At 44.5% G+C, this 57,671-nt stretch carries 51 protein-coding genes; 15 read left to right on the forward strand and 36 right to left on the reverse strand.

Annotated elements, in window-relative coordinates; translation table 11 throughout:
- Positions 1-227: 227 nt before the first annotated feature.
- The 3 genes from I8U27_RS07460 to I8U27_RS07470 all read right to left on the reverse strand — a co-directional run bounded on the left by I8U27_RS07460 (position 228) and on the right by I8U27_RS07470 (position 3,886).
- Complete coding sequence (locus I8U27_RS07460; protein ID WP_181751042.1) at positions 228-1,454, reverse strand: MDR family MFS transporter; 1,227 nt, start codon at positions 1,452-1,454, stop codon at positions 228-230.
- The gene (locus tag I8U27_RS07465) at positions 1,451-2,365 is read right to left on the reverse strand and encodes an ArsR/SmtB family transcription factor (RefSeq protein WP_181751043.1); all 915 of its coding nucleotides are present in this window, start codon (positions 2,363-2,365) and stop codon (positions 1,451-1,453) included. The genes I8U27_RS07460 and I8U27_RS07465 overlap by 4 nt, the downstream gene beginning before the upstream one ends.
- A gap of 282 nt (positions 2,366-2,647) precedes the next feature.
- Positions 2,648-3,886: an MFS transporter gene (locus tag I8U27_RS07470; protein WP_181751044.1), complete on the reverse strand. Its 1,239-nt coding sequence runs from the start codon at positions 3,884-3,886 to the stop codon at positions 2,648-2,650.
- A gap of 102 nt (positions 3,887-3,988) precedes the next feature.
- Between I8U27_RS07470 and I8U27_RS07475 the strand changes: the two genes are divergently transcribed.
- Complete coding sequence (locus tag I8U27_RS07475) at positions 3,989-4,873, forward strand: LysR family transcriptional regulator (protein WP_181751045.1); 885 nt, start codon at positions 3,989-3,991, stop codon at positions 4,871-4,873.
- A 155-nt stretch (positions 4,874-5,028) separates the two neighbouring features.
- On the opposite strand, the gene I8U27_RS07480 is transcribed toward I8U27_RS07475, so the two are convergent.
- Positions 5,029-7,380, reverse strand: coding sequence for an FdhF/YdeP family oxidoreductase (locus I8U27_RS07480; RefSeq protein ID WP_181751046.1), 2,352 nt, complete (start codon positions 7,378-7,380; stop codon positions 5,029-5,031).
- Between the two features lie 466 nt (positions 7,381-7,846).
- Between I8U27_RS07480 and fdhD the strand changes: the two genes are divergently transcribed.
- Complete coding sequence (fdhD, locus tag I8U27_RS07485; protein WP_181751047.1) at positions 7,847-8,641, forward strand: formate dehydrogenase accessory sulfurtransferase FdhD; 795 nt, start codon at positions 7,847-7,849, stop codon at positions 8,639-8,641.
- Positions 8,642-8,659: 18 nt separating this feature from the next.
- Here fdhD and I8U27_RS07490 read toward each other — a convergent pair whose 3' ends face one another.
- The 3 genes from I8U27_RS07490 to mobA form a co-directional block, all read right to left on the reverse strand.
- Complete coding sequence (locus I8U27_RS07490) at positions 8,660-9,940, reverse strand: L-lactate MFS transporter (RefSeq protein WP_181751048.1); 1,281 nt, start codon at positions 9,938-9,940, stop codon at positions 8,660-8,662.
- Positions 9,941-10,227: 287 nt separating this feature from the next.
- Complete coding sequence (locus tag I8U27_RS07495; RefSeq protein WP_181751049.1) at positions 10,228-10,578, reverse strand: DUF2294 domain-containing protein; 351 nt, start codon at positions 10,576-10,578, stop codon at positions 10,228-10,230.
- Between the two features lie 27 nt (positions 10,579-10,605).
- Positions 10,606-11,259, reverse strand: coding sequence for a molybdenum cofactor guanylyltransferase (gene mobA, locus I8U27_RS07500; RefSeq protein ID WP_181751050.1), 654 nt, complete (start codon positions 11,257-11,259; stop codon positions 10,606-10,608).
- Between the two features lie 220 nt (positions 11,260-11,479).
- On the opposite strand from mobA, the gene moaC reads away from it, so the two are divergent.
- Genes moaC through moaA form a run of 7 tightly spaced genes read left to right on the forward strand, consistent with a single transcriptional unit; the run spans position 11,480 to position 15,955 of the window.
- On the forward strand, positions 11,480-11,959 hold the full coding sequence (gene moaC, locus I8U27_RS07505) for a cyclic pyranopterin monophosphate synthase MoaC (protein ID WP_181751051.1): 480 nt from the start codon (positions 11,480-11,482) through the stop codon (positions 11,957-11,959).
- 9 nt (positions 11,960-11,968) lie between these two features.
- Positions 11,969-12,448, forward strand: coding sequence for a molybdopterin adenylyltransferase (mog, locus tag I8U27_RS07510; protein ID WP_181751052.1), 480 nt, complete (start codon positions 11,969-11,971; stop codon positions 12,446-12,448).
- Between the two features lie 25 nt (positions 12,449-12,473).
- Positions 12,474-13,721, forward strand: a complete 1,248-nt coding sequence (locus tag I8U27_RS07515) for a molybdopterin molybdotransferase MoeA (RefSeq protein WP_181751053.1) — start codon at positions 12,474-12,476, stop codon at positions 13,719-13,721.
- Positions 13,722-13,726: 5 nt separating this feature from the next.
- Positions 13,727-14,209 (forward strand): molybdopterin-guanine dinucleotide biosynthesis protein B, encoded by a 483-nt coding sequence (gene mobB / locus I8U27_RS07520; protein ID WP_232345306.1) that lies wholly within the window; start codon positions 13,727-13,729, stop codon positions 14,207-14,209.
- A 6-nt stretch (positions 14,210-14,215) separates the two neighbouring features.
- The gene (locus I8U27_RS07525; protein WP_181751055.1) at positions 14,216-14,632 is read left to right on the forward strand and encodes a molybdenum cofactor biosynthesis protein MoaE; all 417 of its coding nucleotides are present in this window, start codon (positions 14,216-14,218) and stop codon (positions 14,630-14,632) included.
- A 15-nt stretch (positions 14,633-14,647) separates the two neighbouring features.
- On the forward strand, positions 14,648-14,896 hold the full coding sequence (moaD, locus tag I8U27_RS07530; RefSeq protein ID WP_181751056.1) for a molybdopterin converting factor subunit 1: 249 nt from the start codon (positions 14,648-14,650) through the stop codon (positions 14,894-14,896).
- Positions 14,897-14,938: 42 nt separating this feature from the next.
- Positions 14,939-15,955, forward strand: coding sequence for a GTP 3',8-cyclase MoaA (moaA, locus tag I8U27_RS07535; RefSeq protein ID WP_181751057.1), 1,017 nt, complete (start codon positions 14,939-14,941; stop codon positions 15,953-15,955).
- Positions 15,956-16,089: 134 nt separating this feature from the next.
- Here the strand turns inward: moaA and I8U27_RS07540 are convergent, their stop codons facing one another.
- The 5 genes from I8U27_RS07540 to I8U27_RS07560 all read right to left on the reverse strand — a co-directional run bounded on the left by I8U27_RS07540 (position 16,090) and on the right by I8U27_RS07560 (position 18,132).
- Entirely contained in the window at positions 16,090-16,494 is a 405-nt protein-coding gene (locus tag I8U27_RS07540; protein WP_181751058.1) for a hypothetical protein, read from the reverse strand.
- Positions 16,495-16,759: 265 nt separating this feature from the next.
- Positions 16,760-16,891 (reverse strand): NUDIX domain-containing protein, encoded by a 132-nt coding sequence (locus I8U27_RS21310; RefSeq protein ID WP_181751059.1) that lies wholly within the window; start codon positions 16,889-16,891, stop codon positions 16,760-16,762.
- Positions 16,892-17,050: 159 nt separating this feature from the next.
- Positions 17,051-17,518, reverse strand: coding sequence for an NUDIX domain-containing protein (locus I8U27_RS07550; protein WP_181751060.1), 468 nt, complete (start codon positions 17,516-17,518; stop codon positions 17,051-17,053).
- Between the two features lie 55 nt (positions 17,519-17,573).
- A complete protein-coding gene (locus I8U27_RS07555; protein ID WP_181751061.1) occupies positions 17,574-17,816 on the reverse strand; it encodes a hypothetical protein in 243 nt (80 codons plus the stop codon).
- Positions 17,785-18,132 carry a hypothetical protein gene (locus I8U27_RS07560; RefSeq protein WP_181751062.1) on the reverse strand — a complete coding sequence of 116 codons (348 nt, stop codon included), beginning with the start codon at positions 18,130-18,132 and terminating at the stop codon, positions 17,785-17,787. Before I8U27_RS07560 ends, I8U27_RS07555 begins: the two co-directional genes overlap by 32 nt.
- Positions 18,133-18,449: 317 nt before the next feature.
- Here I8U27_RS07560 and I8U27_RS07565 point away from each other — a divergent pair, with 317 nt between their 5' ends.
- A complete protein-coding gene (locus tag I8U27_RS07565; protein WP_181751063.1) occupies positions 18,450-19,796 on the forward strand; it encodes a tetratricopeptide repeat protein in 1,347 nt (448 codons plus the stop codon).
- Between the two features lie 484 nt (positions 19,797-20,280).
- Here I8U27_RS07565 and I8U27_RS07570 read toward each other — a convergent pair whose 3' ends face one another.
- From I8U27_RS07570 to I8U27_RS07610, 10 genes are all read right to left on the reverse strand, one after another.
- Complete coding sequence (locus tag I8U27_RS07570) at positions 20,281-22,086, reverse strand: peptidase domain-containing ABC transporter (RefSeq protein ID WP_181751064.1); 1,806 nt, start codon at positions 22,084-22,086, stop codon at positions 20,281-20,283.
- Positions 22,087-22,157: 71 nt separating this feature from the next.
- On the reverse strand, positions 22,158-22,580 hold the full coding sequence (locus tag I8U27_RS07575) for a lasso peptide biosynthesis B2 protein (protein ID WP_181751065.1): 423 nt from the start codon (positions 22,578-22,580) through the stop codon (positions 22,158-22,160).
- Positions 22,581-22,597: 17 nt separating this feature from the next.
- Positions 22,598-22,798 carry a PqqD family protein gene (locus I8U27_RS07580; RefSeq protein WP_181751066.1) on the reverse strand — a complete coding sequence of 67 codons (201 nt, stop codon included), beginning with the start codon at positions 22,796-22,798 and terminating at the stop codon, positions 22,598-22,600.
- A 78-nt stretch (positions 22,799-22,876) separates the two neighbouring features.
- Positions 22,877-24,712: an albusnodin/ikarugamycin family macrolactam cyclase gene (locus tag I8U27_RS07585; protein WP_181751067.1), complete on the reverse strand. Its 1,836-nt coding sequence runs from the start codon at positions 24,710-24,712 to the stop codon at positions 22,877-22,879.
- Positions 24,713-24,819: 107 nt separating this feature from the next.
- Positions 24,820-24,954 (reverse strand): hypothetical protein, encoded by a 135-nt coding sequence (locus I8U27_RS20950; RefSeq protein ID WP_258567742.1) that lies wholly within the window; start codon positions 24,952-24,954, stop codon positions 24,820-24,822.
- A gap of 485 nt (positions 24,955-25,439) precedes the next feature.
- Positions 25,440-25,955, reverse strand: a complete 516-nt coding sequence (locus I8U27_RS07590) for a DUF84 family protein (RefSeq protein WP_181751068.1) — start codon at positions 25,953-25,955, stop codon at positions 25,440-25,442.
- 264 nt (positions 25,956-26,219) lie between these two features.
- Positions 26,220-29,240 (reverse strand): glycoside hydrolase family 3 protein, encoded by a 3,021-nt coding sequence (locus tag I8U27_RS07595; RefSeq protein WP_181751069.1) that lies wholly within the window; start codon positions 29,238-29,240, stop codon positions 26,220-26,222.
- 189 nt (positions 29,241-29,429) lie between these two features.
- Positions 29,430-30,254: a carbohydrate ABC transporter permease gene (locus I8U27_RS07600; protein WP_181751070.1), complete on the reverse strand. Its 825-nt coding sequence runs from the start codon at positions 30,252-30,254 to the stop codon at positions 29,430-29,432.
- The gene (locus I8U27_RS07605; RefSeq protein ID WP_181751071.1) at positions 30,254-31,126 is read right to left on the reverse strand and encodes a carbohydrate ABC transporter permease; all 873 of its coding nucleotides are present in this window, start codon (positions 31,124-31,126) and stop codon (positions 30,254-30,256) included. Before I8U27_RS07605 ends, I8U27_RS07600 begins: the two co-directional genes overlap by 1 nt.
- A gap of 130 nt (positions 31,127-31,256) precedes the next feature.
- Positions 31,257-32,552 (reverse strand): ABC transporter substrate-binding protein, encoded by a 1,296-nt coding sequence (locus I8U27_RS07610; protein WP_232345307.1) that lies wholly within the window; start codon positions 32,550-32,552, stop codon positions 31,257-31,259.
- A 153-nt stretch (positions 32,553-32,705) separates the two neighbouring features.
- On the opposite strand from I8U27_RS07610, the gene I8U27_RS07615 reads away from it, so the two are divergent.
- Entirely contained in the window at positions 32,706-34,598 is a 1,893-nt protein-coding gene (locus I8U27_RS07615; protein ID WP_181751072.1) for a sensor histidine kinase, read from the forward strand.
- On the forward strand, positions 34,576-35,349 hold the full coding sequence (locus I8U27_RS07620) for a response regulator transcription factor (RefSeq protein ID WP_181751073.1): 774 nt from the start codon (positions 34,576-34,578) through the stop codon (positions 35,347-35,349). Before I8U27_RS07615 ends, I8U27_RS07620 begins: the two co-directional genes overlap by 23 nt.
- 316 nt (positions 35,350-35,665) lie before the next feature.
- Here I8U27_RS07620 and I8U27_RS07625 read toward each other — a convergent pair whose 3' ends face one another.
- From I8U27_RS07625 to yicI, 3 genes are all read right to left on the reverse strand, one after another.
- Entirely contained in the window at positions 35,666-37,246 is a 1,581-nt protein-coding gene (locus tag I8U27_RS07625; RefSeq protein ID WP_181751074.1) for a glycine betaine ABC transporter substrate-binding protein, read from the reverse strand.
- 19 nt (positions 37,247-37,265) lie between these two features.
- Positions 37,266-38,381, reverse strand: a complete 1,116-nt coding sequence (locus I8U27_RS07630; RefSeq protein WP_181751075.1) for an ABC transporter ATP-binding protein — start codon at positions 38,379-38,381, stop codon at positions 37,266-37,268.
- A gap of 338 nt (positions 38,382-38,719) precedes the next feature.
- Positions 38,720-41,041 (reverse strand): alpha-xylosidase, encoded by a 2,322-nt coding sequence (gene yicI / locus I8U27_RS07635; protein WP_181751076.1) that lies wholly within the window; start codon positions 41,039-41,041, stop codon positions 38,720-38,722.
- Positions 41,042-41,178: 137 nt separating this feature from the next.
- Between yicI and I8U27_RS07640 the strand changes: the two genes are divergently transcribed.
- The gene (locus tag I8U27_RS07640; RefSeq protein ID WP_181751077.1) at positions 41,179-42,051 is read left to right on the forward strand and encodes an AraC family transcriptional regulator; all 873 of its coding nucleotides are present in this window, start codon (positions 41,179-41,181) and stop codon (positions 42,049-42,051) included.
- Between the two features lie 159 nt (positions 42,052-42,210).
- Here I8U27_RS07640 and I8U27_RS07645 read toward each other — a convergent pair whose 3' ends face one another.
- Positions 42,211-43,317 (reverse strand): hypothetical protein, encoded by a 1,107-nt coding sequence (locus I8U27_RS07645; RefSeq protein ID WP_181751078.1) that lies wholly within the window; start codon positions 43,315-43,317, stop codon positions 42,211-42,213.
- Positions 43,318-43,662: 345 nt separating this feature from the next.
- Between I8U27_RS07645 and I8U27_RS07650 the strand changes: the two genes are divergently transcribed.
- Together I8U27_RS07650 and I8U27_RS07655 are read left to right on the forward strand one after the other, a co-directional pair.
- Entirely contained in the window at positions 43,663-44,070 is a 408-nt protein-coding gene (locus tag I8U27_RS07650) for a GNAT family acetyltransferase (RefSeq protein WP_181751079.1), read from the forward strand.
- 122 nt (positions 44,071-44,192) lie between these two features.
- Positions 44,193-44,678: a GNAT family N-acetyltransferase gene (locus I8U27_RS07655; RefSeq protein WP_220185888.1), complete on the forward strand. Its 486-nt coding sequence runs from the start codon at positions 44,193-44,195 to the stop codon at positions 44,676-44,678.
- Between the two features lie 33 nt (positions 44,679-44,711).
- Here I8U27_RS07655 and I8U27_RS07660 read toward each other — a convergent pair whose 3' ends face one another.
- From I8U27_RS07660 to I8U27_RS07705, 10 genes are all read right to left on the reverse strand, one after another.
- Positions 44,712-46,001: an ABC transporter substrate-binding protein gene (locus tag I8U27_RS07660; protein ID WP_181751080.1), complete on the reverse strand. Its 1,290-nt coding sequence runs from the start codon at positions 45,999-46,001 to the stop codon at positions 44,712-44,714.
- A 19-nt stretch (positions 46,002-46,020) separates the two neighbouring features.
- Positions 46,021-46,839, reverse strand: coding sequence for a carbohydrate ABC transporter permease (locus tag I8U27_RS07665; RefSeq protein WP_309506104.1), 819 nt, complete (start codon positions 46,837-46,839; stop codon positions 46,021-46,023).
- 20 nt (positions 46,840-46,859) lie between these two features.
- Positions 46,860-47,789, reverse strand: a complete 930-nt coding sequence (locus tag I8U27_RS07670) for a carbohydrate ABC transporter permease (protein ID WP_181751081.1) — start codon at positions 47,787-47,789, stop codon at positions 46,860-46,862.
- Positions 47,789-48,919, reverse strand: a complete 1,131-nt coding sequence (locus I8U27_RS07675; RefSeq protein ID WP_181751082.1) for an ABC transporter ATP-binding protein — start codon at positions 48,917-48,919, stop codon at positions 47,789-47,791. The genes I8U27_RS07670 and I8U27_RS07675 overlap by 1 nt, the downstream gene beginning before the upstream one ends.
- 285 nt (positions 48,920-49,204) lie before the next feature.
- Positions 49,205-50,983, reverse strand: a complete 1,779-nt coding sequence (locus tag I8U27_RS07680; RefSeq protein WP_374057909.1) for an acyl-CoA dehydrogenase family protein — start codon at positions 50,981-50,983, stop codon at positions 49,205-49,207.
- A 69-nt stretch (positions 50,984-51,052) separates the two neighbouring features.
- On the reverse strand, positions 51,053-52,234 hold the full coding sequence (locus tag I8U27_RS07685; RefSeq protein WP_181751084.1) for an acetyl-CoA C-acetyltransferase: 1,182 nt from the start codon (positions 52,232-52,234) through the stop codon (positions 51,053-51,055).
- A gap of 21 nt (positions 52,235-52,255) precedes the next feature.
- Positions 52,256-54,655, reverse strand: a complete 2,400-nt coding sequence (locus tag I8U27_RS07690; RefSeq protein WP_258567743.1) for a 3-hydroxyacyl-CoA dehydrogenase/enoyl-CoA hydratase family protein — start codon at positions 54,653-54,655, stop codon at positions 52,256-52,258.
- A gap of 296 nt (positions 54,656-54,951) precedes the next feature.
- Positions 54,952-55,785 carry an SPL family radical SAM protein gene (locus I8U27_RS07695; RefSeq protein WP_232345308.1) on the reverse strand — a complete coding sequence of 278 codons (834 nt, stop codon included), beginning with the start codon at positions 55,783-55,785 and terminating at the stop codon, positions 54,952-54,954.
- A gap of 448 nt (positions 55,786-56,233) precedes the next feature.
- Entirely contained in the window at positions 56,234-57,121 is an 888-nt protein-coding gene (locus I8U27_RS07700) for a methyltransferase domain-containing protein (protein ID WP_181751085.1), read from the reverse strand.
- Positions 57,118-57,468, reverse strand: a complete 351-nt coding sequence (locus I8U27_RS07705) for an rRNA adenine N-6-methyltransferase family protein (RefSeq protein ID WP_181751086.1) — start codon at positions 57,466-57,468, stop codon at positions 57,118-57,120. Before I8U27_RS07705 ends, I8U27_RS07700 begins: the two co-directional genes overlap by 4 nt.
- Positions 57,469-57,671: the final 203 nt, after the last annotated feature.

The following is a 57,671-nucleotide window of genomic DNA, read 5'->3' on the forward strand; positions in this document are numbered from 1 at the left end:
CCTGTGACGTGACCCTTTTTTGGACATAAAAATCCCCCCTATGAAGACAAGTTCTTTAAAGGCTTTAATTTACCTGTCTACATAGAGGGTATCAGTTCACACTACACCGGCTTTTCTTTTTCCATTCACAGAAAACCTCATGACTTGGCGGTACCACCTGAGATGAAAGTGATCTGGCTGGCACCACTCCGAAATCATAGACGGGAATCATAGGTAACATCCATTTGCTATCGGGTCGCTTTCGCTTTTTGCAACGGATGATTCCTTAAGTTCATTTTAGAATGGTGCATTCCCCGCCAATAAAACAGAATACTGCTAATGGCAATGAAGGCCATAATCAAAAACATGGTTTTTGCACCAAACAGGTCAAGAATCAGGTTGCTTAACCAGGGTCCGATGACCAGCCCCAACCCAATAAAACTCTGCGCCCCGTAGTATGATCCGCGCATTCCGTTGGGGGTAATTTGATCAATCAGCATATATTCAGACGGAATCACCAGAATTTCCCCGATTGAAAATATGAGCATTGAAAAGATAAACACCCACCACATCGCAGTCATGCCAAAGCCAATCTCACCCAAAGCAAACAAAGCACTCCCGGCCATGATCAGGAGAAAGGGAGAGATTTTCTCCATTTTTCTGGCTAAAAGAGGTTGCAGAAAGATAACAGTCGCCGCGTTTACACTAAGCAGAATCGAAAACAGCTTTTCGCCTTGTTCCACTTGATTTGTTAAATAAATAGACAGGGGAACAGACCAGAGTCCGTACACAATGGTGCTTAAAATCCCCCCGGCTATAAAATACTGTAAGGCGAAATCCGACCGAATCGCTTTCCAGACTTGCTTTAAATGAATCTGTTCTATTGACTCTTCTTCGATCTTTTGTATGCCAAAGATTTTGAGTAAAACCTGGAGGATCAGCAAATAAATGAAATAAGCAATAGCCATCAGGAGAAAGGGCATGGCGTTTCCGGTAATACCCATGAACGAGCCTAAAAGCGGGCCCACTGCATAACCGATATTGGTTCCGGTATAACGGTAGGAAAAAGCGCGCAAGCGTTTATCCGGCGGAGTCATATCGCTGATGAGAGCTTTTGAAACCGGTTCAAACAGAGAGATAAAAAAACCGCCTATGATAATGAAAATAACAATCAGATATTCAGATTTGATCCAGGTATACCCCATATAGACAACCCCGGAAATCAACAGCGACAGAAGCATCATCTTCCTGCGTCCGATGACATCAGATACATATCCGCCCCAAAAGCTACCTATGATTCCTGTAAACGCTCCAATTCCGATCACAAGGCCAATCACTTTAATGTCCAGCTCTGTTCGCCCTGCCAGATAAATGGCGAAATACGGATATGACATGGATTTAAATAAGTTTATAAAAACATTGCCAAACAATAAGACAGATACAATAGGGTGAAATTCCCGCAAAAAACCCTTCATTTTGTTTCCCCTCTGATGTATGAGTGCAACTCTTTTTGTAAGGAATGCAATGCCTGTTCTCTCAAGCTGTACCGGTCATACTTTCCTCCCGCATAATGCGTACGGATCAGCCCCGCATAACGCAATGTTCGCAAGTGATAGTGAACATTGCTTTTCGCTAAACCGGTATGGGTGGCTATTTCCGTAAAGCTTCTCGGTCTCTGTGCAATAAAGCGGAGCATGTTCAGCCGATTCTTATCGGCATAACCCGTGATCATGCGCATCAGGGAAAGGGGAGGCTCATCCTGAGTATTTGTGTCCCGCTGCAGGGGGTACTGACAGGTAATCAGCCCGTTAAAAGTGTCAGTGATCGTCATCGGGGCACAGTGGTATTGCGGAACAAATAAAATCTTTTTGATATCACGGGAAGGCTCAATCACTACACCATGGGTCACCTGTTCCGAGAAATCAGGCATGTTCATCCCCTTTAACAACAAGCGCTTTTCCTGGGCATCTCTTTTTAGTTCAACCAGAAGAGAAGAGGGAAAATGCTGAAAGTACTGTTGATTCCACTGGTCTAAAATGTAAACCATCCGGTCGCGGATCACCCCCAACTCTTCGTTAAACGTGTTGACCCAGGGAACCATCCGTTCGTAGATTTCACTGACGGGCAATTGGTCCAGCCACTGCAGCAACTCTTCAGGGGTGCGTTTGCCCGGACATTGCCAGATTAAAAGATTAAGCCGGTGCAATACTTCAAAGCGTTCATCTTCCAACTCCGCCACCAGTTTAGGGGTGAGCCGCTTGGCCGTTTCTTTGATCCATGAAGAGCCCAGGTCCAGGTAGCGATGGGTTTTTTTATGAATATAAGCGTATAAGCTGACCACCAATTCATATGCTGGGGCATCATCTATTTCCGTTTCATAGCACAAATATGTTCAACTCCTGTATAACTAATATTTAATTATATTGTAGTATAACGAATCCGATAGCGCAAATAGTAGAAATAGTCACTGGATCTTATTCTGCTGCTCATAGATTGTCCGGACTTTGTTTCCACACAAAAAAAGGAGGAATCTCTTGATCTCCTGTTTGATTTCGTGTATTCGGAAATATACGGCTCCACGGAATGATTTTACGAATATTTTTCCGATAACATTGTTTCACACTTAATATATCCGCCGAAAATCCCTCCTAATAGAGGGTTAAAACTTTCAACTTGTAACGGATCGATTGTCTTTCGCTTCTTTTTTGGAGTAAGCACTCCAAAGCCAAATGCCACTAACCGATAAAAGTACGGCTAATAACATCCATGAAATAAAATAAGAGTTTAGCCAGTCTACGAGCAACCCAAATAAAATTGGAGAGGTAATAATCGCTGCCTGATTCATTGTTAATGCATAGCTTACTGTCAGCCCAATCGTGTGTTGGCTGGATTTTTCTGCAACTTCCACAATGAATAAACTGTACCAACCGATCCCAAAGAAGCCCATCCAGGCACAAAGGATAAACGATGACCAGATCGGTGTTTCCCGGGGTAAAACTGACAAAACCATCAATCCGATCCCTGATGCTGAAATAGAGAGCACAAGCGGTCTAATCCGATCCCCTTTCCAAACCTTGTCACTGAGCCAGGCTAAAATAATGCGACCGAGCATTCCAAACAATAAGCAAACAGACAACATTTGCCCCGCTAAAACCAGCGTGATATCCTTCATTGTACTTTTTAAAAAAATCATCAAGTGTGCGACCAAGACCATTTGCAGGGAGACAAGGATATACCCTGCAAAAAGGAGTGGATATAGCTGTTTTTGCCGGAATAGATTCTTTAATTCATTCCACAAGCGGTAATTTTCTATTGCTTTTTTGTGTTCCCCAGCCGGATCCCGGTAAACAGTAAGGAATGCCAAACCGCCTGCAATCGCTAAAATAGCTTGCAACACTACTGCAGCCGGCCAATGATATCGGGTACTGATCAACGGAATGAACCACCCGGCCATGGCACCTCCAATCGGGATGCCCGCTTGGCGAATTCCCATGGCGAGCCCTCTCTGTGTCAAATCAAACCACTTTACCACGACTTTGCTGCCTCCTGGTTGTGCCGTTCCATAATGGATTCCAACCAAAAACAGAAGAAATAGCAAAGCTCCATAACTGCTTAAAAAAGAAGCCAATCCCATGGTGATTCCGAGCAGTATAGATCCGATTCCAATGATCCAACGTTCTCCATACCGATCTAATGCACGGCCAATAAACAGCATGGACAAAAGAGGTCCAATGTTTACAACGGAAATAAGCAATCCCACCTGGGTTTGCGACAGCGAAAATTTCTGTTGCCAAATGGCTGCCAAAGGCCCCACTCCATAGGTTACAAATGTGGCCAATGCCTGAGCCAAAGTAGCCAATCCTAATACAACCCAACGAAAATTTCTTTGTTTGGAGAATATTATCATGTTCCCCTCCTCCCTGGTTATAGTGTAAAAGCCATTTGGTATCATGTAAAATAATTAATATAAATATAATAAATCAATTTTTTTGATATGGTGGTGGAATTGGTGGATGTTCGTGACCTGCAATTTTTCCAGTCAGTGGCCCGTCATAAGAGTGTGACCAAAGCAGCCGAAGAATTAAACTACGTACAATCCAATGTCACAACTCGGATTACCCGGCTGGAAAAGAAGCTGAAAACCAAGTTATTTTACCGCAATGGAAAAGGAATGACGTTAACTCCCGCGGGCAGAATCCTTATTCATTACGCAGACCGAATTTTGCAATTGGTGAGAGAGGCGGAAAATGCGTTTCTTATGCCCCAGGGTCCTTTGAAACTGGGATCCACAGAATCCACAGCTTCCATCCATCTTCCCGCATTATTAATAGAGTATCACCACAGCTGTCCGGATGTAGATGTATCGCTGACAACGGCTTCTTCAGAACAATTAATTGAGCAGGTTCTCCGTTATGAATTAGATGGTGCTTTTGTGGTGGGGCCTGTGAATCATCCGGATTTAAGATCATCTGTTTTTATGGAAGAAGAATTAGTTTTGATCTCATCTCCTCATCATGGACCTATTTCGTCTGCCAGTGATCTTCAAGACCAGACCATTCTGGTTTTTAATACAGGTTGCTGCTATCGGGCGATATTGGAGAACTGGTTAAGAGCAGAGGGGGTTCGTCCCGTTAAGCGGATGGAGTTCAGTACTCTGGACGGCCTGATTGGATGTGTCAAAGCAGGATTAGGGGTAGCCTTGGTATCGCGTTTGGTTGCTCAGGAATATAGAAGAGGAGAAACCAGACTTCATTCTGTCCCCTCTGATTACAGTCGTGCAACAACTGTTTTTATCCAACGAAACGATGTACAACAAACTCCTGCTTTGGCTCACTTCATAAAACTGATGGAGCAGCCAGATATCAAAGAAAAGCTCATTGCAAGTACAAAATAAGCTGTGTGTTGTCTACCGCAGGTAAGCGGCCACAACAAAGAAAAGAGCTATGTTGCCCCGATTATAGCAACATAGCTCTTTACAGTTACATCGTATCAGTGACAGTTAACCGGAACAGCCTGCATAATCGCGCACAAGCACATACATCAATGGGTCTATTGCACCTCTGTTTCAAGCTCTTCAATCCGTTTTTCCACATACTTGGTATCTTTTAAAGCGTGGAACGTTTCTGCTTTTTCCACAATCACCGCCGCGTTGTATTCCGGAATGCCGGCATACTGCTCATACACGCTTTTGGGAATCAGGACATTTCCTTCCGGCCAGTGTACCTCAATATTTCCGGGTTTCACATTTTCAAATTTGGCCCGTCCGTGGAAAGTTCCGTGGATATTATAGAGAACGATGGGGTCATCTTCCTTGATGTTCAGCTTTGCCGCGTCTTCGGCATGGATCAGGACATCATACCGGTCCGCATTGTTAAACGGGTCAGTCTCGCTGTAAATCATGGAGTTAAATTGTTTTCCGCGGCGGGTGGTGAGATAAAAATGCCCTTCCGGCTTTCGCAACTCAGGTAATTCTATGGGGATCAGATTGCCCCGGCCGTCCGGCGTCGGGCAAACACCGCCTTCACACAGCCATGCACCTCCCCATTGGAAGACATCGCCTTGCTTTTGCAAATGTTGAATTCCCTCATAATTGGGAGCTGCCACGGCGATTTCATCCCGGATTTCCTGCGTGTTATTAAACCAGATCAAATGCTTTTGCTCCGGTTTCACACGGGCGGCAAGATCCCGGTAGATTTCCCATTCCGGGCGGGCTTCGGCAATCCGGGGGCCCTTGATTTCGGGCGAGAAGTAGACCATCCGTTCTGTTGAGGTTGAGGTGACACCGCCCGGAATTTCATAGCGGGTCATCGCGGGCAGTACAATCACAGCCTCTTTGGCGTCAACAAAGGTGGAGTTGTTAAAAATAATGTCCTGGTGGACCCGGATATCAACACTTTCCAGGGTTTGTTTCACAAAATCCGGATCTGGCATCGTCTCCAGGAAATTACCGCCCGAAGTATAGAAAAGCTTCAGCTTTCGTTCGTGGTCTTCGGGAAGAAGTGCATTTTCCAGTGTCACCCCGACAATATCCCCCTGCCACTTCGGCAGGTCAAACCCCCAGACTTTTTCGACCCGTTCTATATCAGCCCCTTTAAAATCTCCTCCTGGAAGGCTGAACGGATCAGCTCCCATTTCTCCAGATCCCTGAACACCGGAATGTCCGCGAATCGGCATTAATCCGCAATGCTCGCGGCCCAAAAAACCCCGTAACAGCGCCAGATTTGCCACTTGCGAGATATTGTCGGTACCAAACCGGTGCTGTGTCAACCCCATGGACCAGACAAACACGGCCGAGTTTGCTCCGGCAAGCAGCCGCGCAAATTCAGACATTCGCTCCCGTGACAGGCCGGACGATTTTTCAAGCATCTCCCAGTCAAACTTCATCACATGTGCTTTCAATTCCTGATATCCGTTCACATGTTCCTGCACAAACGCATGGTTAATCGCAGAGCCGGGCTCTTGTTCCTCCATTTCAAACCAATGTTTCATAACTCCGTTCATAAAGGCGATGTCGCCGCCAATATTCACCTGATAGAAATCATCGGCAATCTTGGTTCCAAACAGAGCCGACTCGGGAATGGATGGGACCCAGTACTGATCCATCGCGGGCTCATGGTAGGGATTGATGACAATAATTTTTGTCCCCTTGCGTTTGGCGGCGTACATATATTTGGTGGAGACCGGCTGGTTGTTTGCGGCAACGCTCCCCCAGAAAACAAGGACATCAGTGCCGATCCAGTCTTTGTAATTACAGCTGGAAGCACCAATACCCACAGACCGTTTTAATGCTGTTTTGGAAGGGGAATGGCAAATGCGGGAAGCATTGTCAATATTGTTGGTACCCAGGAAACGCGCCACTTTTGCAGCCATATAGTAAGATTCATTCGGGGTTCCGCGGGAGGTTAAGTAAAAGGCCATCTGTTTGGGATCAATCTGCTTGATTTTCCCGGCGATTATTTCCAGGGCTTTATCCCACGAAATCCGGGTAAATTTCCGTTCACCCGGCCTGCGCAGCAAGGGATACGGAATCCGTCCCAATTTTCTGAGGGTGGTACTGTCCATGTTGCGCAGTTCGTCGATATCGGCGTGAATCACATCCGGTTTCATCTCCGGCATGGTGTTTAAACGGAGTACATTTAACCGTGTTGTACACAGATGCGGACCAGTTAAAGTCTGATCGTACAAGCCGGCAACACCAAGAGCACAACCGTCACATACCCCCTGAGTCAAAATGCGGACAGCGTAAGAAAATTGGTCCCGGTTCTCCCAGGCAACCTTAAGGGTATCCCGGATATGATGCGGTTTTACTTTTCCGAGTCCAAAGGGTACCGGACTTACCCACAGGCCGGGGTCCGGAAGTTTTGGAAGGCGAATGGGGCCTGTATGTTTTGTCTTTCCCACTAAACTCACTCCTTTTTTATGTCAAAGGGGGAGGGCAGAATTCTGTCTCGCTCCCGATCGGCGCCCAGCGAAGAAGTAGGGATGGCCGCTCCAAAAACTGCACAAGGGGCTCGGCAAAAAGAGGCAAAATTGCCTTGCTTTTTTCTTGTTCCGTTTTTTTCCGCTGGGTAGGTCGCCAAAAGGTCGCTCCCCAGAAATCTGCCTCCCCGGCATGATAAAACTTTCATCCCAGGGTTGTCTCGCAGGTCATGAGAGTTTTCCATGAAAGTGCAATAAAAAGCCCGTAAAATCCCCCCTTTCGCCAATTGATAAAGAGGATTTCACGGTTCGCTGGTTTTTGGGGTTCACTGTCTGCCAAATGACCAATCTGTTACGTCATTTTAGAAATGTAGCATATAATTGTTATATAATGAAAATAGTAGAAATATCACAATAAAAATCTACAGCAAATAGAGAGGGATCAGAAATGGAAGTAACAGCAAACCGGAAGATTCTCAAATATGATGGTACTTCCCTCAACAAACAGGAAGATGAAATTGTATCAGAGTATCCTCTTACCATCGTTGTAAACGGAGAGGAATTTGCCACACTGGTGTGTACGCCGACCGATTTGGAAGATATGGCTATCGGCTTTCTGGCTGCAGAGGGCGTCCTTCGCCTTCCCGATGAAATAAAATCTGTAACCATAGATGAGAAACGCGGTTTCGCCTATGTGGAACTAAAGAATCAACAACCGGTCGGCAAGGAATTTTACTCAAAGCGATTTATCGGATCATGCTGCGGCAAAAGCAGGCAATCTTTTTACTTTTACAATGATGTAACAACGGCCAAAACGGTCGTGAGCAAAACGCATATATCCGTGGAGCAATGCTTTCATCTCATGCGCCTGCTGCAACAGAGTTCATCTTACTTCCAGGCCACCGGCGGGGTTCACAATGCAGCCCTGTGCGACAAAAACTCCATCCTGATCTCCCGGACTGATATCGGCAGACACAATACACTGGATAAAATCTATGGCCATTGGATGAGAAACCGGATTCCCCTGCATGATAAGCTGATCGTTTTCAGCGGCCGCATTTCATCCGAAGTTCTGCTGAAGACAGCCAAAATCGGAGTTGGAATCATTTTGTCCAAATCGGCTCCCACCGATCTGGCGCTGAAAATGGCCGATGAGCTCGGCATTACTGTCGTCGGCTTTATCCGGGGGAATACATGCAACGTCTATACCCACCCGGAGCGGATCACAGAACCCTTCGCCTGACTGGAAGGGTTTGTTTTTTTATTTTTTAAAGGCAATCATCTCAGGATCTATTGATTTTGTTTGATTGAGAGCTCGTAACTTCTTAATATCCAGACGAATTACCAGCGAAACAATAAACGCGATGATAAACAGCACGCCAAACACATACAAAGTTCCTACATAACTTTTGGTTGTATCCCGTACCCAGGCGGCAAAGATCGGTCCGGCAAGACCGGCAGCCGACCAGGCAGTAAGAATGTAGCCATGAATGGCGCCCAGTTGTTTCGTTCCGAACAAATCCCCGATATAAGCAGGAATCGAAGCAAATCCCCCGCCGTAGCAGGTCAGGATAAGGAAAAGCAGAATCTGGAAAAGAACAGCGTTTGTGGAGGCAGGCAACAGGAAATAGGCGATAATCTGAATAACGAAAAATGCCGTATACGTATTGGGCCTGCCGATATAGTCAGACAATGAAGCCCAACCGATTCGCCCCAGCCCGTTGAATAAGCCCAGCAGACCGACCATGGTAGCCGCCGCGAGCGGAGTCATTCCGGCAATCTCCTGTGCCATCGGGGAAGCTACCGCGAGGATGGCAATCCCGCAAGTGACATTAATGAAAAGCATTAGCCACAGATACCAGAAACGCTTTGTTTTGACCGCTTCGTTAGCAGTTAACTCGGACAGATCCTGTTTGATTTTCAGCCCGCCCGACTTTTGTTTTTCTTTCAAACCCGCAGGAGCCCAGCCTTCCGGCGGCGGAGACAGATACTGGGCCGAGGCAAACATAATGGCAAAATAGATGATGCCGAGAATAAAAAATGTATTTGCAATACCCGTTGATATGATCAGGCGAGCCATGATCGGACTGCTGATCAGAGAGGCAAATCCGAAGCCCATAATCGCCAGCCCCGTTGCAAGGCCGCGCCGGTCAGGAAACCATTTTACCAGTGAGGAGACCGGGGTGATATAACCGACTCCCAGTCCAATTCCGCCCAGGATACCATAAAACACATATAGCAAGGAAAGCGATTCCAGGTTGATCGCCAAACCGGAACCCACCATGCCAACCCCAAAAAAGATCGCCGCCAGGGTTCCTGCCTTCCTGGGACCGTGCTTTTCCACGAAATGGCCCAGAAAAGCTGCTGACAGACCCAAAAACAGAATGGCAAGACTAAAGGTCAGTGACACCTGCTTTGTATCCCATCCAAATTCTTTCATCAATGGTTTGGTAAATACACTCCAGGCATAAACCGAACCGATGGAGATATGAATCCCTACAGATGCGAGTGCAATCAGCCAGCGGTTTTTAACCTTTTGCATTTTTTTGCTCCTTTTCCCTGATCATTTTTCCATCAATCGATCCCTGTCATTACGAGAGTAAAGAAGTCAGCCACATAAATAAATCCGGCATAAAACAATCTCAAGATATACCAGAGGTTGTTTTATGCCGGATGAATACTTCTACAACCGTTATAGAAGTACCAGTGAGGCAAGCGTTTTCATCTATAGCCAATAAACGAAACCCATTTATTGACCATATAGTTTCATATTAAGATATTGTCGTAAATTTGTCAAAATAAAATCTGATCATCCTATCATAGAATTGATTATTTATCGTCTATTTTTCTGTCAAAAATAAACACAGATACAGCCATATCCTCTTCAACTTTGATATCTGAAAATAAATAGAGCAACTTGGCTCCCACCACTTCTTCCATGCCGTCAGGCACCTTTTCCGCGTAAACCTGTTGGATCATTTTGGTTCGGGCTAAATGGACCATGTCAGATCCCTGTGGCGTTTGCGCAATAAATTTTTCAGTCGGAGTCAAGTTTCCATGCAAAACTGAAACTGCCATATTATCCACAAAAGTGGTCCGTATGCTTTCCGGGCCTTTGCCAAAATGCTCCTTCCTTACTTTTCGGACAATTTCATTAAACATCGCTTCTTTTTTTCCCACTCCTGAAACTCACTCCTGTCCGGAACATCAAATCGGCGGGAGATTATGATCGGTCCGCCGGGAAAGCTGCTGTTCTTTCAGTTTGTTCTTGAATAATGCCAGAGCTTTTTCATATTGCTCCGGTGTGTTCACATTGAGGACAAAGTGCAAGTCAAACCCCCGCTTCAGGAAAAAAGAGTTATCAGCTGTTTGCCAATCAATCTTTTGCAAAAATTGTTTTACCTGGCAGAAATCCTTCCGCAGCAACTCCACAATGACATCCGCGCACTCTCTGCTGTATACGCCGTGAAGCGGGTGCAGCCGTCCGTCGATGACAGGGACCACGGCGTCACAATTGCGGCGGTGCTTGCAGTCCGCCAATGCCTGCGCAACCGCGCCGGAAATGAAGGGCATATCACAGCCAACCACCCATACATCCCGATGGCCCGCTCTGGAAAAAGCCGCGTGCATCCCGCTCAGCGGCCCTTTCGCCGGGATATCATCTCCAATCAACTGAACTTCCCCTCCGATCAAAGGAGTGAAATGCTCAGGCTGATTGGTGACCAGAAAAAGCTCGTCACATACCGGCTTCATTTCCCTTATTTGCCGCTGAAGCAGGGTTTCTCCGCCAAAGGTTAGCAAAGCTTTTATTTTGCCGTTCATCCGCCTGTTTTTGCCGCCTGCCAAAATGACTCCGGTCATTCTCTTCAACTCCCCAAACATCCCTGTCAAACTCCCTGAATGATCCCCCTCTCCAATCATTTTCTTGAAGACAGACATGATTGTATTGGTGCGAATTTTATGTCATGATTGAGACATATTATCCATCATTTAAACATAGAATCTTATGTTCCTTCAATCATTTTTATTTACCAACCCAAACTTAAGATTGGTTTAAATGGATTGCTGAAGGGATGAAACGATGCTTACACACTTTAATGAGCAACAACGGGCCCGGATGGTGGACGTGACCCACAAACAGGAAACGGAGCGGATGGCTGTTGCAAAAAGCAGGGTTGTCATGCAACCGGCAACTCTTGAAACCATCGAGCAAGGAAAAATATCCAAAGGCGACGTACTGGCTGTCGCCCAGATCGCCGGTGTGATGGCAGCCAAAAAAACGGCGGAGATTATTCCTATGTGCCATCCCATTTTTACGACCGGAGTAGACCTGCAATTTAAAAAAACGGCCGAAGATACAATTGAAATAAAAGCTACTGTTAAAACAAAGGGCGTAACCGGTGTGGAGATGGAGGCATTGACAGCAGCAAGTGCGGCGGCGCTGACCATCTATGATATGTGTAAAGCGATTGACCCGGAAATGGTGATCGGCCCTACTTATTTGCTGCAAAAAACCGGCGGAAAAAGCGGAAACTGGTCAACCAGCCTGGAGAAAGGATGAGCGGAAGCCGTGTCTTGGAAAGTGGGAATCGTAACAGTGAGCGACCGTTGTGCGAACGGAGACAGAGAGGATTCCAGCGGTCAGCTGTTGATTCGGTTATGCCAAAACTGGCAGGTAACAGAGTATAAAGTGATCCCGGATGAACAGCAGCAAATTGAACAAACCTTAATACAGCTGGCAGACCAAGCAGGATGTGACCTAATACTGACAACAGGCGGAACCGGGTTTGCTGTGCGGGATGTAACTCCGGAAGCGACCCGGGCTGTTATTCACAGGGAAGCTCCCGGCCTGTGTGAAGCGATGCGGGCGGCGACGGCATCACAAACAAAATTTGCAATTTTGTCCCGTGCTGTTGCCGGTATTCGCAATCAGACACTGATTGTAAACCTTCCCGGAAGCCCCAAAGGGGTAGAGGAGTGTTTTGCCGCCATTGCCGATGTTCTCCCTCATGCACTTGAGGTATTAACCAAAAATGTAAGTCATTCTTAAACATCTTACACCTGGGGGGTTGAATATGCGGTTTGATCGGGAAGTGGTAAAAGTAGAGGAAGCCCAAAAAAGAATCCAACCGTACATTCGGGCGGGGCAGACGGAAACCGTAACTTTACAACAGAGTTTCGGCCGTTATCTGGCAGAGGATATTTACGCAAATGTGGATCTTCCCCATTTTCACCGTTCAGGAATGGACGGATTTGCCATTCGCTCGGCTGATACCAAAGGGGCCTCAAGGGAAAACCCGGTCTGGTTTAAAGTAATTGAAACCATTCCCTGCGGCGTCGTTCCCCAACAGGAAGTAAAGCCGGGCACTGCTTCACGCATTATGACTGGTGCTGCTGTTCCGGACGGTGCTGATGCCGTTGTCATGCTGGAGATGACCCAGACGGCAGAAAAGGACGGAACCGTTTTTATGTCCCTGCAACGTGAAATCTCACCGGGACAAAATATTGCCCCCGCCGGTTCGGAAGTGAAACAGGGTACGCTTCTGCTCCGTGGAGGGCGGAAAATCAATGCCGGCGAGGTGGCTGTTCTTGCTACGTTTGGCTGTCATACGGTTAAAGTTTACCGGCAGCCCAGAGTAGCTATTTTTGCCACCGGCTCTGAATTGCTAAGCATCGAGTCCCCTCTTGAGCCCGGCAAGATCCGGAATAGCAACAGCCACATGCTGGCCAGTCTGGTTCGCGAAGCAGGAGGACTGCCCCTGATCCGGGAAACACTGCCCGATGATGTGGACAGGGCCCGGACGGCAATCCTTAACGCCTTTGACGATGCAGACCTTGTGATCAGCACAGGCGGCGTCTCAGTCGGAGATTATGATATTCTCGTGGATATTTTTGAACACTGGGACGGGAAGATGCTTTTTAATAAACTGGCGATGCGGCCCGGCAGCCCCACAACGGTCGGCGTCCGGAACGACACGTTTTTATTTGCCCTTTCCGGTAATCCGGGGGCTTGTTTCGTCGGCTTTGAGCTGTTTATCCGGCCCGTTTTACAGGGAATGCAGGGAAAGACCACTCATGATCTGGCCGTTTTTACGGCAACCATGGCCGAGGACTTTCCCAAGCCCAGTCCCTTTACCCGGTTTGTCCGGGGCATCCGTGAGGTGAAGGACGGAAAAGTGTTTGTCAAACCAGCCGGAATCGAAAAGTCGAGCATTACATTAACCATTAAGGACGCAGATTGTTTAATCATCGTACCCCCCGGCGGCCGCGGGGTATCTGCCGGCCAGATGGTCAAAGCCATTCCGGTAAAAGGGAGGGAATGATTGGTTTGCAGCGGCGAATCGTGCAAGTGGTCGGCTATAAAAATTCGGGCAAAACAACGCTGATCTGCCATCTGATCGGACAACTGGCAGAGAAAGGGCTTCGGGTTGGCACCGTCAAACATGACAGCCATGATTTTCAATGGGATACAGCCGGGACGGATACCTGGAAACACACTGCGGCCGGGGCCCACACAGTCGCCATCACCTCAACCAAAAAAACAGCTGTTTTTAAACAAAAGCCGGCTTCGCTTGACGAGCTGGTTTCCGGGATGGACGATGTTGATGTGATTCTGGTTGAAGGGTTTAAACAAGAAAAATATCCCAAAGTTCTGTTGATCAGAAATGTTGATGATACACAATTATTGCAACAGCTGACAAATGTGATTGCCGTTGTCTCCCCGGTCCCGCTGACAAATATCCGGCTTCCTGTCTGGCCGGCCGGCCAAACAGACGGACTGGCTGAATTTTTGCTTGATCAATGGGAGTGAGCAAACTTGAACCATGTTGCGGTTACAAAAGAGAAAATTGAACTTCAACCTCTCATCAGCCTGGTTGAAGATCGAAATTGCGGAGCCATATGCACCTTTATGGGAACCGTGCGCGAGCTGACCAACGGAAAGAAAACATTATATCTGGAGTATGAAGCCTATGAGGAAATGGCTGAGAAGAAAATGAAAGAGATTGGAAATAAAGTCCTGGAACAATATGATTGCGCCAAAATCGCCATGGTGCACCGGACCGGACGGCTGGAGATCGGAGAGGTGGCTGTAGCCATTGTTGTATCCGCCCCCCATCGCAAAGCCTCTTTCGAGGGTTGCCGTTATGCCATTGAACAGATTAAACAGTTTGTGCCGATCTGGAAAAAGGAGTACGGAGAAGACGGATCTTACTGGGTGGGAAATTGTTGTTAGAAAAGAGGTGAGCACATGGAAAGCAAAATAAAAGTTCTCTGTTTCGCTGACTTGGGAGAGAAACTGGGCAGATCGCTGGAAATACCAGCAGAAACGGACTTGACAGCTGCAGAGCTTCGCCAGCGGGTCATCAAGTTGTATCCCCAGTTTCAGTCTGATCTTCAATCTTGCCTGATCGCTGTCAACCAGGAGTACGCAACCGGGGAAACGATGGTCAACACAGGCGACGAGATCGCTTTCATCCCGCCGGTCAGCGGTGGATAATCCACAGATACAAAGCTCTCCATAGCAGAAAGGGGGTTTACAGTGGAAAAAAAGTTGACAGACGCTTTGGGACGGCCCCTTCACGATTTGCGTATTTCGGTTACAGACCGCTGCAACTTTCGTTGCCGGTACTGTATGCCGGAAGAAATGTACGGACCGGATTACCCCTTTTTGCCCAGGGAGAAACTGCTCACTTTTGAGGAAATCACTCGTCTGGTACGTATTTTTTCCAGCCTCGGTGTGACAAAGATCCGCATTACCGGTGGAGAGCCGCTGTTGAGAAAAGATCTTCCCCAACTGATTCGCATGATTGCCTCCATCCCTTCCGTCAAGGATATCGCCCTTACCACCAACGGTGTTTTGTTAAAAAAGCAGGCAACTCTCCTCAAAAAGGCCGGTCTCGAACGAATTAATGTAAGTCTGGATACCCTGAACAACGATCTGTTCACCCGTCTCAACTCACGCAAATACAGAGTGGAACAGGTTTTGGAAGGAATTGAAGCGGCAGCCCGTGCCGGCCTGCGGGTAAAAATAAATATGGTTGTGATGAAAGGAGTCAATGACGGGGAGATTGTATCCATCGCCCGCCATTTCCGGGGAAGCGGACATATTTTGCGCTTTATTGAGTTTATGGATGTCGGCAACAGCAATGGCTGGAACCTGAAACAGGTGATCTCCATGGAAGAGATTGTAAGCCGAATCCATCATGAAATGCCGGTTGAACCGATGAAACCCAACTACTTTGGCGAAGTGGCTTCCCGTTTCCGTTATCAGGGCTCTGACGAGGAATTTGGTGTTATCTCCTCCATTACCGCCCCTTTCTGTTCCTCCTGTACACGGGCGCGTTTATCTTCAGACGGATACTTATATACCTGCCTGTTCGCCTCCACAGGCACAAACCTGGTTGATCCGCTGCGATCCGGAGCTTCCGATGAGAGCATCAAACAACTGATCGAAGAAATCTGGCAGCAGCGAACAGACCGCTATTCAGAAGATCGCTCCCTGCAAACCGGGAAGCAAAAAGGGGAAAAAATTGAAATGTCTTATATCGGCGGCTAATGAAAAAGAGCTATGCTGGCTTACGGTCAACATAGCTCTTCCTGCTGTATTCCAAGCTTTTTGGCCGTGGCCAATCCGTTTCCCATCAGCCGGCCAGCGCATTTTTTGTTCAAGATATGGTTCAGTATGCAGTTTCATCTTGGTTCCTTTCTGGTGAGAAATCCGGTATCTTCCTGTCCGTATGATCCGGTCTGGGTACATGATTTAGCTTGATAAAACGTATTTCCCCCGATCAGTACAAAAGCGAACACTTGAGAAACAATCACAAGTACAAATACCTTGATACCTCTCATGTTTAATTTTTTGTTGGCCAGCCGGCGCAACATCACCATAATGAAAATGAAAAACAGCAAAAGCAAGGGACCAATGAAGAGAACGAGACCAAAGAAAGCAATGGCAGCCTTTGCTTCCCCCTCACAGTGAACAGAATAGTTATTCTTGATAAAAACAAACAGAATCGTGAGGACCAATGCGAACAACATCTCCATAATCACAAAGCGGATGTCCTGACTGGTGTCCAGCTTCTCTTCCCTGAGCATAGCCACGTCCCCTTTACTTCGTTTTTAGAGACAACCGGTCCTTATTTATATCATATCTAACTTATCACACAATAACGAGTGTTATTAATCATCAAGGGGAAGGGGCCAGCATAGTGACTAAAAATTACAGCGACAGGCCTACAGCCGGAAATAAAAAAGCGTCCCTCTCTAAAGAAGAACGCAAAAAGCGGCTAATACTGCTCAAATTGTTTATAACGTAATATTCAAACATATTTTTTCGCCCTTATACAGGGCAGCGAGTTTGTCAGCGGTTAACCATTTCGGGTGGAACTGTTATTTTCAAATTCACTTCTTCGTAAAAGTCACGTCTCAATGCATCATTTGGGTCTTCACCGAAGTTAACCTGGCCACCGGGCAATTCGTAGTAACCGGGCAAAAAAGTTTCTTTTAAAAACCTTTAAACAATCAGTGTCTTTCCCTGATGATAAATAAACCCAGTGCAAACGATTTTCTGATACATTGCAATCCCCCGTTTCATTCCGGTTGATTACCAGTGTAATCATATGGGGGATGAAATAACCAGGTAGAAATGGATTTAAAACAATTTACTCAATGAACCTTGAAGCATGAGTTGTTGATAAGCCTCAATAAAATCCTGAAATCTCAGATCAATGTTTTTGGGGAGTTTGGTGAAATCAAAGTAGTGCACTTTTTTAAATTCCGTTCCATATCCCTGGACATTCCCCAGAATATCACGGGTTACGTAGACTGTAGCGACAATATATTTTTGATCTTCGTTTGTGACCCGGCACTTCTCTCCGGAGAAAACACGGACGAGATGAAGATCACCAATCACTAATCCCGTTTGTTCATACACCTGACGGCGGGCGGTATCTTCCAACGTTTCCCCCCTGATCAAAAGGCCACCCGGCAATACCCACGAACCTTCAGCACCCTGTTGCAGAAGCAGTTGATCTTTTTCATTGATGACAAGTACATGGGCTCCAACAAGGAGATGCGGACGATGGCCGAGCCAGTTGCGAATCCCTTGAGTGTATCCCATTGCGCTCTCCCTTTTTGCAAGAGAATGGTATAATGATCGTAAACTGTTTTTTTGTTTATGGAGTCCCTTTGTTGGGATTCTTTTTTTGTGTATCAATGGTGGGCAATAAATTTTTTCGGTCTACCCGCCCCGCTGTCAGGCTGGCATCAAAAACATAACTTTTGCATGTGACATTGAATGCGTGTCGAAGCTCTCTGAATACCTCTTCGATCTGCAACCGGGAATAGCCCAGCTTTGCCATTACATAAACGACTTGACCGGTCAGTTCACTTTGCGTCAAGCTCTTTTTTTTCTCCAACTTCTTTCCCTCCCATTCTCTCCGGTGAAAAAATATCGGAGACTGTACCGGAAAAAATTGTGATTCCATCCTTGATTTCGGCTTCCACCAAACTCAACATGGGAATATGAATTTCCGTCCCTTCTGCTGTTCTAAGCTGTATCATCTTCATGCTGCGGCTTGAATGAAACCTGATGCTGCAAGTAACAGGAGCTGTCCTGTCTTCCCCAAACTCTTCGGCCTGATGCGTGATCAATTCAATGTGCGGGTATACTTGAAGACCACGCAACAAGGGATAAACTTGATCGGCTTGTCCCTCCACTTGAATTTTCAACAATTTTTTAACCTCCTTAAAAAGGGGTATTCAAACGCAGAGCAACACCAAAAACAAATTGCAAGATCTGACCTTGTATGGTTAAATTATAGTATGAAAATTAAAATTTTCTCAATATTATTTTTCCGCAAGTTTTTTCTTGGAAGGACAGGCCATTTCATGGACAGCCAAACGATTGTACGAGTCTTTCAGCTCTTTTAGGTCAACTTTTTCCAAGTTGAAGCTTGGACGGATAATAGTTTGATACTTCCATCTATTCCGTATATGATGAATGCTATAAATCAATGCGAGGTGTTTGGATGTCGGAGAAAAAGGTCAAATTGGATAACGAAATTGCCCGTTATGTCGTCAGGAGAAGGAGAATTACAGAGAAGGGGTGGAATTTGACAGACATAGAGGTTAATCATCATTTCCCATCATCTACATCAAGTTACATAGAAAAGGGCGAGAATGTAAAAGAAGAAACTCTCAATCTTTATCTGCGTACCTTAGACATGACAAAAAAAGAATTGAAAAAATTAACTGCCGAAGCCACAGAAGAAATCAAAGAGTTGAAATTTCAACTGAAGCAGATTGAAAGAATGATTGAAACCGGATACATTGAAACAGCCAAATGTGAACTGGCAAAGTACCAAATTGAGGACTTTCATCCGCTTGCCCCCTTGGCACTTTATTTGAAAGGACTCACTATTCAAAGAGACAGAGATGCAAAGAAGAGATATCAAAAGGCAAAAAAGAAATACAATCACGCCATCCAAGTCTGCAGTCAATATTCTCTTCATCCTGAAGACAACATTATCGCGGCATCATATAATGGATTAGCTGCTTGCAGCTATTTTCTAAATGATTTGGATCAAGCTATCAACTACATTGATCAAGGTTTAGCCGCATATGATGAAGCTAAAAAAGGAAAAGGTATCAAGTACAAGTTATTATCAAATAAAATGCAATACTTGTGGGATTCCTCACAATACGATCAAGCCACTTCAATCTTATATGAAGTATGGCCGCAAAAATCAAAGATTGACAAAACCAACTATGCCTTACTTGATTTTTACAAGTACAGATCGATGATCTTACGCAATCAGAATATGTACGAGGAAGCCCTCCGGTGTTGTCTTGAGGGGATTGAAATTGCAACCAGTATCGGCTCTCAAAATCGTTATCTCGATTTATTAATTATTTTAGGAAGTATCTATCTAACACAAGGAGATTTCGATAAAGCGTATGATCGCTTCAAGTTAGTTCTTACTGCTGATCATGAGTGTGAATATCCGCGCAGGCATGTGGATGCACACACTTACCTGGGTATCCTGTTCAATGCAAAAAATGATTGGCATCAGGCAACTGTACACCTTGAAGAAGCAATTCAAATCGCACGAGAAATTACAGAAGCGTCTCGTTTGGCAAAAGCATTAATTGTAAGAGGAAATGTTCATCTTATTCAGGAACAGTATCCCGAAGCCCTGCCCTATTATCAAGAGTCAGAAAAAATCCTCGAAACAGACAGTTACAAACACAGGCAACATACGGCTTTATTGAAATTGGCCCACTGTTTTGATAAGATGGGTAAGACAAATGATCTTCAAGATTGCCTTTTAAAAAAGTACCGGCTGGAAGTTGAACTATCCATAAAAAGCGAGGTCGAAATTTATGAAGTTTTTTAAATTGTTCGTTTCCGGGTATTCATCGTCCCTTTTAACAAACCCTTTTGAGCTTAGTTTGTCAAACATGGGCGATGATGATGAAGATCCACCTACAATGGATATATTCAGGTAATTGATTTTTCTTTGGACAGGGAAGATGAATTTTATAATGCATTTTAAGTTGTTTGTTCCCACGTCTTCATCGTTCCTTTCAACGAACCCCTTTGAGTTTTTAATTTGTCAAACATGGGGGATGATGATGAAGACCTACCTTCAATCGGTTCCAAATAGTCATGTAATAAGCCTTCGGCATTGAACCGAAGGCCCTATTTATGAGTCTAGGTACTTTCACATATTTGATCGTTTTCTCTGTGTTTTTTCATAAAGACTACGCATCTTTTTGTTATTAGCCTGGTTAGAGGACAATAGGCGGGCGGAAAATTTTCTATTTTCGGTTTAGGTTTATATTACGGTTCTACAACTGCTGAAGAGCGCCCTTTGACGTTTAGCTTTTGCTTGAAGTTACTGTAGAATACCGTGCGTTTTCAACTTGTTGCGTGTGTCTCTCCCACAATTCCTTATAGATTCCCCCCCATTCTATTAGCTCCTGGTGTGTGCCTTCCTCTTTTACTCTCCCTTCCTTTATCACAAAAATCCGGTTTGCATCCTGAATAGTAAAAAGACGATGTGCAATAACAATTCTTGTAATTTGATGAGAGTCTAATTGTTCATGCAGCTTTTGTTCGGTGATGGTATCCAGTTGACTCGTAGCTTCGTCCAAAATAAGCAGAGCTGGCTTCCGATATAATGCCCGGGCAATCGCCAAACGTTGTCGTTGCCCCCCTGATAGATTTTGCCCGTTCTCTCCGATGACTGTATTGTAACCCTCTGGCATTTTGACAATTTCCTCATGCAAGAGTGCTGTTTTTGCCGCCCATTCCACATCTTCCTGTGATACTTCCTGAAAGAACGCAATATTTTTTGCAATGGTATCATTAAATAAAAAGGTTTCCTGTAGAACGACTCCGATTTGTTGTCGATATTGGTATATATTAAGCTCAGTTAAGGGAATTCCTCCCAGAGTGACGGAACCTTGTGTAGGTTTATACAATCCAAGAATTAGCTTTAGAATGGTTGTTTTTCCACTACCTGTTGCTCCCACTAATGCAATTTTTTCACCGGGGTTGAGATGAAAAGAGACCTGGTTCAAGACAGGTGGTCCATTTGGCTGGTAAGAAAACGTTACTCTCTCCATTCTTAATGGTTGCCCAAAGTGACCGCGTTCCACAGCACCAGGTGGGATCTGTTCCACTTTTTCTCCGAAAATCTCTTGTAATCGTTCAAATATACCGCCGAGAAACTGCAGCGATTGAATACTGCTGGTTAAAGAGCCGATGGGTATCAAAAAAGAGGTAGCCAAAGCAATCAAAGCGACCAGAGAACCAATGGTCATCTGCTGCGCCATCACCTCTTTTGCCCCTAACCAGAGTAACAATAGCGGGGTTACCAGCTGGATACTCTGGATCATACTATTTAAGCATCCGCTTAATTGATATCGACTGGTAAACGCTTTGATTTGCCTGGTAAAACGTTGAAACCAACCGTTAAAAACGGTATCTTCCAAACTATTAGATTTCACCAACAACATGGACCGCAACACTTCTACTAAATAACTTTGTGTTTCCGAATAGGTTTTTAATTCTTCTTTTGTTCGTCTTTGGGTGGCAGGGACAAACAGAGCCGTGATCATCATCTGAATGGCAGCAATCACGATGGTGATACCCGCCAGTTTCACTGAGTAGAAAAACATAGCGATAGAATAGACTAAACACATCATTAAATCTAATATTAAAGCAGCCCCATGATTGGCTAGAATTTCTCGAGCAGCTGTAATGTTATTAAATCGTGCCGCTAAATCGCCAGAGGCACGTTTTTCGAGAGCAGGATAGGGTAAGTTGAGGAGATGATGGAGGAAATCTCCCGATAAGTTTAAACTAATCTTTGCCTGTAAGGATACTGTCCCAGAAACCCGTACATAAGAAATAAGCAGATGAGAGGCGAATAAAATGAAGACCCCCATACCCAGTAAATGTAACCAGTCTATTTTTCCGCTAGCCCATAAATGGTCGACAAAGAATTGGATAGAAAAAGGCACGAGCAATGATGCCAACTGAGCAAGTAAGGTTAAAAGGAATATAGTGATCACTGCACGTGGATAACGAAATACATATGAAAAAAAGGAACCCCAACGTTCTTGGAGTCTCCTTACTCTTTTGACCTGTGATGAAAGGGTGTGATAAATTTCTTTCATGTCCCGCATCCTTATGAAAAAATATACACTCGTTGTTTTAGGGCAGTAACGAGAAATGACTGATCCAGTGGTTAAACCACTAGAATTTTCTTCATTTGATTCATCACATAATCCGGCTCTCGCACAGGAACCCCTGCTACTTCTATCCATGCATGAGATTCAAATACCCCGATGGTTACTCCAATACACCACTCTGCTTTCCTCCGTTTTAATAGTGCACAAATCATAAAAGCAAGTGATGTTTCTAAGCATGCAACCCGAGTAAAAAAGAGCAGTACACTACATTTGCGGATTGATTCCCACACTTTCTCTGCTTCTTGCATACTCATCTCCCGGGTACAGCCTTTCTTAAATCGGCGCAAGAGTTTCTCGATTCGATATAAGGAACAACAGCGCATGAGTATGACCGCGGTCACAAGTGAAACACTACTCATGATATCTTGCGTCCAACTTCCTTTATTTGTCCGGGGATCAAGTGCCATTTTTACTCCCATAAATATCTCACCAGCTCCTATTTTTGTTGAAGGAAGCCCAGATGAACTAACTCATGCAATAATTCATCCAAATCGGCATGTAAATCTTCGCCTTCATATCCGTAATATTCAGCTACAAGTTTTTTTGCAGATTCCAGTGAGCCTACTTTAACCAAATAACGAAAAAAGACCATTGCACTCTCATTAAGCACGTAATACTCATTTTTCTTTGTATCCAATAAGATTCCGCTCTCTTCAGAAAACGTTATTTGGATATGATCGGGTACTAGATAAGCAGCTATGATCCTCACCCTTTTCTAAGTTGATATCGAAAGTGGCACTGCTTCTTCGGACCAAAAAGTTGGCTGATTCGCTTCGATATTTTGTAACCAGGCCTCTACTGACATCACCTGTATGATCTTTTGTAAAGATGAACCCAAATCATTTGTAGGGGTTTCAATCTCCTGTATCATCATCTTTGCATCGATTAACCCCATTTCGTGCAATCGAGAAGATTGAAAAAATTGTTGGATTGCCGAGAGGTTCTTCCGCATCCCCTTGTAATAATCGCCAGAATAACTCCCTTTGGATCTTCTCTTTAATAAGACATCGGGAAGGTCTTGCTGAAGGGCCTGGACAAGTAATGGCTTGAACGCATAGGGAGTCATCCGTTCTTCTGCTCTCGTGGCCAAACAGATATCCACGATGGCTTGATCAAAATATGGATAAGAATAATGAATGCCATAATGGTGGATCAGTTGCTGGATATTCCGCAAATAGCGGCCCATACACTGCATACCCGCTACGGTTGCAAAAGTACCGGGCATTTTAGGCAGAGATTCAGAGACTTGGCTTGCCGATTGTCTGAGAAGTTCAGTGACCATTTCATGCGACTGCTTGCTAAACCAGGCAGCAGTAGATGGAGGTTCAAACCATCCTGCTGTGGAATTTGCGGTTGTTCCGTTCTCTAATATCTTTATTTGTTGCTGTAGCCATCCGGGATAGGATAAACGGCTAAAGGTATATATACGCCTGATCGTTGTGAGTGGAGAAACCGCCGAAAGCCGTGCCCAAGCATAAGCATGACTAAGGAATGTTTTGTATTTCCCTTGTTTTATTAAGTCGGCTAAGTAGGCATAAGGGGCACAGAGAACGTTATCTCCACCCCCGCCATCGAGATGGATCTCTGAACCAAGGGCATGAACCCGCTGAATAAATAATTTTATCTGCTCAATATTACCAATGGGGACAGGTTCATCTGTTAAAGGCAGGAATTCTGTAATATTATCATATGGATCTGCTTCTTGATCCATCAAAACATGGTGGATGTTGCTTGATTCCTTAACCACCTCTTTGGCATAGAAAGCATCTTCAGTTTCCACTTTTGTCACTTGCGTAAATGCGTACAGTTTTTGATTTTGTTCTTCAAGCAGCTTGGCAGTAAGAACGGCCAGGCTGGTCGAATCCATCCCCCCACTAAGATTGCTGCTTATTCGAGAGGTCCAGGCTAGTCTCTCTCTTAATGAAGAAAGAAGTCTCTCTCGAAATAGCGGAGCATTCTCTTGGCAACTCCCTATTGCCTCGGGAGCGGACCAATACCTTGTTTGATTGAGTTGGTCTTTAGATAGGGTTAAAAAGCAACCCGGTTCCAGTAGTTGTATACCCTTATAGGGGCCTTGGTTCCTTACGACACCAGGGATCGCTCCCGGACAAATCAAACGCATTGCGATCCAAGCAGAATTTAATTTCGCCTGAATCAATTGCTGGAGAGGCAGACTGGAAGAGGAAAAAACGATATAGTTCTCCATTTCTATATAATAAATAGGGCGTAAGCCTACAACATCACCATAAATAAAAAGCTTTTCCCGCTCTTGAATAATAAGATGATAATTTCCATTGAATTTCATTAATTTTCCATAGTGGGATTCATTCTCGCTTTTTTGAAATAAAACCTCAATTTCTTGATCGTTAGCAAAACAGTGGCCGATCACGTACAACGTTTTATCCTGATGGACAAAGGTTCTAACTTCCCCAGACTTCCATTCCCCACAAATCCAGAGAGGGTTTGATTCGTCTCCTATATTCTTTCCATGGTAAGGCATGGGAACTTGAGCATGGTTTTTCTTTTTGATCGTTCCACAAAACCACTGCATTCTTTCACCATCCGTAACTCGAAGAGTATTTGGTAGTCCAGCCATAGATAATAAAGACGCTATCAGGTAAGAGCCTAATAGCGTCTCCCTCGTTAGTAAACGATTGCCTATCCGGCTTTTGGGTTATAGGCACCATCACTAACATAGGCCCCATCAGTAATACCGGATACGTGCGGGCCAAGGGTTAGCTTAAGAAAATCACCCATTTTTTTAATTTGTGGCTTTCTATATGTTTTTTTCATATGATCACCTCCCATTTAACAGTATACTAATATAAATCTATTCAGTCTACAGTTTTTATTCAAAAAATTAAATTTATCATAATTTTAATATTATAATTCCATTTATTTCAATTGATATTTCTGCAGTTGTTGCCTGTACTGTGATAATTTTGTGTAAAAAATTACTAGCATTATAGAATTCATCTATTTTTTGGGATATATAAATTTCCAATTTGATGTTGATGCGTCGTAACGTATCCACAGGCAGCCAGACCTTTGTTAGTCCAATGGTTAAGGGGGATATTGGGGGAAATGGAAGAGTACAAACGATTCCGATCCCCCATTGAATTAACATTCAAAGATGATTATCCCGACCATTACCATTTAAAAACAGACAATAAACTGGAAATATCCTTTTAATCTTAGCACCTTCTGGCCGGGATTTTTCGACTGTGAAAGAAAGGGATTGACAAGGTGCTTTAATCAAGCAGATGGAAATGTTTCCGCTATTTTCTCCCGGTTTGAAATAAATATTGTCCGATCAGCAATTTTGAAACGTGCAAAAACATTTCTTGCCGTTCTACATATCCATGGGTAAAAATGCCGACAGCCCCCTGATTGGTTCCGATATTCTTTTGGTTTGTATATTGCTCCATCACGAAGCTTAGTTCTTTCCCTTTCTTTAATGGAATGAAAAATTCATCCGGAAGCTTGATCCTGGCTCCACCAGCCATCACTTGAATGCCATTCCGGTCTGTTAATGCTCCCCAATTACACAGAAACAAGCCGTGAGCTGTTTGCACGACTCCTCCTTCTAAACCGACTCCTATGTCTGCCTCCATCTCTTTTCTTGCATTTCTGGCACGATTCATGGCACCTTGAATGGTTTCTTCATCGGATAAAGGCTGATCCGGGACACCTGAAGGCACCGATACGGGGAGTATCGTGGCATTCAGATGCTGGAATGCTTTTTCAACTGCTCCAACTTTGGTACCATTTTTTGAGCCAACGGCAACTTTCATCTTTTTTCACCTGCATTCGTTTTTTTAACTGCTGTTATATATGTGCTACAGTTTTATAAAATCATTCTTTCTCTGCTTATCATCATTAATTTCCCCCTGATAAAATTAAGGCTTCTCATCCATTCTTATGTTATCATGTATTTTAAACTAAGGGCCGTTTTCAAATTTTCACTTGTAATCATAGGCTTATTTTAGACTTCGAGATAATGAAGCAGCCTTAGTCCAATAAACATTTGAACTAAGGCTGCATCATTATTTATTATTTTATTTTCGCTTCCCAACAAACCGGAAAGTATCTATATTGATATTCCCTTTAAACACCAGGTAAACATCGTGTTTTCCTTTTACCTCATTTACCCTGGTTTGGACGGTTGTCCACTTTTGCCAGCCGCCGGTATCTTGAACGGCAACGGTTCCAATCCGCTGTCCTCTGGCCGGGTCGTCCAGTCTGATTTCAATATGTCCTCCGCCGTTGGCGCTTGCAACCTTTGCCTGGAAGCCGGTTAAATCCTTTTTCAAATCCGCGTCACGGAAAGCAATCCAGTCACCGGGGTCTGTTTCACCAACGGCGTAATCGCCTGTTTTGGATTCCTCTACCATTTTTACACCGTGATAGTCGTCATAGTTTTCTGCCTTTGTTTCCACTGAGAGGTCTCTGCTTTTGATTGTTTCACCCTTCACCTTCAGCTTTTCGGTTAACTGGATGTCTTCTGATGATTTCCCTGCCATAATCGTGTAAGTACCTGATTCAACCGTATATTTTTCCCGGGTTACATCCCAGAAGGCAAGATCTTTGACCGGCAGCCTGAAGGTAACCCGTTTGGTTTCACCCGGTTTAAAACTTAATCTTTGGAATCCTTTCAACTCTTTGAGCGGACGTTGAACTCTGGATTCCTCTGCTCGTGTATACAATTGGACAACTTCATCACTGGCTGTAGATCCGGTGTTTTTCACATCGACGGTTACGGTTACTGTATCATTTGCTTTTACTGTCTTGTTTTTTATGTTTAAGTTCTTGTACTCAAAGTTTGTGTAGGTTAAACCGTGACCAAAAGGATATAACGGTTTACCATCGAAATACTGGTAAGTGCGTTTTCCTTTGATGATGTCGTATTCCATCATGTCAGGAAGCTGGTCAACACTTGCATACCATGTCTGGTTCAATCGTCCCGCAGGTGCGTAATCGCCAAACAGGGCGTCTGCAATCGCCCGGCCTTCCTCCTGGCCGCCGTGAGCAGAATACAAAATCGCTTTTACATTCGGGTTGTTTTCCACTTTCGGCATGGCCATCGGATAGCCTGAGATCACAACGACGATGGTGTTCGGGTTTACCGCAGCCACCTTTTGAATTAATGCTTCCTGTGATGGCGGGAGAGTGATATCCTGGCGGTCTATGGTTTCCCTGGCATTCAGCATGGTCTGGTCACCAACCACTACCACTGCTGCTTCTGCATTCCTGGCGGCCTCTTGTGCTTCTTTTTCACCATTTACAACCATCTTCTGTTCAAATTTTTCCGTGTTTCCGGTAACGGAAGACTTGGTGGCCTTCAGTTTGTGCGGGGCCTCGTTCTCCACTGTTACATATCTTCCGCCTTTAAGTCCTGTGTCCCAATGGCCCCATTGATAGTTATAAAGTGAATAGGTACCATCGTTTTGCTTTTCAAGATTGTAGTTTTGATAGGTGAACCAGTCCTGGGTGCCTGGACGGTCTTCCTGGTCCCCGGGAGCGCTTTCATTGTTCTTTACATCATCACTGCCTGTATTTGATACATATTTATCATTGGCATGGGATCTTAGCAGATATTGATTCCAGCCAAAATCGTATAAAGAGAAAGTTTCATTTTTTCCAATGCTTTCACTGTTGGCTGCCAAATTTTCATTGCCTGAGGGTGAAGCGGTTACATATTTTCCGGTTGAAACAGACTTCAATGCAATTTGATTGACTCCGCGGGAGAAAACAATTTTGTCTTTATCAACTTTTGTCTTTATTCCGTCTAAAGTGGACACAGTATATGGGAAGGTACCGCTGTAAAAATCATTAAACACTTGATCCGCAAGCGGCCCGATCACCGCCACTTTGCCCTTTGCATCTTTTTTTAACGGGAGAGCGTTTTCTTCATTCTTTAAAAGAACCAGTTGTTTTTGCGCTGCTTTCAGAGCCAATTTCTGATGCTCTTTGCTGTTGATCACATTTACATCAATATTGGCATACGGATTCAACCCGGGAGGATCAAATTCACCGGTGAGGAATCGCACTTCCAGTATATTTCTCACAGCCTTGTCAATATCTGCTTCCACAAGCAACCCCTGATTCAGAGCCTCTTTGATCCAGCCAATCACGACATCGGAGTTTTTATCCTGATCGGTAAAGCTGTCAACACCTGCTTTAATCGTCAATGCGGCTGCTTCTGCCATTGTGTCAACATACTTATGATCATTTTTGATTCCGGACACATCGAATGCATCACTTACGACGAAAAATTTATCTGCCCAATCTTTTTTGACAACATCATTGATAAGAGGGCTTAAAATAGCCGGTTTTCCGTTGATCGCATTATAAGCGGGCATCATGGAAAGTGCCGACTTGGAAGCGATTGCTGTTTCAAAAGATTTCAGTTGATATTCATACAAATTTCTGGGGTCCAGGCTGGAAGAGCTTGCTCCCCTGTTTTCTTCATTGTTGTACCCCAGAAAGTGTTTTAAGGTGGGAATTGTCTTTATATACTTTGGGTGTTCTCCCTTCAGACCTGTAGAATACGCCTGTGAAATCCGGCCTGTCAGGTAAGGGTCTTCCCCATATGCCTCCTCGTTTCTCCCCGCTCTCGGGTCTCTTTGCAGGTCAACGACAGGTGCCCAAACCGATAATCCCACATTCACAGGGTCCTTCTTATGAAAAGCTCTTACTTCATCCCCGACTGCCGATCCAACTTTTTTGATCAAATTCTCATCCCAGGTATTGGCAAATCCGGTCGCCTGAGGGAATACAGTTGCTTTCCCCAGCCAGGAAACCCCGTGAAGGGCTTCTGTACCCGTCCGAAACGATTTAATTCCCAGTCGCGGAATCGCCGGCTGGTATTGGTGCAACAGTGATACTTTTTCATCCAGCGTCAATCTTGAAATTAAGTCATCCACACGCTTCTTCAGCGGAAGATTGGGATTCTGAAACGGATACTGGTATGTCTCTGCACCATATGCGTTCAATGCCGGGAAACTCATTTGCAAAGTGAACACAACTGCGAGGAAAATGCCGAACAACTTTTTTACACCAGTTGGACGCCTTTTCAATGCTGACTCACCTCTTTTTTACTTTGTAAACATCTTTTTGGTATGTGCAGAGTCCCTCTTCCTAACGATTCTGACAAAGGATCGTGGGATCAGTAACAGCTGTGGTTTCGAATACATCCCCCCTTTCAATTGATCTGACTGTAAGGTAGTCCTGTGATGAAAATCGGGCTGCCGTACATGTTTCATTATTTAGCCCTTAATTGACCCGGACACCGTTCCGCCGACGATATGTTTTTGTCCAAGCAAAAAGACGATTAATACAGGCAGAGAAGTGAGTACAATATCAGCACTTACCAGATTCCACCGGGCGCTGAATTGACCGAAAAAGTTATAGACTGCTAATGTCATTGGCCACTTTTCCACTGAATTCAACAAATAGAGCGGTGCTGTAAATTCATTCCAAACGCTCAGGAAATTAAGAACAAAGATTGTAACCAGTACCGGCTTCAGAAGCGGAACAATCACCCTGAAAAACAATGAGAAGCTGTTGCATCCATCCATGATTGCCGCTTCATCCAATTCCCGGGGAATTTTGCCTACAAATGCATATGTGATAAAGAGAGAGATCGGAATTCCCATCGCTGTGTAGAGGAAAATCATTCCTGCATAGGTATTAAGCAAATTCAGCGATTTCATCACACTCATCAAAGGGATGTAATTCAACGGCAGTGTAATCCCAAGTACCAAAAATAAATAAATAAAGTTATTGAATTTTGATTGATTACGGGCTAAAACAAAAGCTGCAAAAGCCACTACAATAACAACCAGGAGAGAACTTACAACCGCATAGAACATACTGTTAAGAAATGAACTCAATAGATGTCCCTGTTCGATCACAACCTGATAATTTTCCACCATCCATTTTTCAGGCAGAGATAAATTTAAAACGGTTGCTTCAGTATCGGTTTTAAAAGAATTAATCACAATTACAATAAATGGAACAATGACGATCAAACTTAAAATCCAGGCAATCATATTTAAACTCAGCGATCGAATGGCCTTTTTCACACTCATCAATTTTCCACCTTCCTGTTCATCACACGAATAATAAACACAGAGGCAATCGCCATGATTATGAACAGAATAGTTGATAATGCGCTGCCCATTCCCCAATATCCCTTCGCAAAAGCAGAATAAACAGCTGTATTAATTACATCAGTCGCAGAGCCGGGCCCGCCGTTTGTTAAAACATAAATAATGTCAAACACCCTTAATCCATAGGTGATATTTAGAACAGTTGCAATCGTCATGGTCGGAAGAAGCATCGGCACTGTAATCTTGAATAATCTTTGAAAAAAGCCCGCACCATCCATTTCCGCAGCTTCATAGAGATCTTTGGGAATGGCTAATAATCCCGCGATAAAGAGGACCATAATATAGCCCATCCCTTTCCATGTATCCACCGCCATCACGGAAGGCATGGCCCAGGTTAAAGAACCAAGCCAATTTTGCGCCAAAAATTCCAGCCCCAGGGCCTTCAAGGTTGTATTGATAAATCCATTGTTTGGATCAAGTAAACTTTTAAATACCAGACCGACAATAAGGAAAGATAATACCTGGGGGGAAAAGATAATCATTCGATGCAGATTGGCCGCTTTTACCCCGCTGACAAGCAGGATGGCAATAAACAGGCCCAGCACTGTCTTGGCAATAGATGTAACAATGGTAAACACCAATGTATTTTTGATATACGATAAATAAACATGATCACCAAATATGATCTCTTTATAGTTTTCAAACCCAATAAAGTTTTTATTGAGATCATAGCTGTTCCAGTCTGTAAAAGAATAATAAATTCCTACAATTGCCGGAACAACAATAAAAATGGTATAAAAGATGATTGCACCTAACGAGAAATACCAGGGATAAATTTTATTTGCTTTCATGTCGCACAATCCTCTCAATCATTAGTAAAACTTCCGTATCAGAGAGTTCTTCCTCTATGAAAGTGATAAAATCAGCCGGAGCCACGTAGAAAAGGCTCCGGCTCATGCAGGGAATGCTTAAGGAATCTTACTATTTCCAGTAAGGGTCTCGCAGAACCTTCGCTTGTTCTTCCCTTCGCCTGTCAATGTTTTCAAGCACCTGCTTTGGAGTAAGCGATCCGGCGAACATACCGGATAAATCCTTTCCGATATCCATCCATTGCGGGTCGATATATTTTACCGCGGCCTGCATCACGGTTCCTTTTTCATGTTTGCTCTCATAATCAATATAATCCTTGGTTAATTTAGGCTTGATTTCCGGCCAGCAAATAGTTAAGTTTCCTTCTCCGCCATCAAAAACTCTTTGCAGATTTTCATGCTTTGTCATCCAGCGGAAGAATTGGAGAATTTCTTTTTGATGTTCAGAATGTTTATTTCCAATCATGGCTGCAGAACCGCCGGGGTTGATTCCGATTATTTGGTTATCTCCCCACGGCATAACGAAGAATCCTATATTATCCTTCATTTCAGGATAAGCCTTTACAATGTCCTGCTCTGTGCCCTGAACCCTTAAAAACATCGCTGCTTTCCCTTGTCCAAACGCATCGATCCCTGCTTCAACTGTATTTGAAAGGAAATTTTCACCGAAGTAACCGAGATCAGCAAACTCTTTTAATTGTTTGATGACTGTTTCAAGCTGTTTTAGGTCCTGCACTTTCATCTGATTCTTATTTAATTTTTCATATACTCCCGGGTTTAACTTTTCGTAATTGGGCCCTGTTTCAAATAACGGAAGAACTTGATACCAACCGCTTGCCGGTGCCATGTAAAACGGAGTAATACCGGCATCTTTAATTTTTTGGCTTATGGCTTTAAACTCCGCATAATTGGTAGGCGGCTTAATTCCCAGGTCATTAAATATTTTTTTATTGTAATAGACGTACCAAATTTTGGTCGGTGCAAACGATACACCATAAACCTTTCCTTTATAGCTGACCGACTGAAGGATTTCCTTGGACATCCTTTTAGCAAATTCTTCCTTTGTCAGATCAATGGCATTTTGTTCCGGTCTGATATTGGCGTTTAAACTTAAAGGGTCAACATCGACATTGATAATATCCGGAGCTTCACCTGATGCCAGTTTGGCTTTGACCAAGTCCCGCCACTGCGCATCAGGCACGATTTGAAATTCGATTTTGATGCCTGTTTCTTTTTCAAAGTCCTTGGCCATCTCCTGAATAATCCCTGTTCTGGGAATGCCCGATTGATGCGTTCCAAAAGTCAAAGTTACCTTATCCCCTTCGGAAGATCCATCTGAACTGCAGGCTGCAAGTATAGTAGAAAGAATCAGCATCAATGAAAGCGCTAAACATTTTGTCCGCTTCAAAATTTTCCCCCCCTGGACTCATCATTTCATATGGTTATAATTAATACCACGGTACCTGATTTCACTTAAAGAATACGCTTACATCCATGTACCCTCAATAGACAATTACGGCTTCCTGATTGTAATTTTTAGAATAGAGGGACTGAGGTATATATGATCAGACTTAAATTTAAAACACTTCAGCAAAAACTGTTTGCCTATTACTCCGCATTTTTCATCGGCTTCATTATTATCATCGGCCTACTTCTTTTTATATATTTTGTAAATTATACCAAAAATAATGTCTCCGCCCAACAAAAACAGCTTAGTACCTCGATTGCCAGTTTCTTGGACCAGGAAATAACAAAGATGAATAATTTCTCTATGAATATTGTTTACTCAAATATAGTGAAAGAGCACTTTAATCATGATTTATCCCCCATCACTTACCAGAAAAGCAACCTGAGTTCCCACACTCCTGAAATGTATAAAAACGTAACAACACTTATTGATGTAATTCTGTCAATCATCAGCAGCTCTGAGACTGCGAGACAGGCAAATATCTATGATTTTAACGGCCGTATGGTAGGTGCGGGATATTTTAATGGTGAACTTTCAGTAGAATTACAAAAGAAGCCCTGGTATGCAGAAACAATGAAAAAAGATGGATCAAAATATATCAGTATGATTAAAAGTCATGATTTGCCTCCGCAATTGCAGAACTCCAAGAGGGACCAGAAATTTATTGCGCTCACCAGGGTTTATAAAAATAGTAATTATACCAGTCAGGGGATTATCGAAATACTGCAGGATTGCGACAAGTTGTTTAAATATTTAAATGACCTCAGGAAGACGAATGCTAATCTAAAAATCTATGTTATTGATTCAGATGGCAACTTTTTTTATCCCTATAACAGCGATGAAGATAAAAAAGAAGGGATTTATTATAAGAATCTTATTACAATGCAGCGATTAGGTCCTGAAACCACACATCAAATTACCAGCCCGGTCACCCATGATCATCAGCTTATGACATATGCTGTTTTAGATCAAACGGGTTGGACAGTCATCATCACACAAAGCCAGAAGGAGTTATTTTCCTACCTGGATCAGTTGAGCAAAATTTTCTTTTTATTAACATTGATTACTCTGTTATTTATCTTAATTATTTCCTATATGTTATCCAAAAAAATGACATTGCCGCTTAAACGGCTCCAAAAGGCCATTCGCAAATTGGACATTGACGATTTATCAAAAAGTGATTTTCCTGTTGTAAATGAAGAAAAAAGCTCCATCGCTGAAATTGATGATCTTAATAGGGCCTTTAATAAAATGAACAAAAAATTGTCTCACTCTTTTAAGGAGCTGCTGATTTCAAGGTCAAAAGAGTTGGATGCCAAGTTTCTCGCCCTTCAATCACAGATGAACCCTCACTTTCTATATAATAATTTGACAAATATTCGTGTTATGGCAGAAGAAGGGATGAACGATCAAATCGTTACTTTATGTGACAATATATCGTTTATGTTACGGTATATTTCAGCTCAAAATAAAAAAGGAGTTTCACTGGAATCGGAAATTGATTACACAAAACGCTATTTAGATTGTATGAAAATCCGTTATGAAGAGAATTTAACCTATCATTTCGATATACCAGAGCAAATGTATGATCTTACGGTACCGAGGCTGATTATTCAGCCTTTAGTTGAAAACTCAATTAAATATGGTTTAGACACCCCTCCCCCGTGGTCTATATTTGTTCATGGTACAATTGAAAATGAAAAGTGGCGAATCACCGTGTCCGATAATGGCCCGGGCATGGACCCTTCCGTAAGAAAACAATTTTATGATTTTATGAATTCCTCAAAGGATATCCTGCACACTCCTGATTTACAAATCAATGGAATGGGACTAAAAAACATTTTTATCAGACTAAAGCTAATGTTTCAGGATGATGCCTGTTTTGAAATCAAAAATCTCGATGATCGGGGCCTGTCTGTTACCATTGGGGGACACGTTCATTCAAAGGAGGGAATCGGCAACCATGAAGCGCACCTTGCAAATTAAAACGCTTGTTGTTGAAGATGAGTCCCTGATCAGACGCAATATTTCCAGAAAAATAACCGAACTTAATCCCAACTTTATTGTCATTGGTGAAGCCATGAATGGTCTGGATGCCTTAAAGATTGTCGAAAGCGAAACACCCCAGTTAGTTGTCACAGATATTCAGATGCCGATGATGAATGGGCTTGAGTTAGCCAAAAATATCTTTTTTGCCTTTCCTCATATCAAAATCGTGATCTTAAGCGGCTACCATGAGTTTGAATATGCACGCCGGGCCATTAATTATAAAGTGGAAGATTATTTATTAAAGCCTGTGACAGATGAAAAATTGCATTCTTTATTAGGGAAAATTGAACTTAAAATAAGAGGGGACTTAGACTCCCTTGCAAACATCGCCTCTTCTATGTCCGATAAAACCTCACCGGAAGAGCTAGTCGAAGCTGTCAAACTATTTATAAAAGAAAACTATAAAAAAAATTTAACCCTGAAAGAAATAGCCAATGAACTCAATTTCACCGTGGATTATTTGGGTAAAATCTTTCGGAAGCACACAAATGAAACGCCTATTAAATACTTGACCCGATTAAGAATCAATGAAGCGAAGCGCATTCTTTCCACCGACTTGGATATGGAAATTAAAACAGTCGGAAAAATAGTAGGGTATCAGGACCCCTACTATTTTAGCCGCGTATTTAAAACAAACACCGGTTATTACCCAAGCGAGTACAGGGCTTTAAAACACAAAACAGAGTGAAAAGAAACCCCTACATTTTGAAAACAAGACTAAAATTAGCGTACTATACGGGATTCTCCCTTTTAATTTATTCTTCAAGGATTGTATATCTTAACGGCAATTCACTTGAAAATTTGCAGCAGGTGTACGCGGATGTCTTTTCCCGGGAGATCCCGCTTGCAATCAGTATTAACCTGATTTCTTCCATTGTCCGTTCGGAATTGTTTCAACGGGGATGGTTGAGGTTATAACCTTTCCACTTTGACGATCAAATGGAAAATAATAATATTAAGACAAAAGACACTCTACCATTGAACAGGTACATATAGCCAAACAGTTACTTTTCAATCAGTCCTTCTTCTTTTAGGAAATCTACGGCAACATCTTCATATTGTTCCTTGTCGATGTCTACGCGTGAATTCAACTCTTGCATCTTTTCGTTATCGATTTTGCCGGCAAGCAAACCTAACACTTTTTCCAATTCCGGGTATTTCTCCAAAGTGTCAGCCCTTATAACTGGTACGGCATAGTATGGTGGAAAGGAATTCTTATCGTCTTCAAGTACCCTTAAGTTAAATGCCGGTATGCGTCCGTCAGTTGCGAAGGCGTCAATGACATCCACCTCACCGTTTTTAATGGCACTATACATGATCCCTGAGTCCATTGTCTGTTTATCGCGAAACTCTATACCGTACGTTTCCTGAAGGCCAGGGTAGCCGTCTTTGCGTTCCAAAAATTCAGGCTCGGACCCAAGTGTGAGCTCCGGCGCCTTCTTTTTTAGGTCTGAAATGGTTTTGACTCCCCACTTTTTGGCATCATCTTCTCGGATGGTCAACGTGTAGGTATTGTTAAAGCCGATCGGTTCCAGCCAGACTAAATCGTACTCTTCTTTAAACTTTTTCTTCACAATGTCATACACTTTATCCGGGTCATTGATCATGTCTCCCTGCAAAATGTTTAACAAACCTGTTCCTGTGTACTCCATGTATAGGTCGTATTCGCCCGTTTTGACACCTTCAAACGCAGGTGCCGTCCCGCCAAGGAACGACTCGTATTCCACGTTCAGATCTGTTTTTTCTTCAATAAGGTGCCCCATGACGTAAACCATAATTTCTTGTTCCGTAAAATTCTTTCCGGTGATTGTAATCGTTTTGCCACCACCGCCGTTACCGATTTGTGTAACTAACGCTGATATTGGCAGGATCAGAATCAATGCGACTACAACCCACTTTCGAATACGCCCGCTGTTTTTATCGGATTTTTTATCTTTCCGAACGCCTCTCGGGGTTACATCGGTTTCTAGCAACTTCAGTAAATAGTCAAACACAATTGCCAAAAGTGCTGATGGAATCGCCCCAGCCAATATGAGACCCGTATTGTACGTTTGTAACCCACGGAAAATCAAATCTCCGAGTCCACCTGCACCAATCAAACCCGCAATCGTAGCGACACCGATGATTAACACCGTAGCGGTCCGAATCCCGCCCATAATGACACTTAAAGCTAAAGGCAGTTCAACCATCCACAGCACTTGACGGTTGGTCATTCCCATGCCGACACCGGCTTCTACAGCCGCACGGTCAACCCCAACAATCCCAAGGTATGTATTGCGTAAGATGGGCAGTAATCCGTAAATAGTCAAAGCGATAATCGCCGGAAATTGCCCTGTACCGATGAATGGTACTAAAAATACGAGGAGCGCAAGGCTGGGAATCGTTTGAAAGACACCGGTTATCCCAATGATCGAATCGGCCATTTTTTGATGACGCGTTAAGTAAATACCAAGTGGAACAGAAATGAGAATCGCAATCCCGATGGAAATAAGAGAAAGATACATATGTTCTATGACAAGGTTCCATATAGTTGGCCAGCGGTTTACAAAAACATCGATTGTACTAGAAATTAAATCAGGAATCATCCACACCTCCTGCTTTTATTTAATTGACAATTTGATCGACAATATGCTCCACCAGGCTTGCACGGTTGACAATTCCGTGAAGTCTATTTTGCTCATCTACGACCGGAACGAACCCAAAACGGGAATCGTTTACAAGTTGAAACGCTTCCTCTGCCGGATCATCCAGTTGAAGCGTCGCTATATCCGTTTCCATTATATCGTTTAACGTTAGGTCTTCTTGTTTGTAGTTTTTTTGTACATCCCAGACCGTTGCAATGCCGAGGAAGGTGTCGTCATTGTCAACGACGACCAAGCTGTCGACACGCTTTCTACGCATCAGTTTCAATGACTCAGCCAATCCCCGCATGTTATATGCTGTCACAGGCGTGACCATAAGCTTTTTCAACTTAGGCATTACGACATTTTCCTGTAAGCGGTCTTCACCGATGAAATTACGAACAAACTCATTGGATGGGTGGCGTAAAATATTTTCGGGACGGTCGAGTTGTACGATCTCACCGTCTTTCATAATGCAAATACGGTCGGCGATTTTCAAGGCCTCATCCATGTCATGGGTAACAAATACAATGGTCTTGCGAATTTCCCGTTGTAACCGGACAAGTTCATCTTGAAGTTGCTCACGGCTGATCGGATCCAGAGCACTAAACGGCTCATCCATAAGAATAATTTTCGGTTCAGCGGCCAATGCCCGGATGACTCCAACCCGCTGCTGCTGTCCCCCACTTAATTCGGAAGGGTAGCGCTCACCGAATGTTTCCGGGTCCAAGCCCACCATCTCCATCAATTCGTTTACCTTATCCACGTATTGTTCCTTCTTCCACTTCTTGAGACGTGGCACAAGCGAAACATTTTCTTTAATGTTCATGTGTGGCAACAGCCCGATTTGCTGGATGACATATCCCGTATTGCGGCGCAACGTTACCGGATCCTCTCCGGCAATATCTTTTCCTTCAATGGTAATGGTGCCTTTCGTCGGTTCAATCAGACGATTCACCATCTTCATGGTCGTTGTTTTTCCACAGCCGCTGGGACCGATAAGAACGAGCAACTCCCCCTCTTTGACTTTAAATGAAATATCTTTAAGTGCTTCGAAACCGTCTTCGAATGTCTTGGATACCTCTTTAAATTCGATCAATTCTAAGCACCTCCTCACTTTTATTAACAAAGGACTCATATTTTTAAATTACACTTCTTATGGATGAAGGTCAAATAACTATGGGGCAGTCAAGAAGATATTAAGACAGAACAAACCAGGCGAATCCGGGAATCTGCCGGAACGTAAACGTTCTGAACTTGGCTTACACTCATTTTATTCTTTTACAATCACAACCGATTTTAAAAAACTCAACGACCGCTCCCCAGTGGAATACCGGGAAGCAGTCGCTGTGATAAATAGGCTTATTTTATTGTCTACTTGACAGGGTTTAAGATTTAGTCTTGATTTTTGAAGGTGCAGGAAGATTTTGCATTCGATTACAGTCTTACTTCAATTCTTGTCACTTTCTCATTTGGAATTAATTTCACTCCAAAAGTGTCAGCTTGCACTTCAGCCCCTATGACAGAAGCTACTTGTTCCATTCCGCGCAATTGAACACTCCAGTGTTTGTTTGCGCCGGCAACCTCTATGGAAATGACATCTGACTCTCTCGCAGCGGTGAATAGCAATTCCCGGTTGCCTTTTTCGGAATAAACGGGGATTGTCACACGGTTTCCTTCTTCCAGTTCAAATATATGGAACTCTACACCATCGGCATAATTATAGTCCGGTTGATTATCAACTGCGCCCATTGCAATGACAGAATTGGGCCGGACATATAACGGCAGGCTTAAATAATCATGGTGTTCCTTCCGCCAGACTCCACCGTCTGCCTTTTCCCCCGTTAAAAGATGGGTCCATTTCCCTTCAGGGAGGTAGTAATGGGCCAATCCTTTTTCATTAAAAACAGGTGCAACCAGCAGGGATTCACCAAGCATATATTGACGATCCAAATAGGCACATGCGGGGTCCCCGTTAAATTCCAACACCATGGATCTCATCATGGGAACTCCGGTTTCTGAAGCTTCAATTGCTTTACTATAAAGATATGGCATAAGGCGGCACTTCAACCGTGTAAAGAAGCGAAGCACATCAACCGATTCCTCATCATAAAGCCACGGCACCCGATAAGATTTGCTTCCGTGCAAACGGCTGTGGCTTGATAAAAGCCCAAAAGCAATCCATCTCTTATAAACATCCGCGGTTGAATTGCTTTCAAACCCGCCGATATCATGGCTCCAGAATCCGAAACCGGACATGCCGAGCGAAAGGCCTCCACGCAAGCTTTCAGCCATGGATGGATAAGTGGCCGTACAATCTCCCCCCCAGTGAACCGGGAATTGCTGGCTGCCCACAGTCGCCGAACGGGCAAATAACACGGCTTCACCTTTTCCTTTCTCCTCTTCCAGCACATCAAAAACAACTTTGTTATATAGGAATGTGTAGTAATTATGCATTTTCATCGGGTCTGAACCGTCAAAATACACGACATCTGTGGGAATTCTCTCACCAAAATCTGTTTTAAAGCAATCCACGCCCATCCGGATGAGGCTGCGCAGCTTATCCGCATACCATTCACATGCATGGGGATTTGTAAAATCAACAATACCCATACCCGGTTGCCATAAATCCCACTGCCATACATCGCCATTTTCTTTCTTAAGCAAATAGCCATGTTCTTTCGCTTCGTCAAACAGGCAGGAGCGCTGGGCAATATATGGATTAATCCACACACAGATTTTCAGCCCTTTCGCTTTCAGCCGTTGGAGCATTTGTTCCGGTTCGGGAAAAATCCGCTCATCCCATTTAAAGTTGCACCATTCAAATTCCTTCATCCAAAAACAATCAAAATGAAAAACATGAACCGGTAAATCACGGCTGGACATGCCATCAATAAACTGATTCACCGTCGCTTCGTCATAATTTGTTGTAAATGAAGTAGACAGCCACAGACCAAACGTCCACGCCGGCGGTAAAGCAGGTTTACCTGTCAGTTCAGTATAGTTTTCTATCACCTTTTTCATCGAAGGGCCGCCGATCAGATAGTAATCAAGGTGCTCACCGGAAACACTGAATTGCACCTTTGAAACATATTCAGATGCCACTTCAAACGATACCCGTTCCGGATGGTTCACAAACACACCATAACCTTTATTTGAAAGATAAAAGGGAATATTTTTATAGGCTTGCTCTGTGTTCGTTCCCCCATCCCTGTTCCAGATATCCACCGTCTGGCCATTTTTAACAAATGGTGTAAATCTCTCGCCCAGACCATAAATATATTCATCAGGTTCAAGATCCAGCTGTTCCCTCATATATGTTTTTCCGTCCTGTGAAAGGATATGGGCAATACTTTTATAACCACTCGACGTTATTTTTTCACCCCGGTATTCAAAAGTTATCTCCCAGTTTCCTTCTTTCTGAACCTTAACCGTTAAATCGCCGCTTGTTAAAGAGACAACCGATTGATTTTCTGCAATGGAAACGGCATGATCCTTATTTTCACGAACGGCAAAACGGGGTCCCCGCTCTCTTCCGCCTTTATGATGATCAATCTGGACACGAATGACATCTTGCATAGGTGCAGATATATTCAATTCCAATAACGGGGTGTCCAGTTGGCCCGAGCGGTCTAAAATGTGGCGCGGTGATGCAAGGATCGTAAGTGAACGGTCATTTTGCATGATCTCATGCACCTCTACCACGCTGGTGATTTTATATTCCTTCCTGGTCAGCCATTGTCCGTCTGAAAACTTCATGATAATCTCCCTTCCCGGATTTGAGTAGTGGATGAAAGTTAATTATAATAATACTGATTTTAAAGGGGATTATCTTGAAGTTTTCCGTCATTTTATAGCATAATCCTGATATTCTTTCTCTTTGGAGTGGATTTCACTTGGAACATGTCAGATTGCTGGAGGACCGTTTACACGGGGATTCCATGTTTCCGTTAAAAGTTTATACGGTTGATCATTTAGATGGAGAGGTGATCTTCCATTATCACTGGCATCCTGAAATGGAATTGATCTATATGGAGGAGGGTACTGCCTCTTTGCAAATGGGAACATCACTCATTACCCTTAAAGCCGGGGAAGCGATTTTTATTCCGAGCGGACAGCTCCACGCAGCATATCCTGTCGAAAAAACGCCGTTTCGCTTACATGCCATTGTTTTTCATGCCAATCTTATTAACAGTTTTACTTATGATACCATTCAAACTCGGTATATTGATCTGATCAGTGGTCCCCATCCTTTCTTCCCAATAATCATTCATGAAAATATCCAATGGATGGAAAATGTTTTAAAATCCATTCAAATGATTATCCAACAATTTCAAAGGAAAGAGCCGGTTTTTGAACTCACAATAAAAGCACACCTTCTCATGCTGGTGTCTGAAATCATAAAAAACACCCGGTCGGAAGATAAACCAAAAAACCCGCATGACTCTGTTAAAATTAACCGGATTAAACAAGTACTTCAGTATATTGAGCAACATTACAGCGAGAAAATCAGCATCCGGGAGCTGGCCAGAATAATTCAAATGAGCGAAGGCCATTTCAGCCGTTTTTTCAAATCTGTTGTCCGCATGACCCCTGTGGAATATATGAATACGCTGCGCATTAACAGAGCCGCTAAACTATTAAGGGAGACAGACCGGAGAATTATTGATATTTCCATGGATGTCGGCTTTGATAATCCGAGCTATTTCATCAAAATCTTTAAACAGCAAAAAAAATGTACGCCATCTCAATTTCGAAAATCTGTCTAATTAAGCTCTTTTCCTCATAAAGCATCAGTATGAAATTGAATTTTATCCTGGCAAAATGATGTTTTTATTGTGGGGTGTAACCTTTTGGCGACCAACCGAGCAGAAAGAAGAGGTGAACCGATCACTCCCGGTCATCCCTTCTTTCAGACTTCTATCACATTAAGAGAAACGACGGACAACGAGAAGTGTTACACCTGCCAAGAGCACCGCAACACCTGTAGCTGCAGCAACCGGATAGGCAGTAGAGGTATCGGGTAACCGTCCGCCTATATTTTGGTTGCCTGAAGAGGGTGGTTGAGGAGTCGAAGATTTGCAGGCTTTTACTTGTTCTTCCGTCACTTCTAACGGAAATGTTGCTGCTGCAAATCCTGGCTTACCGTCTATATAGGTTGAATCAGGTACTAATGCGACACTGACTGTATATGTGCCTGCAGGCAGTACATCAAACTCAGCCGAAAACAATGTACTTCGGCTGCCCATTTGATCCTTATAGGCTGCCCGGGTTCCATCTTGCTTAAGGATTTCAATTTCCCACCATGTACTAATCTCTTTGGCTCCTAATACCTGTCCGACAATCTTATGTTTGCAATCTTCAAACTTATACTGATAAGCCATTTTATACTGATGAGGTTGTACCTCAACTTTTAAGCTGATTGTTCTGGTTAGTTTAACTGCTTTGCCATCTGCAACTCCTTCAAAAATAACAGTTACCTTATACATGCCCGAAGGGATCATCGGAGATAAATAATGTTCAAAATTAGCTTCATCTTTCAGTCCTTCTACACCCATGTGAACAATCGGAGGGTAATCTTCAATCAGATAAGTCCAGGTCCCCTTTGCCTCTTTGGCATTCGTAATACTGGCAAACACGTTTCCTTTACCGTCACCTGTTACCGTAAGCGCGGGCGCCGGTACTTCCGGATCACATTTCGGTTTATCCCCAACCTCTGTCGTTACTTGTTGACCAGCGATATCAAGAATCCAGGTATCATTTGCAGATGTCCATGGCACGTTCTGAACCGCTTTACCATGTGCTTTTACAATCCCTTCAAACTTCTCACTGCCCCCTTTCCAGGATAAGGTATAGTTTTCATCTTGATCACTATCATTGGTAATACGAAGTTGAACAGTTTTGTCATCCGGCCGGCATACACTTGTGAGGTTATAAAGGGTAGTCTCTTTTTCAGCTGCCCCTGCAGGAGTTCCAAACAGCAACATGGTAAATACAAGCGTCAAAATCATTGCCAATGGGAGAAATTTTCTCAAACCCCTCACCCTTTCAACTATTTATTACCAGGATGATAAGGGATTAGTAAATAGTTATCATGGTTGATACTATTGACAAGATCAATGGCATAAATCGATACATTTACTCCTTAACACCCTTTTATAATATATTTCGAATAGAGAATTATTTTTAGTGTCTATTATCTCAAAAACTCAGCATCTCAAAACGTTTCGTTGGCCGTTGAGTATTTTCTTTTTGTGAGCTCTGTTATAGCTTCATCATGGTGTTAGAAATGTTTAAGCAACCACTCCTTAAATCAATTGCATTTTTATTCTTATAATAGTATATTTATTCATAATCATATACAACCGGGGGGACGGTTAATGATCTTTCGTAACTTTAAACAGAGTGACTATGATTCAGTCATTGATTTATGGAAGAGAGCCGGTATCATCTTATCGCGTTCCGATACTATTCAAGGATTGGAGAAAAAATTAGATCGGGACCCTGAACTATTTTTCGTTGCAGAGGAAGAAGGGCGAATTATAGGCGTGGTCATGGGATGTTACGATGGCAGACGCGGATGGATCAATCATTTGGCTGTTGATCCAGAATATCAAGGCCGCTGTATAGGTCAGGAAATCATACAGGAACTTGAAAAACGGTTTAGGAAACTCGGATGTGAGAAGGTAAATCTTTTGATTGAAATGCATAATAGTAGCGTTCAAGGCTTTTATGAAAAGATGGGGTTTAAAAAAGATGAATTAATATTCATGGAAAAGTGGCTTTAATTGTTTTACGGGATTCCGGGCGAAAAAAAGGAGCTGCTACAAGATGCTTGCAACAAATAGAATCTATATCCGCAGACTTGAATTGAAAGATGTAGAATAGATGTAGAATAGATGTAGAATCATTGCTTGAGTTACGGATCAGGAATAGAGATTTTTTACGGCCGTATGAACCTGTCGTACCTGATTCCCACTTTACTTTGCAGGCTCAGCGGGAAGTGATTGAGCGGGGCGTGCATCAATGGGAAAACGGAGAGGGCTATGCGTTTGGCATCTTTTTAGCGGAGACGGACCAATTGATCGGACGGGTTCATCTGAGCAATGCGGTTCGCAGAGCATGGCAAAATTGCACCATCGGATATTTTATGGATCAGGAACAGAATGGGCGGGGGTTGATGTCAGAAGCGGTTCGGCTGGCTGTTCAGTTTGCTTTTCAGGAAGCGGGCCTGCACCGGATCGAAGCGGCTGTGATGCCCGGCAATACCGGCTCGATTCGTGTGTTGGAAAAAGCGGGATTTCAGTATATCGGCCTGTCCAGGTATCATTTACGGATTCATGGGGTGTGGGAGGATCATAAACTGTATGCCATTACGAGAGGATGTGGTAAATGAAAATAACCCCCGCTCCGGGCGAGGGTGATGCGCTTATTTGTTCAAAACATTTTTTGCTTTGCCGGCAGCGTCGTTCAGCGCTTTTTGCGGGTCCTGGTTATTGACGATGGACCGCTGGATTTCTTTCATAATCGTTTCCTGCAACTCTTTGTAAGCCGGGGAGACCGGACGCGGCTGGGCGTATTGCAATTGGTCGACGGCTACTTTAAAGTTGGGATTTTCCTTGTAGTAAGCTTTCATTTCCTCACTGTCGATGGCTGATTGGCGAACCGGCATATAACCTGTTTTTTGGCTGAATTGGATGGTTTGCTCTGTCTCTGTCATCCATTTGATAAATTTCCAGGCCGCTTCTTTCTCTTCTTTCGGGGAAGTGGCCAGCATCACGAGATTGGCTCCGCCGGTGGGTGCACCGTAGGTTTTCTGTTTGGGCATAAACGCGGTTCCGACTTCAAATTTGGCCTGATCTGACAGATATCTCAGGTCACCAGTGGAAGTGAAAATCATGGCTACTTTTTGGTTGATAAAATCAGATTTCGCCACATCCCAGGCGTTATACTTTTCGCCCGGAGGCATTTTCATCGTTTTATCTTGGTAGATCAGTTCATTCCAGAACTTGACCGGCTCAACTGCATCCGGCTGGTTAAACATGGGCTGCTTGCCGTCTTCACTTAAAATGCGCCCCCCGTTTTGGAAGACCAGCCCTTCATAAAACCAGATATCAATCGGTGTCTCAAACCCCCACCTTGTCACCTGGTTCCCGTTTTTCTGGGTTAATTTTTGTGCATACTGGCGCAGTTCCTCCCATGTCTTGGGCCCTTCCGGGTTTAAGCCGGCTTTTTTCAACATGTCTTTGTTTACATAGAGGAGAGGGGTACTCCGGTTATAGGGAACGGCCACCCATTGACCCTTGTAATAGGAGTTTCCCATTAATCCTTTGACAAAGTCCTGTTCATCCGTCCCGTTTTTGCCTTCTGCATAAGGTTTTAAATTTTCCAGTACCCCGTTGTCGGCAAAAGAGGCAACGGAGGCTACCTCGATCATGGAAACATCAGGGGCGTTTTTGGCGGCAATCGAGGTGAGCAGCTTCTGGTGGTTTTCATAATAATCGCCCTGAAAAACAGCTTTTACCTTTACCTCATTTTGCGATTCATTAAACTGTTTCACTTGCTCTTGCAACACTTTCCCCAGTTCCCCGCCGAGTGAATACCAAAATTCAATTTCAGTCGGGCCGTTACCCTTGCCGGCTTCCGTGTTGCAACCGGCGAGCACACTCATAACCGTAACCATAACAGCAATAAAGACAATGTGTAATTTCCTTTTCATAAGAAACCCTCCTACCCGATTATTTCACCCCTTGATAGATAAACGCCCGAATGATATGGCGCTGCGCAAACAGGAAAATGAGCAAAACGGGAACCACAACAAACAGATTGCCAGCCATCAGGATATTCCAGGCAACCCCTCCTTCCGATTGTTTCAGCATCGCAATCCCGATTGGGAGTGTGCGGATGGCGTCTTCGTTGGTCATGACCAGCGGCCAGAAATAATCATTCCAGTGGTAGATAAAGCTGAACAGGCCAAAGGTAATCAGGATCGGTTTGGCATGGGGAACCATAATCCGCCACATGATTTGCCATTCGCTTGCTTCATCCAGCCGGGCCGCTTCAATAATCTCCTCCGGAACTTGCATAAATGACTGGCGCAACATAAAAATGCCAAACGCGCTCGCCGCATAGGGAATGATGAGTGCAGCATAGGTGTTTACCAGATTGACCTGATTTAACTCCAGAAACACGGGCAAAAACGTTATTTGGGGCGGAATCATCAAGGCCACCAGCGTTAATGAAAACAGAAAGTTTCTCCCTTTAAATTTCTGACGCGCAAAGGCGTAAGCGGCGGGAACACCTGTTAAAAACTGCAACACAAGAATGGCCACGGCGACAAAAAAGCTGTTAAACGTATACTGAAGAAAAGGCCCCGACTCCCAGGCCTGGATCAAGTTTTCCCACATGAGATTCGCGGGAATCCATACAGGCGGAAACTGCAACACCTCCTGATCACTCTTAAACGCGGTGGAGAGCATCCATAAAAAGGGGAACACAAACAAAAAACCGATGAATAGCAAAAACAGATAACGAATGATAGAAAGCAGGATTTTCACTTCTTCTCCCCTCCGTTCGCTCAGCGGTAATGCACACGCCGTGCCAGCAGCCGAAAATGAAAGATGGTCAGTAAACCGACGAATACGAGCAGAATGATGGCCGCAGCAGAAGCGTAACCGATTTTAAAGAAATCAAACCCGTACTGGTAAATATAAAAAACCAGCATATTGGTGCTGTTGGCCGGTCCTCCCTGGGTCATGATGCTGACCGTATCAAACACCTGGAACGAGGAGATGGTGGAAATGACCAGCAGGAAAAAAATAGTGGGAGATAACAGGGGAATGGTGATCCTGGTCAATACAGACCACGGGCCGGCATCATCCAATGCAGCCGCTTCGTATACTTCTTGCGGGATGCTCTGCAATCCGGCGATAAAGATTAACGTATTATATCCGACAACTTTCCATACGCCGACAACAATCAGGGACAACAGAGCGGTATCCGTAGAAGCAAGCCATTGAAGTTTAGGCAAACCGATAAGTTCAAGGGCGGCGTTCAACAAACCGTACTGGGGGTCCATCATCCACAGCCAGAGCAGGGAGATGGAAACAAGGGAGATCACGTGCGGACTGAAGATGGCTCCCTGAATAAATGCGGGCAACATACCTTTTCGGTTTAAAAGCAAAGCAAATGCAAGCGAAATCACCAGTGATAGAGCAACCGTGGCAAATGTATAGATCAACGTATTGATGAGTACTTCATGAAACTCTTTGGATGAGAACAGCTCCCGGTAATTGTCCAGGCCGACAAACTCTTTGTCAGGGCTGATTAAATTCCAGGAGGTAAAGCTGAGATAAAAAAGATAGCCGATGGGAAACAAGAAAAAGATTAAAAATGTGAGGATGGCAGGAGCTACGTATAAATAGCTTTGCCATTTGCTTAAAAGGCTTTCTTTCTCCGTCTCTATATAGACAGTGGTACCGGTTTCAGATTTTCTCGCCGCCTCCATCAAGAGATCGCTCCCTTCACGGAAATGCTTTCAGAGTACAATCTTTCTCCTGACTGTGTCTCAAAGAACATACATTTGCTGAAGGGAACATGGCAGGTGATGCTCTGACCGGATGCCAGAATCACCTGTCCAACCAGTTTGCCAACAACCTGTTGTTCTCCGACGTTTAGATAGACGACGGTCTCAGATCCCAAAATCTCCACATGGGCAACTGTCCCTTCCAGCAATAAGGAAACTTCATCCGGTTTCACGTCTCCCAATTGAAGAGCTTCCGGGCGAAACCCCAGATCCAGCTGCTGATTGAAAGACCAACTCCAGTCATCAGGCTTTTTCGACAGTCGCAGCCCGTTCTCCTGATTGCGAAAGGCAACCGAATTTGCAGCTGTTTTCGCCCACTCCCCTGTCAATATATTCATCGACGGAGTGCCGATAAACTGAGCTACAAAACGGTTCACCGGCTGGTTGTACAATTGCAGGGGGGAAGCGATTTGCTGCACTACTCCTTCATTCATGACCACGATCTGATCCCCCATCGTCATCGCTTCCGTCTGATCATGGGTGACATAGATAAATGTAGCCTTTAATTGCTTATGCAGACGGATCAATTCGGCACGCATCTGGGTACGCAATTTGGCATCGAGATTGGACAGCGGTTCATCCATCAAAAACACAGCCGGTTTGCGAACGATGGCACGCGCCAGGGCCACCCTCTGCCGTTGCCCCCCGGATAAAGAGCCCGGTTTCCGATCCAGTAAGTGCTCCAGGCCGACAATCCCGGCCACTTCCGCCACTTTGGCCTGAATTTCTTTTTTCTTCCATTTTTTCATCTTTAAATAAAAAGAGATATTATCATACACGGTCATATTGGGGTACAGAGCATAATTTTGAAACACCATTGCAATATTCCGCTTTCCCGGCGCCAGATGATCCACCCGCTTGCCGTCGATCCGGATCTCGCCGCCAGTCGGCTTTTCCAGACCCGCCAGCATCCGCAAAGTAGTAGATTTCCCGCAACCGGACGGGCCGACAATCACAGTAAATGAACCGTCCGGAATTGTCAGCGAAACATCGGAGACCGCTTTTTCTTTATCAAATACTTTCTCTACATTTTTTAGTTCAACAGTTGCCACTTTATCGACCCCCTTAGATTCAAGACTAATACTCAACCGTTAAAAGAGCATGAACCCTTATTTAAAAATAAATGAATCAACTATTTATTCCACATAAATAATTGATCAAAACTTTTGATTAATTATAATCATATAAATTATTATTATATAAACAGTCCGCAAGATCCTTTTTTATATAGCGATCAAATAGCGGAACTGAGAAAAGTCTGTTTAGAACACCATTTCTGAAGCTATAAAATGGAAAAAAGCCCCGCATGCAACGGGACTTTTCCTCCGGTTCCGGTGTTATACCGTATACTTCTCAGCATCCAAAATGCGGGCTGCGATGTTTCGTTTCAGCTCTACTTCGTTGAGCGGTTGTGTGCGGGTCAGCTTTTTAAGAACAGATAACTGTGTGCGGAGAACATCTCCTTCTTCCAGTGCTGCCAGGGTATGGCGTGCAAAGCTGTCCACTCTTTGGAAAGATTCGTAGATAAACGCCCGGGTGAGATCAATTTTGCCCTGTTCCTTGTCTTCACCGTTTTTGGCAATCGCTTTTTTGGTGCGCAACAGAGTGCTTTCCATGGCAAATGTTTCGATGGCGATATCAGACAGGTCACGCAGGATTTCCTGCTCTTTGTTGAGCTTTTCTTCATATTTTTGTACAGCGAGCCCTGCCACCATCAGGAAGATTTTCTTTGCATTTTCGACCAGGTTCTCCGCTTCTTCAAGAACGGGTGCATCTTCTTCGGGAAGATAAGGCATCATGGTAAGCAGTTCTTCTTGCAGGTCCTGCGCGGCCTGCATGAGCGGCAGCTCCCCTTTCAGCGCTTTTCGCATCAGGGTTGCCGGGATCAGCAGCCGGTTGATCTCATTGGTTCCTTCAAAGATCCGGTTGATCCGGGAGTCACGGTACATATTCTCAATTTCATATTCATTCATGAAGCCGTAGCCGCCATGGATTTGTACCCCTTCATCCACCACGTAGTCCAGCACTTCAGAGCCAAACACTTTGGCGATGGAGCATTCAATGGCCAGTTCGCCAATCGCTTTCGCCGCTACGGAACCTTCGGCATCTTCCACTCCTTCCAATCCTGCTTCAAACATGCCGCCGATGCGGTAGGACATGCTTTCCGCAGCATATGTTTTCATCGCCATATTGGCTAATTTCTCACGGATAAGGCCAAACTTGGCAATCGGGATGTTAAACTGCTTGCGCTCTTTCGCGTATTTCGCGGAAATTTCAATGGCTCGTTTTGCCGATCCCACTGTTCCCACCGCCAGTTTATAACGGCCGATATTCAAGATGTTAAAAGCAATTAAATGTCCTTTCCCCACTTCTCCCAGCAGGTTTTCAACGGGCACTTTGGCATCTTGCAGGATCAGGGTACGGGTGGACGAGCCTTTGATCCCCATTTTCTTTTCTTCCGGCCCGGTGGAAACGCCGGGGAAATTGCGTTCTACGATAAAGGCGGAAAATTTGTCGCCATCCACTTTGGCGTATACAACAAATAAATCGGCAAACGCGGAGTTGGTAATCCATTGCTTTTCCCCGTTCAGAATATAGTGCTTGCCGTCATCGCTCAAAACAGCCGTTGTTTTTGCGCCAAGGGCGTCAGAGCCGGAGCCGGGCTCGGTCAGGGCATAAGCGGCAAATTTTCTGCCAGCCGCCAGATCAGGCAAATATTTTTTCTTTTGTTCCTCATTGCCGAAGAATACGATCGGAAGGGTGCCGATCCCGACATGGGCCCCGTAAGAAAGGGCAAAGGAACGGGCAAGGGCCATTTTTTCCGTGATCATGCTGGAACTGATTTTATCCAGGCCAAGGCCCTCATATTTTTCCGGGACATCAGCGCCGAGCAGTCCCAGCTCGCCTGCCTCTTGCAACAGCTTAACCGTATGCTCAAATTTATGTTGCTCAATTTCGTCCAAAACCGGCCACACTTTTTCTTTGATAAAGTCCTCTGTCGTTCTGGCGATCATTTTATGTTCTTCACTGAGATCTTCAGGGGTAAATACGTTTGCGGCATCTGTCGGTTCGATTAAAAAAGCGCCGCCTTTCACTTTTTTCATTTCAGTCGCCACTTTCATTCCTCCTCACCATTTTTTATCCCGGATCGCCGGGCCGGACTCCCCTTAAACAGGGGAGAGTATTTAAGAAACGCGCTCAATGATACCGGCTGCTCCCATACCACCGCCGATACACATGGTGATCAATCCGTACCGTTTTTCGCGGCGGGCCAGTTCGTGCAGCATTGTAACTGTTAATTTGGCACCAGAGCATCCCAGCGGATGTCCCAGGGCAATCGCTCCGCCGTTTACATTTACGATGTCCGGGTTAAGCCCGAGTTCACGAATCACCGCAACAGATTGAGAGGCAAAGGCTTCGTTCAATTCCACCAGATCAATCTCATCCAGGCGGATGCCGGTGCGTTTTAACAGTTTGGGTACGGCAGCTACGGGACCGATGCCCATCACATCAGGGTCAACACCGCCCAGGGTAAAGCCGCGGAAAATCGCGAGAGGTTTTACCCCCAGTTCTTCCGCTTTCTCGCGGGACATCAACATCACGGCAGCTGCTCCGTCACTGGTTTGCGAAGAGTTTCCGGCAGTAACCGTACCATTGACATGGAAAGCCGGACGCAACTTGCTGAGAACTTCCATGTTGGTTCCGGGACGCACTCCTTCGTCAGTATCAAAAATCACTTCTTTGACCTGCAACTTGCCTTTTTCGTCAAAATAGCGGTTTTTCACGGTAATGGGGACAATTTCATCTTTAAACTTGCCGGATTGAATTGCCTCATATGCTTTGCGATGGCTTTCCACAGCAAAGCGGTCCTGATCTTCCCGGGTGACATTGTAACGCTTCGCTACTTCTTCCGCCGTATGCCCCATCGACATGTACGTTTCCGGCAGATGGTCCATCAAATAAGGGTTGGGAGCCGGTTTGTAACCTCCCATCGGTACCATGCTCATGCTCTCCACACCACCGGCAATCATCACATCGGCAAATCCGCACATGATCTTTTCCGCTGCAATGCCGATCGTTTGCAATCCGGAGGAACAAAACCGGTTGACGGTCATTCCGGGAACATCGGTGGGCAGCCCTGCTCTTAAAGCGATGATCCGTGCCATGTTCATTCCCTGTTCTCCCTCAGGGAATGCACAACCGATGATCACATCTTCCACTTCTTTGGGATCAACCTGTTGCACACGTTTCATCAAATCTGCAACCACGGCGGCTCCCAGATCATCGGGGCGGGTATTTTTCAAGGTGCCTTTGTTTGCTTTTCCGACCGCCGTACGGGCACCTGCAACGATGACAGCTTCACGCATCCCTTTTCCTCCTTTGTCTTCTCAGTTACGAAGCGGCTTTCCTTTTGCCAGCATGTATTGCATCCTCGCCTGTGTTTTCGGTTCACCGGCCAGACTGAGGAAAGCTTCCCGTTCAAGATCCAACAGGTACTGTTCGCTCACCGGCGTTCCCTCCGGCACTTCTCCGCCACTAAGGACATAGGCCAGTTTGCATGCGATCTTGTAATCGTGCTCAGAAATATAGCCTGACTTCAACATGCCGTATGCTCCCAATTTAAGCACGTTATAACCGGTTTCACCCACAACCGGAATTTGCCGGGGCTGAGGTGCCTGGTATCCGGCTTTGGCCAGGCCGAGGGCCACTTGTTTGGCATCGTAGATAAGATGATCCTGATTAGCTGTGATTCCGTCGCAGGAACGCAAGAATTTATACTTTCGCGCCTCCTGAGCGCTGGTGGAAACTTTGGCCTGCCCAATCGTCATAAACACATGGTTGACAAGGGGTTGCAGTGCGACCCGGTCAGCGGGGTCAATCCCTTCCGTCCAGCGGAGCAGCATTTCTTTATTTCCGCCGCCGCCGGGGATGAGGCCGACTCCTACTTCTACCAGACCCATATACAATTCAGCTGAAGCCTGGATGCGGTCCGCCGGCAAACAAACTTCCACGCCGCCGCCTAAAGCCATGCCAAACGGGGCAGCAACAACCGGACGGTTCAAATAGCGGAGTGAACCCATCGCTTTTTGGAACTGCCGCACCATTAAATCCAGTTCCGGCCAGTTGTGATCCTGGGCTTCCATCAACATCAGCATCAGATTCGCTCCGACGCAGAAATTGGGAGCCTGGTTTCCGATCACCAGCCCGCGGTAATTGGCATCCACTTCTTTGACTGCGGTGTTGATCATGCTGATAATATCTGCACCGATGGCCTGTTTGGGGGAGTGGAACTCCAGACAGGCGATATCATCGCCGATATCGATCAAACTGGCACCTTTGTTTCCTTTGATCAGCTTGCCTTGCTCTTTCAGGCGGCCGAGGGAGATTTCTTTTTCGTGCTCAGCCACTTCTCCGTATTTCCCGCCGACGAAAAATGAATAGCGTTTCCCTTGTTCAGTTTTGTAGAACGTTTTTTGACCCGAGGCGAGCAAGTCTTCAACCAGTTTTGGAATGGTCTCCCCTTCTTCACGCATGCGGGCAACAGATTTTTCAACTCCGATGGCATCCCACATTTCAAAGGGGCCAAGCTCCCAGTTAAAGCCCCATTTCATGGCCTGATCCACACTGACGATATCATCTGCAATCTCTTCCAAACGGTTGGCAGAGTAGATGAGAACTTTCTTGGTAATTTGCCAGGCCAGCTTTCCGGCCGCATCATCGGCATAAACCAGTGCCTGCAATTGCTCCGGCAGCGTTTTTGCACGCTTTGCCTGGTCAAGCGAACGGGCTTTCAGCTTTTTGCGCGGGCGATATTCCAACGTTTTGGGGTCCAGAGCAAGAATCTCTTTTCCTTTTTCTGTTTTCACTTTTTTATAGAATCCCTGGCCTGATTTTTCACCCAGCCATTTGTTATCAACCAGTTTCTTCATCAGCGGTGATACGACAAAAGCCTCTTTTTCCGCCGGATCGCTTACATTTTCACGCACATTGTCCGCCACATGGACAAATGTATCCAATCCGACCAGATCCAGTGTCCGGAAGGTGGCACTCTTAGGCCGTCCCATGGCACGTCCCGTCACCGCGTCTACTTCATCGGGACCGAGACCCAGTTCTTCCATCACCGGCAATGTGATCTGTAACCCGTAAGTTCCGATACGGTTGGCGATAAAGTTAGGTGTATCTTTACAGAAGACCACCCCTTTGCCCAGCACTTCTTCGGCAAACGCTTTCATTTCAGTCAAAATCGCCGGATCTGTGGAGCGATTCGGGATCATCTCCAACAGTTTCATATAGCGGGGCGGGTTGAAGAAATGGGTTCCCAGGAAATGCTTTTTAAACTCTTCGGAACGCCCCTCAACCATTTTGTTAATCGAAATTCCGGAGGTATTGGAACTAACGATGGTTCCCGGCTTCCACACCTTTTCCAGACGCGCAAACAAATCCTGTTTAATTTTCAGATTTTCAACGACTACCTCGATAATCCAGTCAACCCCGCCCAATTTGTCAAAGTCGTCTTCCATATTGCCCACTTGAATCAGGCCGGCTGCCTCTCTGGTAAACAGCGGAGCCGGTTTCTCTTTTAACAGGCGGTCTTTGCCTGCTTGAGCCAAACGGTTCCGCACCACTTTGTCGTTCAGGGTCAACCCTTTTGCTTTTTCTTGTTCAGTTAAATCGCGAGGTACAATATCCAAAAGGTATGTGGGAACTCCCACATTGGCCAGATGCCCGGCAATGGCAGCCCCCATCACACCGGAACCCAGTACCGCCGCTTTCTTTACTCGTGCCAAGAGCTTTCCTCCTCCCTGGACTCAAACTGTTGGCAGTCAGGTTTTTTCTGAATGAATGATCATTCATTCAATGGTTAGAAAAAAACCCCTCCAACAGGATAGGCGCAACTGCATACTTTCTTTTACAAAAATGCAACCATCACAATTACAAACGTACAGAAATTTTTGTTGCTTTAAAATTAACTTCAATAATATTATTTCTCTGTTTTCTCCATCCGTCAAGAGGGAAGTCACACTTTTTTGCACATTTTGTCGATGGGGGGGATCAGTGAAAATGACCGGAAAAACTGTACTTTTCACTGATGGGGGTCAGGAAGGAAGCCGTTGCGGCTGATGCAGATTTGAGATGGATCAAATACTTTGTTCAGTTCGCCAATGGTTTTATTGATCGTTTGTTCGTTATACCATTGTTGTAAATTCAAACTCTTATAGATTTCTCTAATCCCCAGCCTTTCTGTTCTTTTTCCCCCACTCCCATCCCCTTTAAAGTAATCATCGACACAAACACGGTCCACAATCTCCGACAGTTTTTTCGGAAATTCCCCGGAAAAAGGCAAAACCGGAGAGATCGCCGCTTGTACGGGCAAACCGGCTTCCCTTAACTTGTTGAGTGCATGTAATCTTGCACGTACCGGCGGCGCTTGCGGGGTAAATGTTTTTCTGATCTCTTCGAGGTCTGTCTCTACCGTGATACTGATCCGGATTCGGTCTTTCAGCTTCGTGAAAAGGTCAATATCCCTCGTGACAAGGGGGCTTCTTGTCTGGACAAACAGGAAGTCCGGCTTTTCTGCGGTCATCACTTCAACTAACGCCCTGGTCACTTTTTCCTTGTACTCAACCGGCTGGTAAGGGTCGGTACTGGAAGACATAAAGATAGTGACAGGGCCTTTCTTTTTTGCTTGTTTCAGTTCCTTGCCAAATATTTCATGCGCCTGCTCTTTGATGTCAACCCATGTCCCCCATTGCTGTTTGCGGAACAGAGCGATGGGCATTCTTCTCACATAACAATAAGAACAGGCAAAAGCGCAACCCATGTAGGGATTCAGAGTGTGAGAGTATCCCTCCAAGAAACCTGTGGCACGGGTTAAAAAAGTTTTAGGGGTTTTCCGGCTGAATTGGACGGGTGACAAGTTTTTCACTTCCTTAAAAAATAACGAACTAAACTATGGATTTTCAATGAGATTCAAATCCATTAGGGTTACAGCTTAAACAGCTTTTGGGTGACATTTCATGAATTTTAATTCCACCATGGATACAGCTTAAACCTTCGCAAAGATCACTTATATTAAGACTTTCCATTATATTTTTTAGACAACAATTGTCTGTAAACTTCCGATCATGTAAAAACCCCGGGAGATTCACAAACTTTATTCGACTAAACAATATGATTGAGACGAAAGACAAGTAAACGGAATCTTTCATAAGTCTTGAATCAAGCAGGAGGGGTATCTCACTTCCCCTTCTGCTTTGCATTATTTCTTCATGGAACATCTACACTTAGCGATTGTACGATGTTCTAGCTGCTCGCTTCCCCTCACTCACCTCTCCTTAAAGTTTATCAGATGCATGATAATGTGTTCAATGAAGTCTCTTCTTACCGACAAGAACAATAACATCTATTGTTGCAGAAGAAATGTTTGATTGAAGGACTTTTTGCATGGTTTCTTCCGTTTTCCCCCAGGATAGCGGTGTCATATGAATAAGGTGATTCAGTTCTGACAGGTCCAGCCTTTTTTCATACTGAAGTTGCTGTGTATATATCAGGTTGTAATGCTTGCTAAAATGTGTGACCACATGTTCATTTGAATAGGTTTGCCGACCCGTTTGCCCATAGAATATTTTTCTCAATTCCTTCAGGTAGTTTCTCCCCGGAACAACTTTGATCAATACCCCTTCATCATCAAGCATTCGGGCAAATTCCGAATAATTCGCCGGGGAAAAGATACTCAGGATGACATCAAATTGCCGATCCCTGAACGGACTGCGGGCCAAATCCGAAACGCACCAAATCAAGCCGGGATATTCTCTCGAGGCAATACGGACGGCATCTTTGGAAATATCCGTTCCAACTCCCAATATCTCAGACCCCGCTGAACTCAGGTTCTTTGCCAGATCGGCCAGATGGGACCCTTCTCCGCACCCGACGTCCAATATATGGATTCTTTTTGGTTTTGCGTTCATTATTTCATTCCTTACAATATGAGCGATCTCCCGGGTCATTCCGGCAAAGAAACCGCTTCTGCAAATGACATGTCTGGACTCAAAAAGCTTTTTATCATATTTGGCTGGTTTCACCGGGTTTGGAAGCAAATGAATATATCCGTATTTGGATAAGTCAAAGCAGTGGCGGTTTAAACAAATCAGACTGTATGACTGGTTCATATTCATTGTGGCACCACATAGCAGACACATGAAAATATTACTGTGTTTTCGAATGACACACTTGGCCAGTTCGATTTTTTTCATGTGGTCCACCCCATTTTAGACGCCTTAGGCCAACGATACGGTTCAACATATCGCAGCATGGTGTCATACGTAGCAGCCCACTGCATTTCATTCAAAGAGCAGATCGGATCATTTTCGATCGCGAGGACCTGCCAACCTTCCCGTGCAAGCGGAATCGTTAATGCACCGGTCCCCGCCCCGATATCCAGAACAAGGGGTTGGGGACTGGCTTTTGCGAGCTGAATCATGCGACCCGCCAGCCGCTTGTTGCAAATGAGATGCTGGCCGGGAAAATTAGAGGGAACCTTTAGTTTTCCAGTCGTTCTATGACATAAATGTTTTGTTTTGCGGGATTTCCTTTTGGGCATAAAAAAGCACCTCTTTCATTCTTATTCGGAAATGAAAAAGGCACAGCACAAATAAACCCAACCCATCCTTTGCAAAAAATAATGGTTGAGCCCATATGTTCTGTACCTTCCATTAACGAATGCGAATGAAATAGATGCCGATGACCATGAACAGGATATCCTCCGTTTATGACGATATTCAGGCTTGATCAGCCGGTTCCCAG

The organism is Paenactinomyces guangxiensis (assembly GCF_016055185.1).
Classification (GTDB): domain Bacteria; phylum Bacillota; class Bacilli; order Thermoactinomycetales; family Thermoactinomycetaceae; genus Paenactinomyces; species Paenactinomyces guangxiensis.

Bases quoted from the DNA above. Each gene is read 5' to 3' on its own strand.
- I8U27_RS07705 (WP_181751086.1), bottom strand. From the start codon at position 57,468: ATGCCCAAAAGGAAATCCCGCAAAACAAAACATTTATGTCATAGAACG.
- I8U27_RS07685 (WP_181751084.1), bottom strand. From the start codon at position 52,234: ATGCGTGAAGCTGTCATCGTTGCAGGTGCCCGTACGGCGGTCGGAAAA.
- I8U27_RS07700 (WP_181751085.1), bottom strand. From the start codon at position 57,121: ATGAAAAAAATCGAACTGGCCAAGTGTGTCATTCGAAAACACAGTAAT.
- I8U27_RS07470 (WP_181751044.1), bottom strand. From the start codon at position 3,886: ATGATAATATTCTCCAAACAAAGAAATTTTCGTTGGGTTGTATTAGGA.
- I8U27_RS07490 (WP_181751048.1), bottom strand. From the start codon at position 9,940: ATGCAAAAGGTTAAAAACCGCTGGCTGATTGCACTCGCATCTGTAGGG.
- I8U27_RS07660 (WP_181751080.1), bottom strand. From the start codon at position 46,001: ATGAAAAGGAAATTACACATTGTCTTTATTGCTGTTATGGTTACGGTT.
- I8U27_RS07570 (WP_181751064.1), bottom strand. From the start codon at position 22,086: ATGAAAGAAATTTATCACACCCTTTCATCACAGGTCAAAAGAGTAAGG.
- I8U27_RS07550 (WP_181751060.1), bottom strand. From the start codon at position 17,518: ATGGGATACACTCAAGGGATTCGCAACTGGCTCGGCCATCGTCCGCAT.
- I8U27_RS07515 (WP_181751053.1), top strand. From the start codon at position 12,474: ATGCGGTTTGATCGGGAAGTGGTAAAAGTAGAGGAAGCCCAAAAAAGA.
- I8U27_RS07590 (WP_181751068.1), bottom strand. From the start codon at position 25,955: ATGAAAGTTGCCGTTGGCTCAAAAAATGGTACCAAAGTTGGAGCAGTT.
- I8U27_RS07625 (WP_181751074.1), bottom strand. From the start codon at position 37,246: ATGATTCCTGATTTAATTTCTAGTACAATCGATGTTTTTGTAAACCGC.
- I8U27_RS07540 (WP_181751058.1), bottom strand. From the start codon at position 16,494: ATGCTCAGGGAAGAGAAGCTGGACACCAGTCAGGACATCCGCTTTGTG.
- moaC (WP_181751051.1), top strand. From the start codon at position 11,480: ATGCTTACACACTTTAATGAGCAACAACGGGCCCGGATGGTGGACGTG.
- I8U27_RS07605 (WP_181751071.1), bottom strand. From the start codon at position 31,126: ATGAAAGCAAATAAAATTTATCCCTGGTATTTCTCGTTAGGTGCAATC.
- fdhD (WP_181751047.1), top strand. From the start codon at position 7,847: ATGGAAGTAACAGCAAACCGGAAGATTCTCAAATATGATGGTACTTCC.
- yicI (WP_181751076.1), bottom strand. From the start codon at position 41,041: ATGAAGTTTTCAGACGGACAATGGCTGACCAGGAAGGAATATAAAATC.
- moaD (WP_181751056.1), top strand. From the start codon at position 14,648: ATGGAAAGCAAAATAAAAGTTCTCTGTTTCGCTGACTTGGGAGAGAAA.
- I8U27_RS07670 (WP_181751081.1), bottom strand. From the start codon at position 47,789: ATGGAGGCGGCGAGAAAATCTGAAACCGGTACCACTGTCTATATAGAG.
- I8U27_RS07620 (WP_181751073.1), top strand. From the start codon at position 34,576: ATGAAGCGCACCTTGCAAATTAAAACGCTTGTTGTTGAAGATGAGTCC.
- I8U27_RS07615 (WP_181751072.1), top strand. From the start codon at position 32,706: ATGATCAGACTTAAATTTAAAACACTTCAGCAAAAACTGTTTGCCTAT.
- I8U27_RS07650 (WP_181751079.1), top strand. From the start codon at position 43,663: ATGATCTTTCGTAACTTTAAACAGAGTGACTATGATTCAGTCATTGAT.
- I8U27_RS07460 (WP_181751042.1), bottom strand. From the start codon at position 1,454: ATGAAGGGTTTTTTGCGGGAATTTCACCCTATTGTATCTGTCTTATTG.
- I8U27_RS20950 (WP_258567742.1), bottom strand. From the start codon at position 24,954: ATGAAAAAAACATATAGAAAGCCACAAATTAAAAAAATGGGTGATTTT.
- mobA (WP_181751050.1), bottom strand. From the start codon at position 11,259: ATGACCGGAGTCATTTTGGCAGGCGGCAAAAACAGGCGGATGAACGGC.
- I8U27_RS07585 (WP_181751067.1), bottom strand. From the start codon at position 24,712: ATGCAGTGGTTTTGTGGAACGATCAAAAAGAAAAACCATGCTCAAGTT.
- I8U27_RS07575 (WP_181751065.1), bottom strand. From the start codon at position 22,580: ATGGGAGTAAAAATGGCACTTGATCCCCGGACAAATAAAGGAAGTTGG.
- I8U27_RS07600 (WP_181751070.1), bottom strand. From the start codon at position 30,254: ATGAGTGTGAAAAAGGCCATTCGATCGCTGAGTTTAAATATGATTGCC.